At 56.4% G+C, this 42,525-nt stretch carries 39 protein-coding genes (1 of these 39 running past the window's edge); 27 read left to right on the forward strand and 12 right to left on the reverse strand.

Annotated features, from left to right (window positions below; translation table 11 throughout):
• The 9 genes from V6936_RS01300 to rarD all read left to right on the forward strand — a co-directional run.
• On the forward strand, positions 1 to 249 hold the 3' portion of the coding sequence (locus tag V6936_RS01300) for a MucB/RseB C-terminal domain-containing protein (protein ID WP_230406180.1). Its footprint begins 777 nt before the window's first position; only the last 249 of its 1,026 coding nucleotides appear in the window; its start codon lies beyond the left edge, outside the window; its stop codon occupies positions 247 to 249.
• Positions 250 to 273: 24 nt separating this feature from the next.
• Entirely contained in the window at positions 274 to 1,779 is a 1,506-nt protein-coding gene (locus V6936_RS01305; protein WP_003800949.1) for a DegQ family serine endoprotease, read from the forward strand.
• A 244-nt stretch (positions 1,780 to 2,023) separates the two neighbouring features.
• A complete protein-coding gene (lepA, locus tag V6936_RS01310; RefSeq protein WP_003800947.1) occupies positions 2,024 to 3,817 on the forward strand; it encodes a translation elongation factor 4 in 1,794 nt (597 codons plus the stop codon).
• 65 nt (positions 3,818 to 3,882) lie between these two features.
• A complete protein-coding gene (gene lepB / locus V6936_RS01315; RefSeq protein ID WP_003800944.1) occupies positions 3,883 to 4,767 on the forward strand; it encodes a signal peptidase I in 885 nt (294 codons plus the stop codon).
• Entirely contained in the window at positions 4,767 to 5,525 is a 759-nt protein-coding gene (gene rnc, locus V6936_RS01320; protein ID WP_336579266.1) for a ribonuclease III, read from the forward strand. Before lepB ends, rnc begins: the two co-directional genes overlap by 1 nt.
• Positions 5,522 to 6,412, forward strand: a complete 891-nt coding sequence (gene era / locus V6936_RS01325) for a GTPase Era (protein ID WP_003800941.1) — start codon at positions 5,522 to 5,524, stop codon at positions 6,410 to 6,412. Before rnc ends, era begins: the two co-directional genes overlap by 4 nt.
• Positions 6,405 to 6,995: a DNA repair protein RecO gene (gene recO, locus V6936_RS01330; RefSeq protein ID WP_003800939.1), complete on the forward strand. Its 591-nt coding sequence runs from the start codon at positions 6,405 to 6,407 to the stop codon at positions 6,993 to 6,995. Before era ends, recO begins: the two co-directional genes overlap by 8 nt.
• A gap of 1 nt (position 6,996) precedes the next feature.
• Positions 6,997 to 7,602, forward strand: a complete 606-nt coding sequence (locus V6936_RS01335; protein ID WP_336579268.1) for a PIN domain-containing protein — start codon at positions 6,997 to 6,999, stop codon at positions 7,600 to 7,602.
• Positions 7,599 to 8,504, forward strand: coding sequence for an EamA family transporter RarD (gene rarD, locus V6936_RS01340; protein ID WP_003800936.1), 906 nt, complete (start codon positions 7,599 to 7,601; stop codon positions 8,502 to 8,504). The genes V6936_RS01335 and rarD overlap by 4 nt, the downstream gene beginning before the upstream one ends.
• 191 nt (positions 8,505 to 8,695) lie before the next feature.
• Here the strand turns inward: rarD and epsC are convergent, their stop codons facing one another.
• The 4 genes from epsC to V6936_RS01360 form a co-directional block, all read right to left on the reverse strand.
• Positions 8,696 to 9,625, reverse strand: a complete 930-nt coding sequence (gene epsC, locus V6936_RS01345; RefSeq protein ID WP_003800935.1) for a serine O-acetyltransferase EpsC — start codon at positions 9,623 to 9,625, stop codon at positions 8,696 to 8,698.
• 273 nt (positions 9,626 to 9,898) lie between these two features.
• On the reverse strand, positions 9,899 to 10,609 hold the full coding sequence (locus tag V6936_RS01350; RefSeq protein WP_003800932.1) for a Bax inhibitor-1/YccA family protein: 711 nt from the start codon (positions 10,607 to 10,609) through the stop codon (positions 9,899 to 9,901).
• An 81-nt stretch (positions 10,610 to 10,690) separates the two neighbouring features.
• On the reverse strand, positions 10,691 to 11,113 hold the full coding sequence (locus V6936_RS01355; RefSeq protein ID WP_003800931.1) for a DNA polymerase III subunit chi: 423 nt from the start codon (positions 11,111 to 11,113) through the stop codon (positions 10,691 to 10,693).
• A 2-nt stretch (positions 11,114 to 11,115) separates the two neighbouring features.
• On the reverse strand, positions 11,116 to 12,609 hold the full coding sequence (locus V6936_RS01360) for a leucyl aminopeptidase (protein ID WP_003800929.1): 1,494 nt from the start codon (positions 12,607 to 12,609) through the stop codon (positions 11,116 to 11,118).
• Positions 12,610 to 12,665: 56 nt separating this feature from the next.
• On the opposite strand from V6936_RS01360, the gene lptF reads away from it, so the two are divergent.
• Positions 12,666 to 13,775, forward strand: coding sequence for an LPS export ABC transporter permease LptF (gene lptF / locus V6936_RS01365; RefSeq protein WP_003800927.1), 1,110 nt, complete (start codon positions 12,666 to 12,668; stop codon positions 13,773 to 13,775).
• A gap of 71 nt (positions 13,776 to 13,846) precedes the next feature.
• On the opposite strand, the gene V6936_RS01370 is transcribed toward lptF, so the two are convergent.
• On the reverse strand, positions 13,847 to 14,740 hold the full coding sequence (locus V6936_RS01370; protein WP_003800925.1) for a LysR family transcriptional regulator: 894 nt from the start codon (positions 14,738 to 14,740) through the stop codon (positions 13,847 to 13,849).
• Positions 14,741 to 14,906: 166 nt separating this feature from the next.
• On the opposite strand from V6936_RS01370, the gene V6936_RS01375 reads away from it, so the two are divergent.
• From V6936_RS01375 to V6936_RS01385, 3 genes are all read left to right on the forward strand, one after another.
• Positions 14,907 to 16,400, forward strand: a complete 1,494-nt coding sequence (locus V6936_RS01375; protein WP_336579269.1) for a CoA-acylating methylmalonate-semialdehyde dehydrogenase — start codon at positions 14,907 to 14,909, stop codon at positions 16,398 to 16,400.
• Between the two features lie 86 nt (positions 16,401 to 16,486).
• On the forward strand, positions 16,487 to 17,434 hold the full coding sequence (locus tag V6936_RS01380) for a CysB family HTH-type transcriptional regulator (protein ID WP_003800920.1): 948 nt from the start codon (positions 16,487 to 16,489) through the stop codon (positions 17,432 to 17,434).
• A gap of 193 nt (positions 17,435 to 17,627) precedes the next feature.
• Entirely contained in the window at positions 17,628 to 17,975 is a 348-nt protein-coding gene (locus V6936_RS01385) for a DUF2325 domain-containing protein (RefSeq protein WP_442892557.1), read from the forward strand.
• Between the two features lie 108 nt (positions 17,976 to 18,083).
• On the opposite strand, the gene V6936_RS01390 is transcribed toward V6936_RS01385, so the two are convergent.
• Complete coding sequence (locus tag V6936_RS01390; RefSeq protein WP_193353487.1) at positions 18,084 to 18,803, reverse strand: C40 family peptidase; 720 nt, start codon at positions 18,801 to 18,803, stop codon at positions 18,084 to 18,086.
• Positions 18,804 to 19,147: 344 nt separating this feature from the next.
• Here V6936_RS01390 and V6936_RS01395 point away from each other — a divergent pair, with 344 nt between their 5' ends.
• From V6936_RS01395 to V6936_RS01405, 3 genes are all read left to right on the forward strand, one after another.
• Positions 19,148 to 20,452 carry an MFS transporter gene (locus V6936_RS01395; protein ID WP_301605892.1) on the forward strand — a complete coding sequence of 435 codons (1,305 nt, stop codon included), beginning with the start codon at positions 19,148 to 19,150 and terminating at the stop codon, positions 20,450 to 20,452.
• A 96-nt stretch (positions 20,453 to 20,548) separates the two neighbouring features.
• Positions 20,549 to 22,534 carry an acetate--CoA ligase gene (gene acs / locus V6936_RS01400; RefSeq protein WP_003800913.1) on the forward strand — a complete coding sequence of 662 codons (1,986 nt, stop codon included), beginning with the start codon at positions 20,549 to 20,551 and terminating at the stop codon, positions 22,532 to 22,534.
• A gap of 160 nt (positions 22,535 to 22,694) precedes the next feature.
• A complete protein-coding gene (locus V6936_RS01405; RefSeq protein WP_336579271.1) occupies positions 22,695 to 23,591 on the forward strand; it encodes a DMT family transporter in 897 nt (298 codons plus the stop codon).
• Between the two features lie 77 nt (positions 23,592 to 23,668).
• On the opposite strand, the gene V6936_RS01410 is transcribed toward V6936_RS01405, so the two are convergent.
• Positions 23,669 to 25,315: an electron transfer flavoprotein-ubiquinone oxidoreductase gene (locus tag V6936_RS01410; protein ID WP_336579272.1), complete on the reverse strand. Its 1,647-nt coding sequence runs from the start codon at positions 25,313 to 25,315 to the stop codon at positions 23,669 to 23,671.
• A gap of 181 nt (positions 25,316 to 25,496) precedes the next feature.
• On the opposite strand from V6936_RS01410, the gene V6936_RS01415 reads away from it, so the two are divergent.
• The 7 genes from V6936_RS01415 (at position 25,497) to V6936_RS01445 (ending at position 32,496) form a co-directional block, all read left to right on the forward strand.
• Positions 25,497 to 25,919, forward strand: a complete 423-nt coding sequence (locus V6936_RS01415) for an acyl-CoA thioesterase (RefSeq protein WP_003800907.1) — start codon at positions 25,497 to 25,499, stop codon at positions 25,917 to 25,919.
• A 122-nt stretch (positions 25,920 to 26,041) separates the two neighbouring features.
• Positions 26,042 to 26,740, forward strand: a complete 699-nt coding sequence (locus V6936_RS01420; RefSeq protein ID WP_059317991.1) for a CoA transferase subunit A — start codon at positions 26,042 to 26,044, stop codon at positions 26,738 to 26,740.
• A 19-nt stretch (positions 26,741 to 26,759) separates the two neighbouring features.
• Positions 26,760 to 27,413 (forward strand): CoA transferase subunit B, encoded by a 654-nt coding sequence (locus V6936_RS01425; RefSeq protein WP_059317990.1) that lies wholly within the window; start codon positions 26,760 to 26,762, stop codon positions 27,411 to 27,413.
• Positions 27,414 to 27,506: 93 nt separating this feature from the next.
• Positions 27,507 to 29,291: an aminopeptidase P family protein gene (locus V6936_RS01430; protein ID WP_336579273.1), complete on the forward strand. Its 1,785-nt coding sequence runs from the start codon at positions 27,507 to 27,509 to the stop codon at positions 29,289 to 29,291.
• Between the two features lie 148 nt (positions 29,292 to 29,439).
• Positions 29,440 to 31,086 (forward strand): CTP synthase, encoded by a 1,647-nt coding sequence (locus V6936_RS01435; protein WP_003800899.1) that lies wholly within the window; start codon positions 29,440 to 29,442, stop codon positions 31,084 to 31,086.
• A gap of 255 nt (positions 31,087 to 31,341) precedes the next feature.
• Positions 31,342 to 32,193, forward strand: a complete 852-nt coding sequence (gene kdsA / locus V6936_RS01440; RefSeq protein WP_003800897.1) for a 3-deoxy-8-phosphooctulonate synthase — start codon at positions 31,342 to 31,344, stop codon at positions 32,191 to 32,193.
• A gap of 18 nt (positions 32,194 to 32,211) precedes the next feature.
• On the forward strand, positions 32,212 to 32,496 hold the full coding sequence (locus V6936_RS01445; protein ID WP_059317988.1) for a DUF1330 domain-containing protein: 285 nt from the start codon (positions 32,212 to 32,214) through the stop codon (positions 32,494 to 32,496).
• 253 nt (positions 32,497 to 32,749) lie between these two features.
• Here V6936_RS01445 and V6936_RS01450 read toward each other — a convergent pair whose 3' ends face one another.
• On the reverse strand, positions 32,750 to 33,475 hold the full coding sequence (locus tag V6936_RS01450) for an SDR family NAD(P)-dependent oxidoreductase (RefSeq protein ID WP_301605887.1): 726 nt from the start codon (positions 33,473 to 33,475) through the stop codon (positions 32,750 to 32,752).
• Between the two features lie 159 nt (positions 33,476 to 33,634).
• Here V6936_RS01450 and V6936_RS01455 point away from each other — a divergent pair, with 159 nt between their 5' ends.
• The 4 genes from V6936_RS01455 (at position 33,635) to ftsB (ending at position 37,643) form a co-directional block, all read left to right on the forward strand.
• Entirely contained in the window at positions 33,635 to 35,203 is a 1,569-nt protein-coding gene (locus tag V6936_RS01455) for an MDR family MFS transporter (protein ID WP_131070724.1), read from the forward strand.
• A gap of 2 nt (positions 35,204 to 35,205) precedes the next feature.
• Positions 35,206 to 35,652, forward strand: coding sequence for a MarR family winged helix-turn-helix transcriptional regulator (locus V6936_RS01460; protein WP_003800890.1), 447 nt, complete (start codon positions 35,206 to 35,208; stop codon positions 35,650 to 35,652).
• A 353-nt stretch (positions 35,653 to 36,005) separates the two neighbouring features.
• Complete coding sequence (gene eno / locus V6936_RS01465; protein ID WP_003800888.1) at positions 36,006 to 37,292, forward strand: phosphopyruvate hydratase; 1,287 nt, start codon at positions 36,006 to 36,008, stop codon at positions 37,290 to 37,292.
• 45 nt (positions 37,293 to 37,337) lie between these two features.
• Positions 37,338 to 37,643: a cell division protein FtsB gene (ftsB, locus tag V6936_RS01470; RefSeq protein WP_003800886.1), complete on the forward strand. Its 306-nt coding sequence runs from the start codon at positions 37,338 to 37,340 to the stop codon at positions 37,641 to 37,643.
• A gap of 132 nt (positions 37,644 to 37,775) precedes the next feature.
• Here ftsB and V6936_RS01475 read toward each other — a convergent pair whose 3' ends face one another.
• From V6936_RS01475 to V6936_RS17345, 4 genes are all read right to left on the reverse strand, one after another.
• Positions 37,776 to 38,603 (reverse strand): hypothetical protein, encoded by an 828-nt coding sequence (locus V6936_RS01475; protein ID WP_336579274.1) that lies wholly within the window; start codon positions 38,601 to 38,603, stop codon positions 37,776 to 37,778.
• 79 nt (positions 38,604 to 38,682) lie between these two features.
• Positions 38,683 to 39,594: an Hsp33 family molecular chaperone HslO gene (gene hslO, locus V6936_RS01480; RefSeq protein ID WP_003800884.1), complete on the reverse strand. Its 912-nt coding sequence runs from the start codon at positions 39,592 to 39,594 to the stop codon at positions 38,683 to 38,685.
• A gap of 43 nt (positions 39,595 to 39,637) precedes the next feature.
• A complete protein-coding gene (locus tag V6936_RS01485) occupies positions 39,638 to 40,156 on the reverse strand; it encodes an RDD family protein (protein WP_131070722.1) in 519 nt (172 codons plus the stop codon).
• A gap of 236 nt (positions 40,157 to 40,392) precedes the next feature.
• A partial coding sequence (locus tag V6936_RS17345; protein ID WP_442892558.1) for a THUMP domain-containing protein occupies positions 40,393 to 42,525 on the reverse strand: 2,133 nt, incomplete at its 5' end.

Raw genomic sequence — 42,525 nt, forward strand, 5'->3', positions numbered from 1 at the left:
CGCGCTGGGCGCCAGGTAACGCACTTGATGATGTCTGATGGCCTGGCTGCCATTTCTGTATTTCTGGAGCGGGTTGGAACCCCCGAGGCCGAGGAAAACAGTCTGGGAGCTTTCCATCGTGGTTCCATGAATATGTACCGCAGTCGTATCAACGATTATGTTTTGACCAGTACGGGAGCAGTTCCCGTACAGACACTGCGCGCTTTGCTTGAAGGCACACAGTTCACCCCACTATCCCGGACACATTGACTATCGTCCACCAGGAGTATTTGAATGGAAAAATCGAGTAAAAAAATGCGTATTCCTGTTCTCTCGGCTTTGACAGCTGCCGTGATACTGGCAGCGGGTGCGCCCATGGCTTACGCGCAGGCCCAAGCTGTCACGACAAGTGAGCAGGTCCAGAGCACAACGCTCGGTCTGCCTGATTTCACGGGAATCGTTGCCAAAACCGAGGATGGGGTAGTCAACATCCGCACTACAGAGGCAGTGCAGGTACGGTCACCGGCCATGGGCCCCGGCTCAGACCCGTACGATATGTTCCGTTGGTTCTTCGGACCTGACTTCATGCCTCCTGGCATGACGCCCCAGCGTCCTCATGGCGGCAATAACGCTCCACAAGCTCAAGAGCGCACCGTACCGCGTGGCGTCGGCTCGGGTTTTATCATTTCAGCTGACGGCTACATCCTGACCAATAATCATGTGGTGGCAGATTCCAACGGCATTTTTGTCACCCTGAGCAATGGCAAGGAATACCCGGCCAAGATCATCGGTACGGACGAACGTACGGATGTGGCTTTGATCAAGATTGAGGCCAAAGATCTGAAACCCATGGTGATTGGCGATTCCAAGCAACTCAAGAAAGGGCAATGGGTTCTGGCCATTGGGTCGCCTTTTGGCCTGGAGTCCACGGTCACTGCCGGCATTGTCAGCGCCATCAATCGTGAGACAGGGGACTACCTGCCTTTCATTCAGACCGACGTAGCCGTCAACCCCGGTAACTCGGGTGGGCCGCTGATCAATCTGAACGGTGAGGTTGTGGGTGTGAACTCGCAGATCATCTCGCGCAGTGGCGGCTTTATGGGTATTTCCCTGGCCATCCCGATCGACGAAGCCATGAACGTGGTCGAGCAGCTCAAGACGGACGGCAAGGTAACGCGCGGTCGCATCGGTGTACAGATCACGCCGGTGGCTGATGATGTGGCCACTGCGCTGGGCCTGAAAGACAGCAAGGGCGCCTTGGTCAGCAGCGTGGAAGAGGGTGGTCCGGCCGCCAAGGCTGGCATCCAGTCCGGTGACGTCATCCTGAAATTCAATGGCCGCAGCATTGACCAAATGACGGATCTGCCACGTATTGTGGGCAGCACCAAGCCAGGCCAGAGCTCCACGCTGGAAATCTGGCGCAAGGGCAAACTGCAGACCGTCAAGATTAATGTCGAGGAAATGCCTTCCGGCAACCCGGTTGCTGCCGGAAAAGATCAGAAAGACGCGCCGGCTGCCAGCAGCACCGATGCGTTTGGTCTGAAAGTGACGGCAGTGCCGGAGGCCGATTTGAAGCGCCTGGGGGTAGAAAGTGCGGTTCAGGTCGTCGACGTGGGCCCTCCTGCCAACCAGGCCGGTCTGCAACCAGGTGACCTTATTTTGCGTGTCAACGATAAAGACGTAGGGACGCCAGAGCAATACGCTAAAATGGTGGCTTCCTTGGATAAATCCAAAGCAGCAGCCCTGCTGGTTTTGCGTGCAGGCCAGTCGCAATGGATTTTGATTACGCCATCGAAATAAAATTTTTCTAAAACGGCTAAAATGGTAGTGATTGATGGACTCCGGCCCCTGGCCGGAGTTTCTCCGCCACTACTCGAGGGTGTAGTCAGCTTCGAGTAGATAATGGCTCCACGTGCGCCCGTCTGACAGGACGGGTCTTGCGTTTTCGGCGCGTGGACTGAAAAGGGGCGTCATGGGCGCCCCTTTCTTGTGCCGTCCCTTCTGGCATTGCGCCTCAACATTTTCTTTGTTTAGTAACGGGTTTATGGATCACATCCGCAATTTCTCTATTATTGCCCACATCGATCATGGCAAATCGACCTTGGCTGACCGCCTGATCCAACGCTGTGGTGGCCTGGCCGACCGCGAGATGTCGACCCAGGTTCTGGATTCGATGGACATCGAGAAAGAGCGTGGCATTACGATTAAAGCCCAGACCGCGGCTTTGCACTACAAGGCTCAGGATGGCAAGGTATACAACCTGAACCTGATCGACACCCCCGGCCACGTCGACTTTTCCTACGAAGTCAGCCGCTCCCTGTCGGCCTGCGAGGGTGCTTTGCTGGTGGTTGATGCTTCGCAAGGGGTGGAAGCACAGACCGTGGCCAACTGCTATACCGCCCTGGACCAGGGCGTGGAAGTGATTCCCGTGCTCAACAAAATGGACTTGCCTTCGGCTGATCCTGACGCAGCACGCCAGGAAGTAGAGGACGTTATCGGCATTGATGCCAGCGATGCGATTGCGGCCAGCGCCAAGACCGGTCTGGGTATTGACGATATCCTGGAAACCATTGTGGCGCGTGTCCCTCCGCCAGTGGGCGATCCGTCTGCTCCACTGCAAGCTCTGATCATTGACTCCTGGTTTGACAACTACGTGGGCGTGGTCATGCTGGTCCGCATTGTCAATGGGGTACTCAAGCCCAAGGAAAAGATTCTGCTGATGGCCACGCGTGCGACGCACCTGGTCGAGCACATCGGGGTCTTTACGCCCAAGTCTGAAAACCGTCCGCATCTGTCTGCCGGTGAGGTGGGCTTTATCATTGCAGGCATCAAGGAACTGGAGCACGCCAAGGTGGGCGATACCATCACCCTGGCGGGCAAACCAGCTGAAAGCGCGCTGCCCGGCTTTAAAGAAGTGAAGCCCCAGGTGTTCGCGGGTCTGTATCCGGTGGAAAGCAGTGAATACGATCAACTGCGCGACTCGCTGGAGAAGCTGAAGCTGAACGACTCCTCCCTGATGTTCGAACCTGAAGTGTCCCAGGCGCTGGGTTTTGGTTTCCGCTGTGGCTTTTTGGGCCTGCTGCATATGGAAATCGTCCAGGAGCGTCTGGAGCGTGAGTTCGACATGGATATCATCACCACCGCGCCGTCGGTGGTGTACGAAGTCGAGCGACGCGATGGCGAAGTGCTGATGATTGAAAGCCCCTCGCGCATGCCGGAAGTCGCGCATATTGAAGACGTACGCGAACCCATTGTTGTGGTTTCGCTGCTAATGCCGCAGGAATACGTGGGCCCGGTCATGACCCTGTGTACAGCCAAGCGCGGTTTGCAGTTAAATATGACCTATCATGGCCGTCAGGTGAACCTGGTCTATGAAATGCCTTTGGCCGAGATCGTGCTGGACTTCTTTGATCGGCTCAAATCCGTTTCGCGCGGCTATGCCTCGATGGATTATGAGTTCAAGGAATACCGCTCGGCGGACGTGGTCAAGGTCGATATCCTCATCAACGGTGACCGGGTCGATGCGCTGTCCATGATCGTGCACCGCAGCAACGCCCGTTACCGCGGCCGTGAAGTGGTCGCCAAGATGCGATCCCTGATCCCGCGCCAGATGTTTGATATTGCGATTCAGGCCGCCATTGGTGCCGAAGTGATTTCTCGCGAGAACGTCAAGGCACTGCGCAAGAACGTGCTGGCCAAGTGTTATGGCGGTGACATCTCTCGCAAGAAGAAGCTGCTTGAGAAGCAAAAAGCCGGTAAGAAGCGGATGAAGCAGGTTGGAAACGTGGAAATTCCGCAGGAAGCCTTTTTGGCAATTTTGCAGGTCGAGGATAAGTAATGCTGGGGGCCGGCGGTTCAAGCCGGCCACAGCCAGGACTGCTTTAATTTCTTTAAAGGAAACCGATGAGCTGGGATTTCGCTCTGATTTTGTTTGTACTGCTGATATTGACCGGCGCAATCTGGTTTTTGGATCGTTTCTCCTTGCGGGCACGTCGTCTGGCGCGCGCGCAGGCTGCGATGCAGGCGGTACCGGAAACGGCAGCTCAAGACCCCGAGCATTTGCAGCAGTTGCGCCAGGAAGCCTATGACCAGGCCAATCGCATGCCGTGGTGGATTGAGTATGGTGTCAGTTTCTTCCCGGTCATTTTGTTCGTGTTTGTACTGCGCTCTTTCATTATTGAGCCATTTCGCATTCCCTCCGGCTCCATGCTGCCTACACTGAAAAATGGCGATCTCATTTTGGTGAACAAGTACGAATATGGCATTCGTCTGCCCGTCAGTGGCACCAAGGTGGTGCCCTTGGGTCAGCCCGAGCGGGGCGATGTGATTGTGTTTCGCTACCCTGTGGACACCAGCGTGGATTACATCAAGCGCGTAGTTGGCGTGCCCGGTGACCGGATCGAGTACCGTGACAAAGTGCTGTCCGTCAATGGACAGGTTATTACCCAGGTGCGCAGTGGTGATTATTATGAGCCGGATCGTTCTGCCTATATCGGGCGCTATCTGGAAGAGCTGGGCAAGGTGCAGCACAACATCCTGTTGAACAAGACCCAGCCGCAGGGACTGATGCCCATCGTGGCGTTCCCCCATCGCGACTCCTGTGAGTATTTCTCCAATGGCATCTCGTGTGTCGTGCCAGAGGGTAATTACTTCGTTATGGGAGATAATCGCGACAATAGTCTGGACAGTCGTTATTGGGGCTTTGTACCCGATGAGAATATTGTGGGACGCGCCTTTTTTATCTGGATGAATTTCCGCGAACTTAGTCGTATAGGTCGCTTCCATTAATGAAACGTCTTGCTTTGCTTGAAGCCGCCATCGGCTACTCCTTTAAAGACATAGGCCTGCTGCAGCAGGCCTTGACCCATCGCAGCCACAGCGCTCGTCATAACGAGCGTCTGGAGTTCCTGGGCGATTCGGTTTTGAACTTCACGGTTGCGGCCTTGTTGTTTGAGCGCTTTCAACGTATTGACGAAGGCGATCTGTCGCGTCTGCGCGCTAATCTGGTCAAGCAGGCTGCCTTGGCTGAAATTGCAACGCGCCTGGGTTTGTCGGATTATCTGCGCTTGGGGGAAGGGGAGCTCAAGAGCGGCGGTTTTCGTCGCCCCTCCATTCTGGCCGACGCCCTGGAAGCAATATTTGGCGCTGTTTTTCTGGATGCCGGCTTTACGCAAGCCCAAACCGTCATCACCCAGCTGTATGAACCCATGCTGGTCGATGTGGACCCCAAGACCTTGGGGAAAGACCCCAAAACCTTGCTGCAAGAGCTGTTGCAAGGCCGAAAGCTGGATTTGCCGGTGTATACCGTGGTGGCCACGCATGGCGCTGCTCACGATCAGCTCTTCGATATTGAATGCACGATCGCCAAGCTCAATATCCATGTGCAAGCCAGTGGCAGCAGCCGGCGTGCTGCGGAACAAGCCGCCGCCACACAGGCAATCGCTATTTTAGAAGCTGAATTTCCAGCCAAGACGACGCGCGCCAGCCGCCATCGTCGCCCCTCACAATTGACTCTGCCCGTGGCGGTGTCGCAGGAAACACAATGACAGATACCCCTTTTCGCTGCGGGTTCGTGGCTATCGTAGGACGGCCCAATGTGGGCAAGTCCACACTGGCCAATGCCCTGATCGGCAGCAAGATCTCGATCGTATCGCGCAAGGCGCAGACGACCCGGCATCGCATCAACAGCGTGTTGACGCGTGAGCATGATCAGATGGTGTTTGTGGATACCCCCGGCTTTCAAACCAAGCACGGCGGCGCCATGAACCGCATGATGAACCGCGTGGTGACTCAGGCTCTGGCCGATGTGGATGTGGTGGTGCATGTGGTTGAAGCCGGTAAGTGGTCCGCGGCAGACGCTGAGCTGTTGCCCATGCTGCCCAAAGGCGGCAAGACCATTTTGGTGATCAATAAGGTTGACGCACTCAAGAGCAAGAATGACTTGTTGCCTTACATTGCTCGCCTGTCCCAGGAGTTTGAGTACGGTGCCGTGATTCCGGTCAGTGCAGCAAAACGCCTGCAACTGGAACCTTTGCTCGATGAGATCGCCTCGCGTCTGCCTGAGGGCGAAGCCATGTTCGATGCGGATACCATCACCGATCGCTCGGTTCGTTTCATTACCTCAGAGCTGCTGCGCGAAAAGATCTTCCGTCTGGTGGGCGATGAATTGCCCTATGGTTGCACCGTTGTCATTGAACAATGGGATGAGAACGAGCAGGGCGCGCGCATTGCGGCTTGCGTCGTCGTCGAGCGCGAGAGCCATCGTCCGATTCTGTTGGGAGCCGGTGGCATGCACATGAAGCGCATTGCGACTGAAGCTCGCCAGGATATTGCCAAGTTGATCGACAAGCCGGTGTTCCTGGATGTGTATATCAAGGTGCGTAAAGGCTGGTCTGATCGTGAAGCGGTCCTGCGTGACCTGGGGTATGAGTAATCCCCGTCATCGCTTTCAGGACGAAGCGGGCTACATACTGCACACCAGTGCCTGGCGTGAAACGTCTCTGATCTGCCATGCCTTTACACGCAACCACGGACTGGTGCCGATGGTCGCGAAAGGCGCGAAAAGGCCGCATTCCATTTTGCGGCCTGCTTTGTCTGTGTTTCAGCCTTTGTTGTTGGCCTGGTCGGGCAAAAACGAAGTCAAGACATTGACGCGAGCGGACTGTGCCGGAATTCGGCCTTTAAAGGGTCGTGCCCTGATGTCGGCCTGGTATATGAATGAATTATTGATTCGTTTGTTGCCACGCGAAGATCCCCATCCTGTTTTATACGATGCCTATGAGGAAGCCCTGGTACATCTGGCCCAGGTACCTCGTCCTCCTGTGGCGGGAGCGTTGCGGCGCTTTGAGTGGGTGCTGCTGACCGAGACAGGCTATGGCTTTGATGAGGCCACGCCTGATTTTGACGATCCTGTTGGGGAGCCTGAACTGCGCATACGCTTGCGTGAACGGCTCAACAGCCTGTTGGGCCGCCCCTTGCATACCCGCTCTGTTCTTATGCAGCTGCAACGCTATTGATATGGCCGCCTCTCTTCCTGCCGTGCTGGTTCTCGATACCTGCGTACTGATTTCCAATGTGTTGCGCCGTCTGCTTTTGGCTCTGGCCGACGAACAGTTGTTCAAACCTGTCTGGAGCCCGGTCATCGGGGATGAATGGCGTCGCAATGCGGGCCGCCTCTGGAAGGTCATGCCATTGTCCATCGAAGAGCAATGGGAGCAGTTACAGCAACGCTATCCCGAGGCGGATTTGGGCGACAGCAGCGAGTTCAAGAAAAACCTGCGCTACTCTGATGCCAAGGACTGGCATGTGATTGCCAGTGCTCGTCTAGCACAGCAGCGCTACCCCGATCAGGCAGTCGGTATCCTGACGCGTAATCTAAAAGACTTCAATCGTTCTGAGTTGCGTCGCCTGGGGATCAGCTTGTGGGAACCGGACCAGCTCTTGGGTTTGTATATGAGCGCCTATCCCGAGCTGATGCAGCGTTTGCTCGATGGCTTGCCAGCCTTGATGTTGACACCCGAAGCCCAAGCGCTGGATACCCATACCTTATTAAAGCGTGATCGCTTGTTTAGCGTAGGCCAGGCTTATGCACGGCGACAGAAAATGGACGAGGCACATTCATGAAGCAGGGAGTATTGCTGTCGGTTCTGGCCTCAGCCTTGTTCGCTTGTCTGTATTACTATGCCACGGTCTTGCATCCGCTCAGTGGCGAGCAGATTTTTGCCTGGCGTATTGTCTTGGGTTTGCCCGCTTTGGCATTGGTGATCACCCGCGCGCGACGTTGGCGAGAGGTGCGTTGGGTACTGCGTCACTGGCCCGGCAACTGGCGCTATTTTGCCCTGTTGCTGCTGGCCGCCGCCTTGGTGGGCGTGCAGCTCTGGATTTTCGTATGGGCGCCCTTGCATCAAATGGCGCTGGACGTATCACTGGGCTACTTTCTGTTGCCGCTGATGATGGTGCTGGTGGGGCGGGTGATTTACAAGGACAGGCTAAGCCGCATGCAGTGGATTGCTGTTGCTCTGGCCGGCCTGGGGGTGCTGCATGAGCTGTTGCGCGTGGGAAGCGTCTCATGGGCGACCGCTGTGGTGGTGATAGGCTACCCACCGTATTTTATGTTGCGCCGTCACCTGCGGCTGGGTTCGTTGGCATCGCTGTGGTTTGATCTGAGCTTTTTGTTTCTACCTGCATGCTGGCTGCTCTTTGTGCAAGATACACAGATGTGGGGCGTATTTGCGGACGAGCCTCGTTTGTTCTGGCAGGTGCCGGTCCTGGGCCTGATCAGTTCAGTGGCTCTGGTCAGCTACTTGTCTGCCAGTCGGCAGTTGCCCCTGGCCCTTTTCGGAATACTGGGCTATGTGGAGCCTGTCCTGTTGTTCTGGGTGGCCTATTTGCTGCTGAATGAGCCTATGAGTGCCAGTCAATGGTGGACCTACATTCCGATCTGGATTGCGATTTCTTTAATGGCGCTGGAAGGCTTGATCAACATGTGGCGTCCAGGTCCCCCCGTGCCGCCCCCCAAGGTATGAGGCTTGGGCATGCTGCGCCTGCCAAGCCTGATAGTGAGCAACTCGCTGGCGTGAGGGTTGCGCCGGAAATGAATCCTCAGTAAAAAAAAACGACTCCAGCGATATGGAGTCGTTTTTTTATGAGGGTGATCTTTTCATAAAGACCGGAGGCAGCAAGCCCGCCTCAGTTCCGTGTCACCGCCTCAGATGGTTTAGAGCAGTTTTTCTGGACAGTCGGGCTGATTGCGCAACAGGTTGGCCTGGGTCACCGAACAACCAGCTGGTACGTCTTCGGTAATCCAGACATTTCCGCCAATGGTCGAGCCTGCTCCCAATGTGACACGGCCCAGAATCGTGGCGCCGGCGTAAATGACGACGTCGTCCTCCACAATCGGGTGACGAGGCTGGCCTTTGAGCAGCAAACCTTTTTCATCCTTGCTAAAGCGCTTGGCACCGAGTGTGACTGCCTGGTAGATACGCACCCGCTTGCCGATAATCGCCGTCTCGCCAATGACAACGCCGGTGCCGTGGTCAATGAAGCACGAATGGTCAATTTGCGCACCTGGATGAATATCAATGCCCGTCTGGCTGTGAGCCAGTTCAGCAATGATGCGCGCCGTCAGGGGCAGGCCCAGATTGGTCAGGGCGTGGGCGATGCGGTGATGGATCATGGCCAGCAGACCGGGATAGCACAAAAGCACTTCATCCACGTTGCGGGCGGCTGGATCTCCCTGGTAGGCTGCCACCACGTCCAGATCCAGGGTGCGGCGCAAGTCGGGCAGTTTATTGGCAAAGGCCTGGATGGCCTGATGAGCCTGGTTTTCAATCGTTTCACGATCGTATTGGTCACCACGCAGCAGCGCTGCGCGTTGCAGCTCGATACGGGCTTGTTGCAGCAGCGTGTTCAGTGCCTGTCCCAGGTGGTGTCCTACAAAGTGGTCTTCGTACTCGCGACGTAGTTCCGGGCTGCCCAGACGCATCGGAAACAAAATTCCTTTGAGCTGCTCGATCACTTGAATCAGAGCTTGTACCGACGGAAACTCCTGTCCCTCAAGCTCGTTCAGGCGTTGATGCGCCTGTCGCCATTCTTCGCGAGCCGCACGCAGATTATCGACAATATGTTGAGTTTCAAAGACTGCCACCAGTGTTCTCCAAAGGGGAAATTTTTCTATAAGGTTTACTATACCTGCGCGTCTGGGCAAGGACACGAAAAACAGGATGATTCATCAGGGTGATTCAGGGCCGCGACAGCCCGCTTGAAAAGTCCGCGCAGGCACACCCCAAGCCGATGGAAGGGGGGTGTGCTCAGGCTGGATGAGCAAGGCCTGAAAAGGGTCTTTCAGCGTCGAGTGCGGTGGATAGGATAAAAAAAAACCCCCTTCGCAAAGGGGGCAGGGGTGTTCGGGTTTGCGATCTTATTCGCGGTTACCACCCAATATGCCCAACAGCATCAGCAGGTTGCTGAAGATGTTGTAGACATCCAGATAGATGGCCAAGGTGGCTGACACATAGTTGGTCTCGCCGCCATTGATGACGCGTTGCAAGTCCACCAGCAAAAAGGCTGAAAAAATGCCAATCGCCATTACGGAGATGGTCAGCATCAATGCAGGCAGTTGCAGAAAAATGTTGGCCAGGGCGGCTACCAGCAAGATAACGGCACCGACAAACAGAAACTTCTGCATGCCGCTGAAGTCACGCTTGGTGGTGCTGGCGACGGTTGCCATGGTGGCAAAGACCGCAGCGGTTCCGCCAAAAGCCAGCATGATTAGTTGAGCGCCATTACCCATGCCCAGCACAAAGCCGAGCAGGCGCGACAACATGATGCCCATAAAGAAGGTAAAGGCCATCAGCAGGGCGACGCCCAGCGAGCTGTTCTTGTTCTTTTCGACCAGGAACATCAGGCCAAAGGCACCGACCAGAAAAACAATGGCACTCAGACCAGGGCTGGCGCCCATGACCCGGTTAATGCCCGAAGACAGGCCCAGCAAGGCTCCCAAGACGGTGGGAATCATGGACAGGGCCAGTAGCCAATAGGTGTTGCGCAGGACGCGATTGCGAGCAATCAGCGACTGGGCGCCCAGGGTGCCGTTATGCTCGGGCAAGCTTGATTGACGAAATTCGCTCATGATGAGTCCTTAGAATGCAGAGAGATCATGAATCAAGAATAACTGACATTTACCTGAATAATCAAGAAGCTTCTTGATTGTTCAAGTGCCCAGCTTATGGGCATGCACTTGGCAACCCTGTGTCTGGTACACACGCCAGCGTTCGCGGGCCTGGGTACGGTCGGTTTCCCGTTCAGAGACAATTTCCAGAACGCGTGAAAACTGCTCGAAACCGGGTGGGCACTGCACATCCAGATTCAACAGCCAGCTTTGCTCATCGCGGGCTATGGGGGCGGTGCTGGTCAGCAGTACAGGGGTCTGGGCGGCCAGGGGGTCTTCGACGCCTACATGTGGCACAAAGGCCGTGGATTCAAAACCCCACAGCAATCGATCGAAGCGAGCCAGTTGACGGGGGTCGGAGAGATAGACCACCACCTGACGACCCGCCTCGTAGTGCTTGCGCACGACCTCGCAGGCCATGCGCAAGCGATCTGGCGCGCCGAAAGCAAAATCGACGCGAGTCATGCTTAGCGACACTGATTAAGCAGGTACTGAACCAGCAAAGGCACGGGACGGCCCGTGGCGCCCTTGTCCTTGCCACCGCGCCAGGCGGTACCGGCGATGTCCAGGTGAGCCCAGCGGTAGGCTTTGGTAAAGCGCGCCAGGAAGCAGGCGGCGGTGACGGAACCGGCAGGTGGCCCACCAATATTGGCCATGTCTGCAAAGTTCGAGCGCAATTGCTCCTGGTAGGCATCATCCAGCGGCATGCGCCAGGCGGTGTCGCCCGTTTGCTTGCCCGCTTGCAGCAGTTCCTCGGCCAGTTCGTCGTCCGGCGAGAACAGACCTGTATTGATGTGGCCCAGGGCCACCACGCAGGCACCGGTCAGGGTAGCCATGTCGATCACGGCGGCCGGTTTGAAGCGCTCGACGTAGGTCAGGGCATCGCACAGGACCAGGCGACCTTCGGCATCCGTATTCAGGATTTCAATGGTCTGGCCCGACATGCTGGTCACTACATCGCCCGGCTTGTTGGCGCGACCGCTGGGCATGTTTTCGCAAGAGGCCACGACAGCGATTACTTCGCGATCAATATTGAGTTCGGCAATGGCACGCATGGTGCCCAGAACGCTGGCAGCACCGCCCATGTCGTACTTCATCTCGTCCATATTGCCGGCTGGCTTGATGGAGATACCGCCCGAGTCAAATGTCAGACCTTTACCCACCAGAACGATAGGGCCGTCCTCGTGCTTGGTCTTGGTGGTGGGAGTGTGACGCAGCACGATGAACGCTGGGGGTTCATCCGAGCCTTTGGCCACCGACAGAAACGAGCCCATTTTCAAGGCTTCAATCTGCTTGCGCTCGAGCACTTCGGCTTTGAGTGTCTTGAATTCCTTGGCCAGTTGCTTGGCTGTCTTGCCCAGATAGGTGGGCGTGCAGATATTGCCGGGTAGATCTGCCAGCAGACGCGTCAGGTTGACACCGTTACCAATGGCCTGGCCTTGCTCCAGACCGGCTTTGGCTTCGCTGGCCTGGGTGCGGGCTGTCCACAGCAGGAACTGGCTCAGTTGGGGAGCGGGTTCGGGCTTGCTGAGTGTGGCCGTATAGCGGTAGCTGGCTCGGCACACCGCCACGGCGGCATCTTGGGCCCGGCTGCGCAAGGTCGTGCCTTTGCAGTCGATGCTGGCCAAGGCCGACACAGCTTCTTTCAGGTCCGCTTTCAGGCAGTAAGAGGCCAGACAAGCCTGTGCCTGTGTATGCGTTTCTGCTTTGTATTCCTCTTGGGCGCCTAAGCCGACTAAAATAACGCGTTCGGCCTTCACACCGGGCAGATTGCGCAGCACCAGATGGGTGTTGGGCTTGCCTTTAAACTCGGCTTTCACGGCAGCGCTCACCGCTCCGTTGCTGGCGCGGTCGATAAGTTCCGCTGCGGGGCTTAGAATGCCCTCGGTAAAGACGCCCACGCCGAGCGCGGCTGTCTTAATTTGGTGCAAAGAAGCGGATGTCTGTGTGCTAAATTCCATTCAACTATCCTCAGTGTGTCGCAAATCGTACCTGCGATTATCTCGCAAATTCTCATATGTCTCTATTTAAACGCTCTGCGGTATCCGAAATCTTAAGTCACAGCGGCGTGGTGCTGTCCACTTTGCTGATTGTGTGGCTTAGTGTACTTCTGGTACGTTTGCTGGGCGAAGCCGCCAATGGTGCCATTGGCCCGGATGTGGTGCTGGGTCTGGCCGCCTTTTCCAGTATTACCGCCTTGCCGATCATTTTGGCCGTTTCCCTGTTTATTGCCGTTCTCACTACCGTGACGCGCAGTTATCGCGAGTCTGAAATGGTGGTCTGGTTCGCCAGCGGTTTGTCCCTGAAAAACTGGATCACGCCTGTGCTTCAGTGCGCCGTACCCGTAGCGATCCTGATCGCTGTGTTGACCTTGCAGGCCTCGCCCTGGGCGTATCGTCAGATCGCCGAGTACCGGCAGCGCTTTGAGCAACGCTCGGACTTGAGCAAGGTGACCGCCGGACAATTTATCGAGTCTGATGACGGCGCGCGCGTGTTTTATGCGGATTCGCCGGAGCAAGAAGGGGACGAACTGGGTAATGTCATCGCTCGCGTGATCGATCCGCAATGGTTGAGCATTGTGACGGCGCAAAGCGCTCGGATGGAGGAGCAGCCCAATGGCGACCGTTTTCTGGTTTTGAGCGAAGGTCACCGTTATGACTTGAAGCCGGGGCAGGCAGAGTTTCGCATGGTGGATTTTGAAAGCTATGGCATGCGTCTGGAAAGTCGGGATGCGGGCAATACCGCCGAAACCATCCGCGCTCGTGCAGAGCAGCAGATCAAGGCCCGCCAGACGGGTATGTTGCTGACGGATGATAACAACGAAGCGCGCTCCCAGATCATGTGGCGCGTGGCCTTGCCCCTGGCTGCCTTGAATCTGGCCTTGCTGGCCATCCCCCTGGGAGCGGTGAATCCGCGTCTGGGCCGCTCCGGCAATATTCTGATGGCGGGACTGGTGGGGCTGCTGTACATGAATCTGATCAACCTGTCGCGAGGCTGGATCCGAAACGGTCAGTTGGGTTTTGAGCTGGGTCTATGGCTGGTCCATGCGATCTTCTTGTTGATTATGGTCTTTATGATGTGGCGTAAGTTACGCATCAAGGCCCCCAAACCGCCTGCAGCGAGCTGATAGAGAGCATACCGGCGTCGTCCTGCCCCTTTTTTGGGGCTTTCCCCATTACGCTGGATAAAGTGGCCGGCTCAGGCGCCGTCCAGCAGGTCTTGCCGCTCCGCCACGGATTGCTTGAGAAAATGCCACAATCGCGTCAGGCTGGGATTCTGGCGTTGCTCTTCGTGGCAGAACATCCAGAAGCGACGGCGTAGTTCGACCTGATCGGGCAAGACACAGCGCAGTCGCGGATCGGTTTTCGCCAGAAAACAGGGCAGCACTGCAATGCCTTGGCCTTGCAAGGTGGCCTGATATTGCGCAATGACGCTGGTGCTGCGAAAACGCACGGCAGCCGATCGGACTATCTCCTCCAGATAGCGCAGACTGTCGCTGAATACCAGATCATCCACGTAGGCGATAAAACGGTGTTGAGACAAATCCTGCACCGTCTCGATGGGCGCGTGCGCGGTCAGATAGTCTTGATGGGCGTAGAGCCGCAAACTGTAGTCTGCCAGACGGGTACACCAATAAGGCCCGCGTTGGGGGCGTTCCAGCGCAATGGCCAGGTCAGCGTCTCGACGCGACAAGCTGATTGGGCGGGGGACAGGTAGCAGTTCCAGCGTCAGTTCAGGATACTGGGCCTGGAACACACTTAAGAGCGGGGTCAGTACGTAGCTGCCAAAGGCCTCGGTACAGCCCAGGCGCAGCTTGCCCGTCAGCGGCCTTGCCTTGCCCGTGATCGCATCGCGCGCGGCCAGTAAACGGCTTTCCACCGGTTCCATTTTCTGCTGGAGGTTTTGTCCCTCGCTGGTCAGGCTATAGCCGCTGACCGTGGACTTATGAAACAGGCGCAAGCCCAGCTCCTGTTCCAGAGCCTGGATGCGACGTGCCACGGTGCTGTGTTGCACCCCAAGGCGCTGTGCCGCCACGCTGATTCGTTGACAGCGGGCCACCTCCAGAAAATACCGCAGATTATCCCAGTCCATGGTGAGTAGCCCGTCCTGAAAAAGACTTGTGCATAAATGCCCAGCTCCTGTGCAATTTTCAACATGGTAAACAGGTTCTGAGGCCTCTACACTCAATGAGAACCCTCATACAAGGGGGATAACAAAATAAGGCTTAGCCGCCTGAGCAATTCATTGGAGACAGGTTATGACGGAAGTGGTTCGTGTTCCTTTGCTGATTGATGGACAACATGTGCAGTCCAAGAGCACCCGCTGGGACGATGTGCTCAATCCTGCCACCCAGGAAGTGGTGGCCCAGGTTCCTTACGCCACGATGGACGAACTGGAAACAATCATCGCCAGTTCGGCCAAAGCCTATGAAAGCTGGCGTCATTCCAGTCAGGGCGCCCGCATGCGCGTCATGCTTAATTTGCAGCGACTAGTGCGTGAAAACAGTGCCAGGCTGGCCGAAGCCATCTCCCGTGAACACGGCAAGACCTTGCCCGATGCGGAAGGTGAAGTAGGCCGGGGGCTGGAAGTGATTGAGTACGCCTGCTCGATTGCCTCAATGCAGTTGGGTGAATATGCGGAAAACGCGGCCGGTGGTATTGATGTGTACACCCTAATCCAGCCCTTGGGCGTGTGTGCTGGTGTCACCGCGTTCAACTTTCCCGTCATGCTGCCTTGTTTCATGTTCCCGCTGGCGGTGGCCTGCGGCAATACCTTTGTGCTCAAACCCTCCGAGCAGGACCCTAGCGCCAGTCTGATGCTGGCCGAACTGGCGCTGGAAGCGGGCTTGCCCCCCGGCGTGCTCAATGTGGTTCATGGCGGAGCCGAGATTGCCAATGCCTTGGTGACGCATCCCGAGGTCAAGGCCGTGTCCTTTATTGGGTCTACTGCGGTTGGCACTGAAATTCACCGTCGTGCGACAGAAGCCGGCAAACGTTCGCAGGCGATGATGGGAGCGAAGAACCATTGCATCGTGATGCCTGACGCAGATCGTGATGTCGCCATTAACCAGCTCCTGGGTGCTGCTTTCGGCGCGGCTGGTCAACGTTGCATGGCAATTTCCGTTGCCGTGATGGTGGGAGAAACCGGTGAGTGGGTTGATGAACTGGTCAAGCGCGCGGCAACCATGAAGGTGAATGTGGGCACAGACCGCCAAGCCGATCTGGGACCGCTGGTGTCGCCTCGTGCCCGTCAGCGAGTTGAGTCCTTGATTGAATCCGGCGTACAGGAGGGGGCCTCGCTTCTGCTTGATGGCCGGGGTGTGAAGGTGCCGGGATACGAGAATGGCAACTTTGTGGGGCCAACCATCTTTAACGATGTCAAGACCGATATGCGTATTTACCAGGAAGAGATTTTCGGTCCTGTCCTGTGTATCGTGCGCGTCAACACCTTGGAAGAGGCGGTGCAGTTCGTCAACCGCAACCCCAATGGGAATGGTGTGTCCATCTTTACTCAGGACGGCGGCCATGCGCGTTACTTTCAAAACCGTATCGATGTGGGGCAAATCGGGATCAATATCCCCATCCCAGTGCCCGTGGCCTGGTTCAGCTTTACCGGTTCGCGCGCGTCCAAGCTGGGCGACTTGGGCCCCAATGGCAGACAGGCCGTTCAGTTCTGGACACAGACTAAAACAGTGACTGCCCGTTGGCAGGCTCATGCCAATACCATGAACACAACCATCAGCATGACGTAATGGTTGAATCTAAATATATAACTTAATGCAATAAGCGAGCTGTTTCTTATTACATATAATAGCCCTGTACCTAGGGCTATTATTATATGAATATTCAACAATTCCGCTTTGTCCGAGAGACCATCCGACGTAACTTCAATCTGACTGAAGCCGCTCGTTCGCTGTATACCTCCCAACCAGGCGTGTCCAAGGCGATCATCGAGTTTGAAGATGAGCTGGGCATCAAGATTTTTGAGCGTCATGGAAAACGCATCAAGGGCCTGACCCGACCGGGAGAGGCCGTCGCCGAGGTAATTGACCGCATCATGCGCGAGATCGATAACCTCAAGCGAGTCAGCGATGACTTCGCCCGCCGGGACGAAGGGACATTGGTGATCGCATGTACCCATGCCCAGGCACGTTATTTGCTGCCCAAGGTCATACCCGAGTTCCGTCGCCGCTTTCCCAAGGTGCATATGTCCCTTGCCGAGGGCAGCCCGCCTGTATTGGCTCAGATGGTCATTCATGAGCAGGCCGATGTGGCCATCGCTACCGAGACTCTGGCGCTGACGCCGGGCCTGGTCGCTTTGCCCGTCTACACCTGGGAACACACGGTTGTGGTCACACCGGATCACCCTCTGGCAGATCTGCCCGCCAACAAGCAACTGTCCATCGAGACGCTGGCTCAATATCCCATCGTCACTTATGACCATGCTTTTTCTGGCCGGGGCTCGATTGATGAGGCGTTTGCCAAGCATGGCATTACGCCCGACATTGTGCTTGAGGCGATCGACGCGGACGTGATCAAGACCTACGTGGACGTCGGTTTGGGCATTGGCATTATTGCCGGTATTGCGTTTGATCCACGGCGCGACAAAGGGCTGGTGGGTTTGCCTGCCGGGCACTTGTTTGGCGCTCACCATACCAAGGTGGCGGTAAAGGCGGGGGCATTTTTGCGCGATTATATTTTTGAGTTGCTGGAGATGCTGGCCCCGGAATTGACTCGCGATGTGGTGTTGAGTGCGTTGGATGAGAAGCAGGCCAGCGGCCAGTAGGTCATGCGCTGGCTGCATGGGTTCAGATCAGGGCCACCGTCAATGCACGGTGGCCTTTTGTCTCGGCCGTTAGGGCGGTGTTGGCCTCCGCCAGTATGTATGGCTAAAGGCTATAAGTAAAAATTGAAACAAGCTATCGACTCGATTGACTATGATAATAAGAATGATTATCATTATCCAACTTTCTTAGCCAATGGAGTTTTCTGTGTCTCAATACGTCAGCGCAGTCGTGGTTGGAGCGGACCGTCTGGGCAATATTCCCGATCTGCTCAAGATCCACAATATTTCCATCAAACACCATATTAGCGGGCGTGATCCGGCTCATCAGAAAAAGACCTTGCAGTTGCCCTCGGGAACCGATCTATTGATTCTTCTGACTGATTTTCTGGGGCATAACGTCATGAAAACGTTCCGCGCAGCGGCCTTGAAATCAGGTATCCGGGTCGTCGCCTGCCGACGCTCGGTATGCAGTATGAAGCAGGCGCTGACTCAGTGCGGCTATTGTGAGGCTTGTCCGCTGGGCAAGTCCCAAAGGCACTAGAGTGGCCGCATGACTGACTGGGGCAAAGAAGGAATCGGTAAAGACAAAAAAGCCACTGTTTGATAACAGTGGCTTTTTTTGTACTGGGGGCCGATTGGCAGGGCCGTTTTATCGAACGCTGCGCAGCCGCGTCTCGGATTGCTGTGTATCGGCAGCAGCCAGGCGGCGTGCACCGTTGTAGCGTTTTTTCCAGTAACTCACCTGCATGTTTTCAACCCGCACGACCGCTCCGGTGCGTGGAGCATGAACAAACTTGTCGTCACCCAGGTAAATTCCAACATGAGAGAAGCGAGCGCCTCGAGTATTGAAAAAGACCAGGTCGCCTTTACGCAGCTCGTTGCGATTGACTGAAATCCCTTCCTTGGCAATGTCTTTAGACTGACGGGGCAGTTTCAGGCCCAGGGACTTTTCGGCTACATAGGAGACCAGTCCGCTGCAATCAAAGCCGGTGTTGGGAGCATCGCCGCCAAAGCTGTACTTCACACCCAGAAAATCGAGTGCGGCGTTGGCGAGACCATGCGTGGAAGAGGAATTCTGCTGGTTGCGGCTTTCGGCGCGCCCTTGGCGGCGATCGCTGCTGTAAGCAATATTGATGTCGTTACGGGCTCGATTGGCCAGATAAGTGCCCAGCGGATCGGACTCGGTCTGGAATTCGTAATCGGCGTAATAACCGTGATCCAGTTCTGCACGATCACTGTTTTGACTGGACTGCTGGGTACCCGTGGTGGCGCATCCTGTCAGAGCCAGGGCACCGGCGAGCAAAAGATATTTGGCGCTGCGATAAGTAATATGCAAAAGTGCGTGTGGATTCAGGTAATGTGGCGGCATGACCAGGGCTTTTTTAAGGACTTGGTGGGCAGCAGCACAACCTTGATGCCTATTTTTGCTGAAATTAGCAGCAATTGATGGGTATCAGGGCTGTAAGTATGGCTAAAAGCACATACCTTGCCGAGGGTGCTGTACGTTAGGTTGTCAGGCAGTGTACCGGAGGAAAATTACACCGTAAAGCGTTGTAGGAGGGTATTTTGCGATTGAATCATACTGTTGCAAACTGCGTCTTAGTGGGATTTTCCGGTGCTGTGCATGAGTCCAGTGCTCTTTTTTGAAGTTGGCTGCAAGTTGCGGGAAGTAGGGCGACGTTTTTGTATTTATAGGATTGAATGATGCGAGTTATGGGACAGACCCTAGGGAAAGCCCTGAATGATGGTGTGCGATTGCGCGAGTTGTGGGCGTGGGCCATGTACGACTTTGCAAACTCTGGCTACACCACCGTCATCCTGACCAGTGTCTATAGCGCCTACTTTGTGGGTGTCGTGGCCCAAGGACGCAGCTGGGCCACGCTGGCCTGGACAGCGGCCTTGTCCATCTCGTATCTGAGCATCATGTTCACCATGCCTGGCCTGGGAGCCAAAGCCGATGCACGTCAGGGCAAGCGACGGCTTTTGTTCAGCAGCACGATAGGGTGTGTTCTGGCTACGCTGATGTTGTATTGGGCAGGGCCCGGTGACATCGTCTGGGCTCTGGTTTTCATTGCACTGTCCAACTATTGCTATTGTATTGGTGAGTCAGTCATTGGGGCCTTTCTGCCCGAAATCGCCAGGCCTGAAGCCTTGGGTCGCGTTTCGGGCTGGGGCTGGGGATTCGGCTACTTTGGCGGCATGTTGGCCCTGGGGCTTTCTTTGGTTTTTCTGACGTGGGCCACCTCTCAGGGTTGGACCGCTCAGGAGTATGTGCCGGGGATCGCCTTGATTACGGCCGGCTTGTTTGCCCTGTCCGCCTTGCCATCTTTTCTGTTTCTGCATGAACGTACAGCGCCCAGCGGAGCCAGACCGCAGGGCATGCTGTCCCGTCTGGCGGAATCGGCTCGGGACATACATCATCATTTTCCCGATTTTCGCACCTTGTTGCTTTGTGGGGCTGCGTATCAGGCCGGCATCGCCGTCATCATCACGCTCTCGGCTGTTTACGCTACGGAAGCCATGGGTTTTACCATGGCTCAAACCATGACCCTGATTTTCACGGTCAATATTGCGGCGGCAGTGGGCGCCTTGCTGTTTGGACATATTCAGGACCGGGTAGGTCATCGACGCGCCCTGGCGCTGACGCTGTGCGCCTGGCTGATTATGGTGGCCATTGCCGTTAGCACGAGTTCCCTGGCCGGTTTCTGGGCGGCCGCGGCCGTGGCGGGGCTGTGCATTGGCAGCAGTCAGAGTGCGGGCAGGGCAATGGTGGGTTTGTTGGCGCCCAAGAGCCGTCTGGCCGAATTTTTTGCCTTGTGGACCTTTGCCATCCAGCTGGCAGCGGTATGCGGGCCGCTGTCCTACGGTCTGGTGACCTGGCTGAGCGGCGGCAACCATCGACTTGCGCTGGCCTGCACCGGTCTGTTCTTTTTAAGCGGACTGTTTATCTTGTCGCGTTTGAATTTTCAACGAGGCATTTTGGCCAAGAATCAGGCCGATCTGGCTTGTCAGGATTGAGTAAGTAAGGCGCGTTACGTTTATATAAAATTAAGCTGGGCTAGCCATGCGCGGCCCAAGAAAAACACCAAATCTGGAAAATAAAGGAGCCAAACTATGAGCGGTCCCACGTCTATTGAATCCGTCCTGTCGGAAAGCCGGGTGTTTCCTGTGTTCCCGAATCTGGAACGCGATGCTCGCATCGCTGGCATGGCGGCCTACGAGGAGCTTTGCCAGAAGGCCGAGCAGGATTATCCCGGCTACTGGGCGGATCTGGCCCGTGATCGCCTGGTCTGGACCAAACCTTTCACACAGGTTCTGGACGATAGCAAGCCTCCGTTCTATAAGTGGTTCCACGATGGTGAACTGAATGTCTCGGCCAACTGTCTGGACAAGCATCTGGGTACCCCTACCGAGCACAAGACTGCGCTTATCTTTGAAGCCGATGGCGGCGAAGTTACCAAGGTCACGTTTCGCGAGCTTTATGAGCAGGTTTGTCAGTTTGCCAATGGTTTGAAGGCTCTGGGTTACAAAACGGGCGAACGCGCCCTGATTTATATGCCCATGTCGGTACAAGCCATTGTGGCCATGCAGGCATGTGCTCGTTTGGGGATTACGCACTCGGTGGTGTTCGGCGGATTTTCCGCCAAAAGTCTGCACGAGCGTGCCGTGGACGTGGGCGCTACGCTGGTTATCACGGCGGACGAGCAGCGCCGTGGCGGTCGTGCCATTCCCTTGAAAAACGCGGTAGATGAAGCCCTCAGTGCAGGTGATTGCCAGGCGGTGCGTCATGTGATCGTCTACAAGCGCACAGGTGGCCCGGTTGCCTGGCATGAAGGTCGTGACCTGTGGTGGGAAGAGGTCGTCAAGGGCCAAAGCGCGGACTGCCCGGCGGTTTCCGTCAATGCCGAGCACCCTTTGTTCGTTCTCTATACCTCTGGCTCTACCGGTAAACCCAAGGGGGTGCAGCATTCTTCCGCAGGTTATTTGTTGGGGGCCATCCTCAGTGTGCAGTGGACATTCGACGCCAAGGACAGTGATGTGTTCTGGTGTACGGCCGATATTGGCTGGGTGACCGGTCACACCTTTATTACCTATGGCCCCTTGGCCGCCGGGCTTACTCAGGTTGTGTTTGAAGGCGTGCCAACTTATCCGGATGCAGGCCGCTTCTGGAATATGATTGAGCGCCACGGTGTGACCGTGTTCTACACGGCGCCGACAGCCATTCGTTCCTTGACCAAGGCCGCGGAAGCAGACGAGGCCATTCATCCCAAACAATACAATCTGGATACCTTGCGCATCATTGGTTCGGTAGGGGAGCCCATCAATCCCGAAGCCTGGATGTGGTATTTCAAGAATGTGGGTCGTGAACGTTGTCCGATTGTGGATACCTGGTGGCAGACAGAAACCGGTGGCCATGTAATCACGCCGCTCCCTGGTGCTACACCGTTGAAACCCGGCTCGTGCGGCCTGCCGTTTCCCGGCATGGACGTGGCGATTGTGGACGAGGTGGGCGAAGAAGCCGAGCGTGGCAATGGCGGTTTTCTGGTCATTCGCAAACCGTGGCCCAACATGATTCGCACGATCTGGGGTGATCCGGACCGTTTCGTGAAAAGTTACTTCCCCCCTGAGTTGAAAGGCTATTACCTGGCCGGTGATGGTGCGCAGCGTGACACCGATGGCTACTTCTGGGTCATGGGTCGAATCGACGACGTGCTGAACGTCTCCGGGCACCGTTTGGGCACGATGGAAGTGGAGTCGGCGTTGGTTGCCCACCCTCTTGTGGCAGAAGCAGCGGTTGTTGGCAAGCCTGACCCGACAACGGGTGAAGCGATTGTGGCGTTTGTGGTGCTCAATGGCGATCTGCCAGCGGGGGCGGAGGCAGACAAGATTGCTGCCGAGTTGCGCAATTGGGTAGGCAAGGAAATCGGTCCTATTGCCAAGCCGCGGGAAATCCGTTTTGGTGAAAACCTGCCCAAGACACGCTCGGGCAAGATCATGCGTCGTTTGCTGCGTTTCGTCGCTAATAACGAGCCGATTACCCAGGATGTGTCCACCCTGGAAAATCCTGCCATCTTGGATCAGTTGTCCGAAGCGCATTAATTTTTCCCCGTTCCTGTTTGACCCTGGTTTTCTCGCAGAACCAGGGTTTTTTTATTCCTCTGGACAATGTGGCGCTTGAAAGACTGAATGGTCCGGAATTGGCCTAGCATTAAGCTGGGGCCAAAAATATTGGTCCAAGAATGCAAAAAAGGGGTAAGGCTTGAGCGGGGAACAGCAGACAGACAGAGGCGCTTTGGCGCTGATGGGTTTGGTGGTACTGACCTGGGGCATGAGCTGGGTTGTGATGAAGGCGATGACCGCCTACATTGGGCCAGTGGATCTGATTGCGGCACGCTATGCCGTGGCATTTGTCTTTTTATGGCTGGTACTGCGCCTTAAAGGGGGGCATTTACGGCCTACGCCATGGAAACTGAGTCTGGGCGTGGCTGTTTTTCAGACTACCGGCTTTCAGTTGCTAAGCCAGTTTTCCTTGCAGGCGGGTGGGGCGGGCAAGATGGTGGCTCTGGCCTACACCATGCCAATCTGGATTCTGTTGTTGTCCTGGCCCATGCTGGGACAGCGTCCCCAGATGCGTCATGTAATGGGTATGGTGCCCGCGACCCTGGGCTTGATGCTCCTGATCGCACCTTGGGAAGGAATGGGCGGCCTACTCGGTTCTGTTCTTGCAACCTTGAGTGGCGTGAGCTGGGCCTTGGGGGCGGTTTTTTCCAAGCAGCTCTTTGAGCGCCATCGAGTCGAACTGCTCAATGCCACCGTCTGGCAGTGCCTGCTGGGGATTGTGATTGTTCTGCCCTTGAGCTTCCTGATTCCCCAGCGTTCCGTAGTGATGGAGTGGCAGATGTTCAGCGGCGTACTGTATCTGGGCGTGATCGCAACCGGGGTAGGGTGGCTGCTGTGGATGGCGGTAGTCAGTCGCGTCAGCGCGACTGTGGCCGGAATGTCCAGTCTGGGGGTGCCTGCACTGACTGTTTTGCTGGCCTGGCTGTTGCTGGACGAATTGCCCACACTGTTGGAGTTGATGGGGACAGGTCTGATTCTATTGGGGCTGTTTGTGGTGAACTGGCCCAGCCGCTCGCGCAGGTCCAAAAGAACATAAAAAACCACCCGTTGGGGTGGCTTTTTTCAGCATCAACACGGCTGGCCTTGGAGTTCCCGCCAAGGCCAGGATTGTTTTTACATGCCGTTGTAGACCGGACCTTCGCCCCCTTGCGGTGGCACCCACACAATATTCTGGGTCGGATCTTTGATGTCACAGGTTTTGCAATGGACACAGTTCTGTGCGTTGATTTGCAACTTGTCGTCGCCGGTTTCAGTCTTGATGAATTCGTAAACGCCCGCTGGACAAAAGCGTGCTTCGGGACCGCCATAGCGCGCCAGATTGATCGCAACGGGGACGCTGGGGTCTTTCAGCGTCAGGTGGATCGGTTCATCTTCCTCGTGGTTAGTGTTGGAGATAAACACGGAGCTGAGGCGATCGAAGGTAATCTTGCCATCGGGCTTGGGGTAGTCAATGCGGGCGCATTCGGCCGCAGGCTGCAAACAGGCGTGGTCAGGCTTGTTGTTGCGCAGCGTCCAGGGCATTTTTCCCTTGAGCAGGCCCTGTTCCACAAAGGTCATCACGGAGGCGATTGACCGACCCTTCTTGAACCATTGCTTGAAATTGCGAGCCTTGTTCAGCTCTTCATGCAACCAGGACTGCTTGAACTTCTCGGCGTATTGCGACAGTTCGTCTTGCTTGCGGCCAGCCTGCAAGGCGTCGAAAGCGGCCTCAGCGGCCAGGGAGCCGGACTTGATCGCGGCATGACTACCCTTGATGCGCGAAGCATTGAGAAAGCCTGCATCGCAACCGACCAGTACACCACCGGGGAAACTGAGCTTGGGAAGCGCCAGCAAGCCGCCAGCGGTCAGAGAACGAGCACCATACGCGATCCGCTTGCCGCCTTCAAAGGTGGCGCGCAGCGCAGGGTGCGTCTTGTAGCGCTGAAATTCCTCAAAGGGCGACAGCCAGGGGTTGGCGTAGTCCAGGCCCACGACCATGCCGACCATCACCAGATTGTTATCCAGGTGATAGAGGAAGGAGCCGCCGTAGGTGTCCGAATCCAGAGGCCAGCCAGCCGTATGAATAACCAGACCAGGCTGGGACTGGGATGGGTCCACTTCCCACAACTCTTTAATGCCGATGCCGTAGCTCTGAGCATTGCGGGATTCGTTCAGTTTGAATCGTTCCGTCAGTTCACGGCCCAGATGACCGCGTGAGCCTTCTGCAAAAATGGTGTAGGAGGCCAGTAGTTCCATGCCGGGTTGATAGTGGGGAGTATGTGTCCCATCGCGGGCCACCCCCATATCACCTGTCAGCACTCCCCGTACCGCGCCTTTGTCGTCGTACAGGATATGGGCGGCAGCGAATCCGGGGAAAATATCCACACCCAGGGCCTCAGCCTGTTCTCCCATCCATTGGACGACATTGCCCAGGCGAACGATGTAGTTACCGTGATTTTTAAAGCAGTCAGGCAGCAACCACATGGGAGTGGAACGAGCGCCTTTCTCGGTCAGGAAAAGAAACTTGTCCTCGGTGACTTCTACCGAAATGGGGGCGCCTTGCGCTTTCCAGTTGGGCAGCAGCTCGTCCAGGGCACGCGTATCCATGACGGCGCCTGACAAAATATGGGCTCCCACTTCCGCGCCTTTTTCCAGCACACAGACGCTGATCTCTTGTTCTTTTTCTTGGGCGAGCTGTTTCAGACGTATCGCGGTGGCCAGGCCTGCAGGGCCAGCACCGACGATAATGACGTCGTATTCCATCGATTCACGTTCAGACATTGCTGCTGATCTCCTATTACGGCTTAGCGCTTTGTTCTTGATTGTTGGCGGGTGAAGGTCGTGTACTGTGCGTACGGTCGATTGTATTGTAGTCTGAGCAATTCCGTTTTGAGTTCAGCGGCCAGGAACGGTCATTGGCAGCGTTGGGTTCATCAGTAACTATCAGCAAGGAGAGCATGTAATGACACACGTCGTTGATTCTGGTGCAGGAGCCACCTTTGATATTGCCGTGCGCTGGGGGGATCTGGATGCCATGAATCATGTTAATAATACGGTCTATTTTCGCTACATTGAGGAAGCCCGTGTTCAGTTGATGATGAAGCTGGGCATGGTGCCACCGTCGCCACGTACCGGGGTGCTGGCGCATGCCAGTCTGGACTTCCTGCGCTCGGTCCTGTATCCGGCCACGGTGCGCATCGTGCATAAACTGATCAAGGTCGGTGGTAGCAGCATTGAGTTGGAAGTCATTGTCGGGGATGCAGATCAAGCCGATGTCATGTACGCCCGCGGACGATGTGTGCTGGTGTCCATCAACCCCCAGGGCGGTTCACAACCGTGGACCGAAAAAGAGCGCGAACAGATACATTCAGTTTTTCAGGGTTAAGCTTTACGTATACGGAAAGCATAGTCAAGTCGTAGAATGCCTGATAGCCCGGTAGGGTGCACCGCGGCATTATTGGACAAAGTTTGCTGTTTAGGCCAATTAAAGAGTTATTGGAGAGTCAATTGAATAAAGTCTATCCAAGCGCCAAGGAGGCGTTGCAGGGAGTCGTTGCCGACGGACAGACAGTTGCGGTAGGTGGGTTCGGCCTGTGCGGAATTCCCGAAGCGCTGATTGCTGCGCTGCGCGATAGTGGAGTCAAAGATCTGACCTGCATTAGCAATAATGCCGGGGTGGATGGCTTTGGTCTGGGGCAGTTGCTGGAAACGCGTCAGATCCGCAAGATGATTTCCTCCTATGTGGGCGAGAACAAAGAGTTCGAGCGCCAATACTTGGCCGGTGAGCTCGAGCTGGAGTTCACCCCTCAGGGCACCCTGGCTGAGAAGCTGCGTGCCGGCGGGGCGGGGATTCCCGCTTTTTTCACGGCGACCGGGGTGGGTACCGTGGTGGCAGAGGGTAAGGAAATCCGCGAGTTCAATGGTCAGCAATACGTGATGGAAGAGGCGCTGGTACCTGATGTGTCGCTGGTCAAAGCCTACAAGGCGGACCGCAGCGGCAACCTGGTGTTTCGCAAGACCGCGCGCAACTTCAACCCGAACGTGGCAATGGCGGGAAAAATCACCATTGTCGAGGTCGAGGAAATCGTCGAGACCGGCAGCCTGGACCCGGATGATGTGCATTTGCCCGGCATTTATGTACACCGCATCGTGCTCAATGCCCATCCTGAAAAGCGCATTGAACAGCGTACCGTTCGTTCTTCCTGATGAGTGAGGCAAGATAATAATGGCTTGGAATAGAGATCAAATGGCGGCCCGTGCTGCCCTGGAGCTTCAGGACGGCTTTTACGTCAACCTGGGCATTGGCTTGCCGACGTTGGTTGCCAATCATGTGCCTGAAGGTATTGAGGTCTGGTTGCAGTCGGAAAACGGTTTGCTGGGCATTGGCCCATTCCCGACCGAAGACAAGATTGACGCTGACCTGATCAACGCTGGCAAACAAACCATTACAACCCTGCCCGGTTCGTCCATTTTTTCCTCGGCAGATTCGTTTGCGATGATTCGTGGCGGCAAGATCAATATTGCGATTCTGGGCGCGATGCAGGTGTCGGAAAAAGGCGATCTGGCTAACTGGATGATCCCTGGGAAAATGATCAAGGGTATGGGCGGCGCCATGGACCTGGTAGCCGGAGTGGGCCGTGTGGTGGTTCTGATGGAACACGTGGCCACTAAAAAAGATGGCACCGAAGATCTGAAGATTTTGCCCGCCTGCACCTTGCCCCTGACCGGTGTTGGGGTGGTCGACCTCATCATTACTGATCTGGGAGTGATGGAAGTGACGGAAAATGGTTTAAAGTTGCTTGAGTTGGCACCAGAAGTCAGCCTTGAGTACATTCAGTCCAAGACAGGCGTCCCGCTGGACGTCAGCGCTTTGGCCTGAGCGCTCACTCTGGCTAGAAAAGCTTCGGCGCGAGTCGAAGCTTTTTTTATGCTCGTTCGGTGCGTGAACGCTGTTTATGTAAAGGAAGTTGGTATGGCCCTTACCTCCGTTGTCGCACGCCTGCAGGCGCTGCGCGAACAAATGCAATTTCAGTCCGTACAGGCAAGCATCTGGCCGACATCTGATCCCCATTTGTCTGAATACCTGCCCGATCGGTGGAAAAGCCGTCAGTGGCTCAGTGGTTTTGTTGGTTCGGCCGGCTTGCTGGTCGTGACAGCCGACTGGGCCGGTTTATGGACCGACAGCCGTTACTGGGAGCAGGCCGCCAAGGAGCTGCACGGCAGTGGCATCGAGCTGCAACGTGCAGGGGAAGCGGGCGTGCCTGAGCCAGCCAACTGGCTGGCCGATCATTTGCCTGCCCGTTCGCGAGTAGCCCTGGACAGTCAGTCGGTATCGGCTCAAAGCCTTCTTGCCTGGCAGAAAACCACTCAAGCGCAGGAGTTCGAGTGGGTGCTGCAAGCCGATCTGCTCAGCCCGATCTGGACTGACCGGCCCGCCGCGCCGTGTGGGCAGGTGGTAGAGCATCAGCCGCCTTTTGCGTGTCGCACTCGCCAGGAAAATCTGACTCGCACCCGGGCTGCCATGCAGGAGCAGGGCGCCCATTGGCACTTGCTCAGTGCGCTGGACGATATTGCCTGGACTTTGAATTTGCGCGGCAGCGATGTGTCCTATAACCCGGTATTCCTGTCGTACTTGCTGATCGGCCCGGACCAGGCTTTTCTTTTTGTGGATAGCAACAAGCTGACGGCAGGCCTACAGGAAGCGTTGGCGGCAGATGGTGTGCAGGTTCAAAACTACACCGAGCTGTCCTCCTTCATGCGCGCCTTGCCGGCATCCATGCCCCTATTGCTGGATATGGCTCGAACCACGGCCTGGGCCGCCCAATTGGCGGCGCATTTGCACGTGATCGAATATATCAACCCGGCTCAATTGCTCAAGTCCTGCAAGACCGATGCTGAACTGGCTCAGGTGCGCCAGACCATGGAAAAAGATGGGGCTGCCCTGTGTGAGTTCTTTGCTTGGTTTGAGCAACAAAGTGAGGTGAACGAGCTGGATGTGGATGCGCATCTCTGTGCCGCCCGAGCCCGCCAGGAAGGGTTTGTCAGCCCCAGTTTTGGCACGATTGCGGCTTTTAACGCCAACGGTGCCATGCCGCACTATCAGGCTACCCAGCAGTCCCATGCCCGCATTGATGGAAATGGCTTGTTGTTGATCGACTCGGGTGGGCAGTATCTGGGTGGTACCACCGACATTACTCGTGTTGTGCCGGTAGGGACTGTCTCAGCGGAGCAGATTCGGGACTTCACGCTGGTTCTAAAAGGCATGGTGTCTTTATCCATGCTGGTGTTTCCCGAAGGCATTGCCGGTCAGCAAATTGATGTGCTGGCCCGTCAGCCTTTGTGGGAGCAGGGCCTGGACTTTGGTCATGGCACCGGTCACGGCGTGGGATACTTCATGAATGTGCATGAAGGCCCGCAGTCCATTTCCTGGCGTGGTCGCATCGGGCCGCATTCGGCCATGCGCGCTGGCATGATTACCTCTAACGAGCCGGGCCTGTACCGCCCCGGCCAGTGGGGCATTCGTATTGAGAACCTGGTGGCGGCAGTGCCTGCCATGCGCACGGAGTATGGCCAGTTTCTGCGTTTTGAAACCCTGACCTTGTGCCCCATTGATACGCGTTGTATAGATGCTGCACTCCTGACGGCTGCCGAGCGTAACTGGCTCAATGAATATCATCAGCAGGTGCGTGAACGTCTCTTGCCGCGTGTGCAGGGTGAGGCACGCCAGTGGCTCGAACAAAAAACGCAGGCGATCTGATCGTCATCGTCTGCGCTTGTCAATAGTTGCACAGGCTAGTGGTATTTCCGCTGTGAAAAGCCACTCGCCTGGTCGCCAAGCATGGGCGCTTGCCGTTATAATCCAAATTTCCCGCTATCGCCTGATTTGACCTCAGGCGCCTTTTATAATGACCACCAAATATGTATTCGTAACGGGAGGCGTTGTGTCCTCCCTGGGCAAAGGTATTGCGGCCGCATCCCTGGCTGCCATCCTGGAGTCTCGCGGTCTGCGCGTGACCATGCTCAAGCTGGACCCCTACATCAACGTAGACCCGGGCACCATGAGCCCCTTCCAGCACGGTGAAGTGTTTGTTACTGAGGATGGTGCGGAAACCGACCTGGACCTGGGCCACTACGAGCGCTTCATTTCCGCTCGCATGCGCAAGGTCAACAACTTCACCACGGGCCAGATTTATGAATCCGTGCTGCGCAAAGAGCGTCGCGGGGACTATCTGGGCAAGACCGTGCAGGTTATCCCGCACATCACCAACGAAATCCAGGACTTCATCATTCGTGGCGCCAAGGCTGCCTACAATGGCGAGGCCGATGTTGCCATCGTCGAGATTGGCGGCACAGTGGGTGATATTGAATCCCAGCCTTTCCTGGAAGCAGCCCGCCAGATGAATCTGCGTCTGGGCCGCAACAACACCGCGTTTGTTCATCTGACACTGGTGCCGTTCATTGCCTCGGCCGGTGAACTGAAAACCAAGCCAACCCAGCACTCCGTGCAAAAACTGCGCGAAATCGGCATTCACCCGCACGCCTTGCTGTGCCGTGCCGACCGTGTCATTCCTGATGACGAGCTGGCCAAGATTTCGCTGTTTTCCAACGTACCCATGGATGCCGTGATCTCGGTGTGGGATGCGGATTCCATCTACAAGATTCCGGCCATGCTGCACAAGCAAGGTCTGGACAGCCTGGTGTGTGATGCACTGGCCTTGTCGCCACCACCGGCAGATCTGTCGATGTGGGACCGTTTGGTGCAGGCCCTGGAAAATCCCGAGCATGAAGTGCGCATCGGTATGGTCGGCAAGTACGTGGACCTGACCGAGTCCTACAAGTCGCTCAGTGAAGCCCTGGTTCATGCCGGTATTCATACCCGCACCCGCATCCAGATCGAGTATCTGGATTCGGAAGTCATCGAGAACGAAGGCACCGATTGCCTGAAAGGTCTGGACGCCATTCTGGTGCCAGGCGGTTTTGGCAAACGCGGTACCGAAGGCAAGATCCGCGCGATTCAATACGCTCGCGAAAACGGCGTGCCTTTCCTGGGTATCTGCCTGGGCATGCAATTGGCTGTGGTCGAGTTTGCGCGCAATGTGGGCAATCTGGTGGGCGCGAACTCCACCGAGTTTGATCCCTCGGCGGTGCATCCTGTGGTGGCCTTGATTACCGAGTGGGCAGATCGCGATGGCAAGATCGAGCATCGTGATGGCTCTTCCGATCTGGGCGGTACCATGCGCAAGGGTGCACAACGTTGCCCGGTCAAACCCGGTTCGCGTGCTGAAGCCATTTATGGGCCTGAGGTAAACGAGCGTCACCGTCACCGTTACGAGGTCAACACCTTGTACGTACCGCGTCTGGAAGAGGTGGGTATGGTGATCTCGGCGCGTACGCCTACCGAGAACCTGCCGGAAATCATGGAATTGCCTAACCACCCCTGGTTTATGGGGGTGCAATTCCATCCGGAGTTCACGTCGACTCCGCGTGATGGACACCCGCTGTTTACCAGCTATATCAAAGCGGCCCTGGAACACCAGAAAAAGTCGGCTTGATCGTTTGTTATGATTGAAAAGGCCCGCGTTATGCGGGCTTTTTCATTCCGTATGAGAGGACGAAACGGGCGGTTGGTAGGCCGGGCCGGCTCAGCATGCCGGCGCAACAGGGCGGCTTTGCGCCGTCCACGGGTGCGACCCGGATTAGAAACTGATCGAAATCTCCAAACGATTGGGCTGACAGTCCTGCTGCGCTGCGGTGTCCAGGCTTTCAGGAATGTGGGAGAATGCAGCAATACTGAAACGAGGTCTATTATGGATTTATGCGGTTACGACGTCGGCCTGGATCGGCCCTTTTTCCTGATCGCTGGCCCTTGTGTTATTGAGTCGCGCCAGATGGCGTTCGACACAGCGGGGCAATTGGTTGAGATCACCGCGGCTCTGGGTATTCCCTTTATCTACAAGAGCTCGTTTGACAAAGCCAACCGCAGTTCAGGCAAGTCCTATCGCGGCCCCGGCATGGCGGAAGGCTTGCAGATTCTGGCCGATGTGCGTTCCCACTACAAGGTGCCTGTCCTGACGGATGTGCACGATAAAGATCAGGTCGACGATGTGGCCGCCGTGGTGGATGTGCTGCAAACACCGGCATTTTTGTGTCGTCAGACGGACTTTATCCAAGCCTGCGCCGCGACGCTGAAACCCGTCAACATCAAGAAAGGCCAGTTCCTGGCCCCTCAGGATATGGTGCAGGTAGTGGAAAAGGCGCGTGCGGCTGCACTGGAAATGGGCGGAGATGGCTCCACCATCATGGTCTGTGAACGTGGCGCCTCGTTTGGCTATAACAATCTGGTATCGGACATGCGCTCCTTGGCGATTATGCGTGCCACCGAGTGCCCTGTCGTATTTGATGCCACTCACTCGGTGCAATTGCCGGGCGGGCAGGGGACCTCGTCGGGTGGTCAGCGCGAATTTGTTCCGGTATTGGCACGTGCTGCGGTGGCTGCCGGGGTGTCGGGCGTTTTCATGGAAACCCACCCTAATCCCGACAAGGCCCTGTCCGATGGCCCGAATGCTGTTCCGTTATCACAGATGGCAGACTTGTTGCGGACACTGCAACAGATTGATTCGATTGTTAAAAACAGCGGTGCCTTGCAGCACGGCTATTAAAGGTAGTTGGGAGACACTATGTCCGCATATTTGATTGCTAATGTTGAAGTCAGCAACCCCGAGCAGTACAAGCAATACCAGGAATTTTCCAGCATTGCCATGAAAACCCACAACGTGAAAGTTCTGGTGCGGGGTGGTGAAACGATTGCCCTGGAAGGGAATGCGCCTGTGCGTACTGTGGTGATGGAGTTTGATACTCTGGAACAGGCCCAGGCGTTCCATGATTCCGAGGAATACCGTCGCGCCCGCAAAGCCCGTGAAGGTGCTGCCAAAATGACCATGTACGTGGTGCAAGGGCTGTAAAAAGCAGCTTATGTTCTGCTGGAACGCGTGAAAAAGAGAGTGTGGAAACACTCTCTTTTTTTTTGGATGAGCACTTAGCGCCTGCCAGGCCTGAGCGAGGCTATTGGTGCTGCCTGGCTCTGGGGTGTAAAGGGGGGCGGGGCAAGGTAGGAGCCAGCAAAGGACAGATCTTTGTGATCGGGGAGAGAGCCTTGAACTTGTCCTGAGGCGATGGGGGGCGGCTTATGAAGCGTAGACAGATCAAGCCGGGAGCTTAAAAGCGGGAATCACGCAGGGCGGGCAGCGTCAGTTCGCGTACAAAGCTGGCGGGGGACAATTGCAGCAGGCTGCGCACGATTGTGAGCACGTCATGCACGGGAATAGTCTCACCCAAGTCTCGTTGAGCTGCCGCCTGGAGGGGGACGTCCAGTCCATCCGTGGTGTTCAGGTATCCCAGTTGCAGGCAGGTGACCGCCAACCCTTGATCGCGGTAGCCTTCGCGCAGGCTGTCTGCCAAGCCATTCAAGGCAAATTTTGTGGCCCCGAACGCTACTTCGGGACGACCACTTTGGCGCAGCCCCGACGTTGAGCCCGTCAGAATCAAACGAGGCTGGCTACTGCGCAGCAGATAGGGCAGCAAGTGGCGCAGGGTCAATAAGGCACCCGTCAGGTTGACATCGACCAGGCGACGCAGTGCCTGGTCGGATTGCGACAGGAAATCATATTGCTCGGTGAACGCCGTGTCTTCCCAGATACCCAGGTTATAGATCAGTACGTCCAGTGCATCGGGGCAGGCGGCGGCCAGCGCTGGCGCGGCGTCGGCGTGGGAGAGATCGGCGCTGATCCAATGCTGCTTGGAAAAGGCGTCCGGGGGTAAAGCGCTGCTTGCCGCAGCAGGAGCTCGTCTGGCTACGCCGTGCATCGTATGTCCGTCTTGCGCCAGACCATCCATCAAGGCGCGCCCCAGGCCCATACTGGCGCCCACAATCATGATGTCCATGCACTTTTCCTGTAAGCAGATTCTGCGGTGAGTCGGTTTTCTTCCAGATCGTTATTGTGAACCAGTTGGATTGGGTCGACTGAGATTCAGCGCTCGCTTGTCAGGTTTTTAACTGTCCCGTAAAATCATTGACTAGGCAATTATTGTTTGGTCAATAAAATGGCAAAGGTATCGGAAACAGAACAAAAAAACCCAGGTCGTGTCTTGTCGGTCACCGAATCCATTCTGGCGATGATGGGGCTGTGCTTTGTGGTGATGTTGGTCGCCATTGATCAGACCGTCGTGGGCACGGCTTTGCCTACTATTGTCTCGGAGCTGCATGGCTTTGAGCTGTACGCCTGGGTTGCGACCGCCTACTTGCTCACGTCCGTGATCACCGTGCCGATTTTCGGGCGCCTGGGGGATTTTTATGGACGCCGCCGGTTTGTGCTGGTGTCCATCGTGCTGTTTACGCTGGCCTCTGTGCTTTGTGGTATGGCGCAAAGCATGATGCAACTGGTGCTGGCCCGAGGGTTGCAGGGCGTGGCCGGTGGTATGTTGGTTGGCACTGCCTTTGCCTGCGTTCCGGACCTGTTTCCTGACCCACGGGTGCGCTTGCGTTGGCAGGTCATGCTAAGCGCCTCGTTTGGTATTGCCAATGGCATTGGGCCGTTTCTGGGCGGGGTGCTGACCCAATACTATGGATGGCGCTCGGTGTTCTATGTGAATTTACCGGTGGGTTTGCTCAGTCTGTATTTCGTTTATCGCTACCTGCCGCAGATTCGGCATTTTCGTCAGGACAAGGTCCGTCTGGATTGGCTCGGGGCTGTGTTGCTGATGATCGGCTTGGCGTGCATTCAGTTGCTGGTGGAATTGCTGCCGCTCTATGGGGGCAGTTACCTGATGGTGTTGCTGGGACTATGTAGTCTGGTCGCATTTTCGCTGTTGGTCGCCTGGGAGCGTCGAGTAGCTGAGCCTTTGCTGCCCTTGGTGTTGTTTAGTAGCCCCGCCCAATTGTCTCTGCTGGTGTTATCGGCTGGCCTAGGCTTTATCTTGTTCGGGCTTTTGTTTTATGCCCCCTTATTGTTGCAGGGCGGGTACGGGTTGCGGCCGCAAACTGCGGGCCTCTTGATTACCCCGCTGGTCGTGTTCATTACGGTAGGCAGTATTATCAATGGCCGCACAATTACTCGTTTGCGGCGCCCTGCCATGATGTTGTATCTGGGGCTGGTACTGCTCACCATCGCGTGTCTGGGTATGGTGTTTAACAGGAAAACCGACCCGCATTGGCATTTCGTGCTGTATGCCACGCTTGCCGGTACGGGAGTGGGCTGCATCATGCCCAATCTGACGGTGTTTGCGCAGGAAATTGTCGAGCGCTCCATGTTGGGGATAACGACGGCCATGCTACAGTCCATGCGCATGGTGGGCGGCATGTTGGGAACCGCTGTGATCGGAACGCTGATCAATTACCAGTACGGCGAGGCCATTCGCACTCAGTTGGTCGCCTTGCCCGAAACAGTGGCTCATGCTTTGCAAGACCCGCAGGTACTGATGAGTGTCAGTGAACAGACGCAGTTTCTGGAGCAGGCGGGGGAGCAGGGGCAGATGTATCTGGGCTTGGCCCGCGATGCCCTGGCACATGCCGTCAATATGGGCATGGCGGTGACCTTGCTGCTGATCGTCTGGTGTTTCTATTGGGTACGTAAGGTGCCACCGATACGATTTACTCGTCAAGAACAGTCTTGAGCATGATGAACGAATTCCCGCAACTTCAAGCGGCGCAACAATTGGGGCGCACGTATCGCAGTTTGATGGCCGCGTTTGACCAGCAATTGGGCATGCCCTTGCCCCGCTGGCGTATTTTGATTGGCTTGTATCAAGAAAATGGCTGCCTGTCTCAAAAGCAACTGGTACGCTTGTTGCGCATTGATCCAGCCGCGGTAACCCGGCAGCTCAAAAGCATTGAAACCCTGGGTTTGATCGAACGGTTCACCGATGAGCAGGACAATCGTCTCACCAATGTGCGCCTTAGTCAGGCGGGGCGTGAGCTGGTGGAAGCCACATTGCCCCGGCGGCGGCGCCTGGTTGAAGCCATGCTGCAGGACTTTTCCGATCAGGATTTGAACCAGCTGATTACCTTGTTGAGCAACTGGGAGAGCGCCTTGCTCAAAGCGGGCGACAAAGATTTACTTTGAGACGCATCGGTACTTTTTGTATTTACAGAGACGCCGCCTAGTCTCGGAATTTCTGGTGATAATAAACACGTGCCGGTTCCAGCTGCGTAAGGGCCACGGTATGAATCCGGGCTTTTTTCCAGCTTTCGAAACCAGACATGGCACGGCTGTGTCATGGGCAGGTACAATCCTGTTTTAGCAGGAGGGCAGGGGGCGCAGATTGCAAAGTAGCGGTCGCGCTTGCTGATCTTTTCAACTTCCAGGCCAGGCGCCTTTTCCAGTCGATCTTCCGATTGGCCCGGCGCAGTAGGCCCGGCAGCAGGATTGTTTAACTTATCTAGCTTAATGCTACTTCAGGCAGGACTGTCAAAATCATGAGTGCAATCGTAGATATTATTGGCCGCGAGATTCTGGACTCCCGTGGTAATCCAACGGTGGAGTGTGATGTATTGCTCGAGTCGGGTGCAATGGGGCGTGCCTCCGTGCCGTCTGGCGCATCCACGGGTGCTCGCGAAGCGTTGGAGCTGCGTGATGGTGACAAGAGCCGTTACCTGGGTAAAGGCGTCTTGCGTGCTGTCGAAAATCTGAACACAGAAATCTCCGAAGCGTTGATGGGTCTGGATGCGCAGGAACAAACCTTTATCGATCGCACCCTGATCGAACTGGACGGCACCGAAGACAAGAGCCGCCTGGGCGCCAACGCCATGCTGGCTGCCAGTATGGCGGTGGCTCGTGCTGCTGCCGATGACTCAGGCCTGTCCCTGTACCGCTATTTTGGCGGCAGTGGTGCCATGGCCATGCCTGTACCGATGATGAACGTCATCAACGGTGGTGCGCACGCCAACAACACCCTGGACCTGCAAGAGTTCATGATCATGCCCGTGGGCGCCAAGAGCTTTCGCGAATCCTTGCGTATGGGTGCCGAAGTGTTCCATACACTCAAAGGCCTGATCCACGACCAAGGCATGTCCACCGCCGTGGGCGACGAGGGTGGTTTTGCTCCTAACGTGGCCAACCACGAAGCGGCTATCGAGTTGATTCTGCGTGCTATCGAACAAGCAGGCTATGAAGCCGGTACGCAAATTGCACTGGCTCTGGACTGCGCAGCGTCCGAGTTTTACCGTGACGGCAAATACCACCTGGCTGGCGAAGGCGGCGTGTCTCTAAGCTCGCAAGACTTTGCCAATCTGTTGGCTAACTGGTGCGACAAGTACCCCATCATCTCCATCGAAGACGGGATGGCCGAGGACGACTGGGATGGCTGGCGCATTCTGAGCCAGCAACTGGGCGACAAGATCCAGTTGGTGGGTGATGATTTGTTTGTAACCAATACCAAGATCCTGAAAAAGGGTATCGAGATGGGTATTGGCAACTCCATCCTTATCAAGATCAATCAGATCGGCACCTTGACTGAGACTTTCGCCGCCATCGAGATGGCCAAGCGAGCCGGTTATACCGCTGTTATTTCGCACCGTTCCGGCGAAACCGAAGACTCCACTATTGCTGACATCGCCGTGGCAACCAACGCCATGCAGATCAAGACAGGCTCCTTGTCCCGTTCCGATCGCATGTCCAAGTACAACCAGTTGTTGCGTATTGAAGAAGAATTGGCAGAAGTTGCTACCTTCCCAGGTCGCGAAGCGTTCTATAATCTGCGCTAATTCTGTTTGAGGAACCGGGTCGCAAGACCCGGTTCTTATATCACCATGCGCCTTATTGTTCTGCTGCTGCTATGTCTGACCCTGATCACCCATTACGCATTATGGTGGGGCAAGGGCGGCTGGCTGGATGTACGGCAAATGCAGACCAGGCTGGTCGCGCAAAAAGAAACCAATGAAGCCCTGACGGCGCGCAACAACGCTTTGCTGGCCGAGGTTCAGGATTTACGTTCGGGAACCCACGCTGTCGAAGAGCGTGCCCGCAGCGAGTTTGGCATGATGCGGGAAGGCGAGATTTTTGTGCAGATTGTGCCTCCCGGTGGTTCGTCGGCCACGAATGCCAATCCGCGATAACAAGCAGCGCGCAATGTGCGGCTAGAACGGCTGATCAGCCAGTTCATTTCTGATGATTCTTCTGTTGTGTGTTTGGATCGGTGATCCGGGCTTTGTGGCGCCCTTCGTTGTTGAGACTGGCTGATGCGTCGATTAGTAGCAGGCGGGGTTTGGGGGCGGGGCTGGAGCTCCTCCTGAGTCTGGAGTGGGGTCGGCAGGCTGTGGAGAAAGCGAACCCGTGTCTGACCCTGGGGCAGCACCATCCCATGACGGTAGACGGGCATTCACGTCCGGTGAGGGCGTTTTCGCGGGCTCCCGTTCTGCTAACCCGCTTGTTTGGGAAACGGGCAAGACACGCGTGTTCTCAAGCTGCTGGGCATAGATGACTCGACCGTCAGCCAGATCATTCCACTGTACGGCATCAGATTGCATGGGGTGTTTGATTTCCAGGCGTAGCCACACTGCTGTCGACCCCACGGGGTTAGGCATACTCAGGGCAAGCTTGGGTAGCAGACGAAGCAAGGAAAGGGGCCCGGGCTTATGGGCGTAGAGTAGATACAAATGTAGTGTGTTGGCCTGGTAAATGCTGGGGCCGCTATGGCTGCTTTGTTCCGCTTGTTGCGCCTGCCAGCCCTGGGTAATGCTGGTTCGCCCCCCATGCAGCCTGGAAGGTCTGCCATGCAATATAAAAGCCTGTGCTGAGGGAGACAGAATCTGGATTTGCCACTGATCGTGCAGTGGCACTTTGGCAGCGGCCAGTGTTTGGCTGAATGCCACGGCAATGGTTTCAGGCCGGGCATGATGCACGCTGGCTTGGCGGGCTGCTTGTAGCAGGCCGTGCTGCAGACGCACGCGTAAGGAGTACAGCGTCAAGACGTCCAGCACCAGCCAGCTGAGCAGAATCATGGCTAGAAGGGCTCCCAGAATGTGAGAGCCCGCCAGGCCCGATTGGCGATGTGATGAGAGAAAGAAATCAGCCATGATGTTGCCATCATGGCTGATTGTCCTTGAGCCTGATAGAAGCACTTGTACCGGCGTAGTGCTTCGTAGGGATCAGGGCTTAGTGCAGGGTGTCATCACCGGGCTGCGTATCCCCTTTATCGACAAACAGAGAGGCGCAATCAATTGCGTCGTATTGATAGGGCTTGCCGCAAAAATTGCAGGACACATTGATCGTGTCTTGCTCTGCCAGCATCTGTTCGATTTCTGCCTGTCCCAGCATGCGCAGCATATTGCTGACCCGTTGACGGGAACAGGGGCAGTGCCAACGCACGGATTGGGGTTCAAAGACCTGCAGGTCTTCTTCCCAGAACAGACGGTGAATAAGGGTATCGCTGTCCAGCTGCAGCAGTTCCTGCGTCTGGACGGTTGAGCCCAGCGCCAGCGCACGCTCCCAGGTGTCCAGGTTCTGAGCCAGGCTGTGGCCACCTTGTGGCGGGATGCGTTGCAACAAAAGGCCCGCGCATCGGTTTTCATCTGCAGCCAGCCACAGGTGAGTATCCAATTGCTCGGAGGTACGCATATAGGTTTGCAATACCTCGGCAACAGTCTCGCCTTCCAGAGGGACGACGCCCTGATAAGGGCGGAAGTCCTTGCTGCTTTGGCGTGGCGCCAGCACGACGGTAAAGCGGCCCTGGCCCTGTGGATTCAGCAGGGTTTGCAAGGTGCCCGTTTGGGGGACAGGATGATTTTCGCGCAGGGACACGGTAGCGCGGATGTCCATGTCCGAGGTGCATTCGACGACCAGCAGGGCAATGGGGCCATCGCCTTGAATCTGTAGAATCAAGGAGCCATCGAACTTGAGATTGCCGGCCAGCAGCACCGAGGCCGCAACCAGTTCACCCAGCAGGTCGCGGATGCAGGCAGGATAGTGCTGATGCTCCAGACCCATTTGCCAGGCTTGCTCAAGATGAACAATCTGGGCGCGTGTGCTTTGGTCGGCGAACAGGTATTTTTTTAAAATGTCAGTCATGACTTTGCTGTACTACTAAAAAATGAAGAGGCAGCTTGCCCGATCAGGCAGCAGCCGAGCTAACCCGGCTTGGGCGCGCATTGATCAGACGAGTCTTGCTAAGACGGTCGTGCAGGAACTGCTGGTCTTTGTCGAACCAGGTCCAGATAAAGTTCAGAAACGGCGTAAAGACGATAAGCAGGTCTGTGGAGGCAAAACCTGTGTAGCCAGACAGGAGCTGAACCAGCAATGCCCCGAGCAAGGGCAGGGGCCATAGCAGAATATAACGCAGCACCAGGGTGCGCAGGGCAGGAATCTGGCCGTGCTCGTCAACCAGGCGTATATGCCAGGTCTTCATGGGTAAGGTTTGACCCACTTTGCGCCAGCACAGCACAAAGTACACCCCCAGAGCAATGAACAGAACGACCTGACGCACATGCCGCAGATCCAGGCCGCTACGGCTTTGGGTCAAGGTATCGAACAGATAGCCAGTGGTAAAAATGACGCCAAACAGCAGAATGGATTCATACATCATGCAGGCAAAGCGTCGCCAGCGGCCTGGGGTAGTAAAGGAGGGTGTCATGGTGCGTCTTGATGCAGGGAAGACTTCCATTATCGCGTATATCGCCTGCTAACGGAATGCTGCCCGTTCAGGGCTGACCAGCAAGGTGTGCTGGGGTCTGGAACACGGCCTGGTGTCGAGAGAAGCGTTAAAAATGTGAGCGGTAACCATGATATGGGGGGCTTGTCCCAATAAACAAGGGCCAAGCCATTTGCATGGTCCTGGCCCTTGTCGCCTTTTACAAGACTGCTTGACGCTTATTCAGCGCTGGCCGAGTCTTCGCTGGCGTCCGAGGCTGCATCGTTATTGCGATAACTGGCCGGAACCATGTCAAAACAGAACAGGCGGCAATCCAGCGCACCGTTATACAAGGGGTAACGGCGCTTGGGTTTGAGGCGCATATGACGTGGCAGCTCCAGGTCGCTGCTGATCATGTTTACGCTCCAGTTGGCAAAGTTCTGCTTGAGGTTACTGGCCCAGCTGGGCCAGAAGTCCTCGTCCTGATGGTCCAGACGCTCTCCGTAAGGAGGATTGGTCACAATCCAGCCAGCTTCTGTTTCGGGGCGAATCTTCAGGGCATCGCCCTGTTCGAAGCGAATCGTCTCCAAGGTCAGGTGCGAGCGCTCCAGGTTGGAACGGGCGGCATCCAGAACGGTGGGGTTGATGTCGTAGCCAATCAGCGGGGTGTCCAGACGAGGGGCGATCATGGAACGCGCTTCGTCCTTGATGTCACGCCACAGACGCTGATCATGGCAGCGCAGGCGTTCGAAGTGGAATGGACGCCAGATGCCGGGAGGAGCCCCCAGAGCCATCCAGGCGGCTTCGATAAGAATGGTGCCGCTACCGCAGAAGGGGTCGATCAAGGGTTTGCTTGGGTCCCATCCTGACAGGACCAGCAGACCGGCTGCCAGGTTTTCACGCAAGGGGGCGTCGCCCTTGTCATGACGCCAGCCGCGTTTGAACAAGGACTCGCCGCTGGTGTCCAGATAGAAAGTGGCCGTGGTCTCGTCCAGGAACAAATGTACCTTGGCGTCGGGGCGCACCGTGTCGATCGAGGGACGGGCACCTTCCAGGTCCCTGAGTCGGTCGCAAATTCCGTCTTTGGCGCGAAGATTGCAGTATTGCAGGCTTTGCATTGGACTGCGTACGGCCGAGGTATCGACACGCAGTGTGTGCTCGGGGCCAAACCAGCGCTCCCACGGCGTCACACGGGCCAAGGCCAGAATGTCTTCCTCGTTGGTGACAGGAGCATGCGAGACTTCCAGCAAAATGCGCGTCGCCAGTCGTGAGGACAGGTTAGCGCGCATGACGCCAATCCAGTCTGCATCAAAATGACAGCCGGCACGACCGGCCAGAACGTTTTCATAGCCCAGAGCCTGCAGCTCCAAAGCCAGTGCTTCTTCCAGTCCTTGAGGGCAGGGTGCAAACAACCGGTAGCGCTCGCCTTGCAGGGCCTTGACCTGGACACGCTCGTTTTGTTCGATATTGCTATCGGGCAGGCGTTGGCCGGGTTTAGGGGCCTGGGGGCTGTCTACACGCTGAATAGGGGAGACATACTGGGGGAAAGCGTCAGAATCACTGGCCGGACTAAACAGCCCGCTAGGCATATTGCCAGCCGCAGGGCGCTCTGAGGATTCGGAGTTGTCTTTGAAGGTAGGCCGTTCACGCCGTTCACCGGAGAACTCACGACGTTCACCCGATTGTGGACGGCTGTCGCGGTCGCGGTTGAATGCGGGGCGTTCACGGCGTTCACCGGAGAACTCACGACGCTCACCGGATTGTGGACGGCTGTCGCGGTCGCGGTTGAATGCGGGGCGTTCACGGCGCTCACCGGAGAACTCACGACGTTCACCGGATTGTGGGCGGCTGTCGCGGTCGCGGTTGAATGCGGGGCGTTCACGGCGTTCACCGGAGAACTCACGACGCTCACCGGATTGTGGACGGCTGTCGCGGTCGCGGTTGAATGCGGGGCGTTCACGGCGTTCACCGGAGAACTCACGACGTTCACCCGATTGTGGACGGCTGTCGCGGTCACGGTTGAATGCGGGGCGTTCGCGACGCTCACCGGAGAACTCACGACGTTCACCGGATTGTGGGCGGCTGTCGCGGTCGCGGTTAAATGCGGGGCGTTCGCGACGCTCACCGGAGAACTCGCGACGCTCACCGGATTGTGGGCGGCTGTCGCGGTCGCGGTTGAATGCGGGGCGTTCACGGCGCTCACCGGAGAACTCACGACGTTCACCGGATTGTGGGCGGCTGTCGCGGTCACGGTTGAATGCGGGGCGTTCACGGCGCTCACCGGAGAACTCACGACGTTCACCCGATTGTGGGCGGCTGTCGCGGTCACGGTTAAATGCGGGGCGTTCGCGGCGTTCACCGGAGAACTCGAC

Source organism: Alcaligenes sp. CHO6, assembly GCF_037120595.1.
GTDB lineage: Bacteria > Pseudomonadota > Gammaproteobacteria > Burkholderiales > Burkholderiaceae_B > Alcaligenes > Alcaligenes ammonioxydans.

Excerpts from the sequence above, each read along its gene's own strand:
- V6936_RS01305 (WP_003800949.1), top strand. The coding sequence starts at position 274 with ATGGAAAAATCGAGTAAAAAAATGCGTATTCCTGTTCTCTCGGCTTTG.
- lepA (WP_003800947.1), top strand. The coding sequence starts at position 2,024 with ATGGATCACATCCGCAATTTCTCTATTATTGCCCACATCGATCATGGC.
- lepB (WP_003800944.1), top strand. The coding sequence starts at position 3,883 with ATGAGCTGGGATTTCGCTCTGATTTTGTTTGTACTGCTGATATTGACC.
- rnc (WP_336579266.1), top strand. The coding sequence starts at position 4,767 with ATGAAACGTCTTGCTTTGCTTGAAGCCGCCATCGGCTACTCCTTTAAA.
- era (WP_003800941.1), top strand. The coding sequence starts at position 5,522 with ATGACAGATACCCCTTTTCGCTGCGGGTTCGTGGCTATCGTAGGACGG.
- recO (WP_003800939.1), top strand. The coding sequence starts at position 6,405 with ATGAGTAATCCCCGTCATCGCTTTCAGGACGAAGCGGGCTACATACTG.
- V6936_RS01335 (WP_336579268.1), top strand. The coding sequence starts at position 6,997 with ATGGCCGCCTCTCTTCCTGCCGTGCTGGTTCTCGATACCTGCGTACTG.
- rarD (WP_003800936.1), top strand. The coding sequence starts at position 7,599 with ATGAAGCAGGGAGTATTGCTGTCGGTTCTGGCCTCAGCCTTGTTCGCT.
- V6936_RS01350 (WP_003800932.1), bottom strand. The coding sequence starts at position 10,609 with ATGAGCGAATTTCGTCAATCAAGCTTGCCCGAGCATAACGGCACCCTG.
- V6936_RS01355 (WP_003800931.1), bottom strand. The coding sequence starts at position 11,113 with ATGACTCGCGTCGATTTTGCTTTCGGCGCGCCAGATCGCTTGCGCATG.
- V6936_RS01360 (WP_003800929.1), bottom strand. The coding sequence starts at position 12,609 with ATGGAATTTAGCACACAGACATCCGCTTCTTTGCACCAAATTAAGACA.
- lptF (WP_003800927.1), top strand. The coding sequence starts at position 12,666 with ATGTCTCTATTTAAACGCTCTGCGGTATCCGAAATCTTAAGTCACAGC.
- V6936_RS01370 (WP_003800925.1), bottom strand. The coding sequence starts at position 14,740 with ATGGACTGGGATAATCTGCGGTATTTTCTGGAGGTGGCCCGCTGTCAA.
- V6936_RS01375 (WP_336579269.1), top strand. The coding sequence starts at position 14,907 with ATGACGGAAGTGGTTCGTGTTCCTTTGCTGATTGATGGACAACATGTG.
- V6936_RS01380 (WP_003800920.1), top strand. The coding sequence starts at position 16,487 with ATGAATATTCAACAATTCCGCTTTGTCCGAGAGACCATCCGACGTAAC.
- V6936_RS01385 (WP_442892557.1), top strand. The coding sequence starts at position 17,628 with ATGGAGTTTTCTGTGTCTCAATACGTCAGCGCAGTCGTGGTTGGAGCG.
- V6936_RS01390 (WP_193353487.1), bottom strand. The coding sequence starts at position 18,803 with ATGCCGCCACATTACCTGAATCCACACGCACTTTTGCATATTACTTAT.
- V6936_RS01395 (WP_301605892.1), top strand. The coding sequence starts at position 19,148 with ATGGGACAGACCCTAGGGAAAGCCCTGAATGATGGTGTGCGATTGCGC.
- acs (WP_003800913.1), top strand. The coding sequence starts at position 20,549 with ATGAGCGGTCCCACGTCTATTGAATCCGTCCTGTCGGAAAGCCGGGTG.
- V6936_RS01410 (WP_336579272.1), bottom strand. The coding sequence starts at position 25,315 with ATGTCTGAACGTGAATCGATGGAATACGACGTCATTATCGTCGGTGCT.
- V6936_RS01415 (WP_003800907.1), top strand. The coding sequence starts at position 25,497 with ATGACACACGTCGTTGATTCTGGTGCAGGAGCCACCTTTGATATTGCC.
- V6936_RS01425 (WP_059317990.1), top strand. The coding sequence starts at position 26,760 with ATGGCTTGGAATAGAGATCAAATGGCGGCCCGTGCTGCCCTGGAGCTT.
- V6936_RS01430 (WP_336579273.1), top strand. The coding sequence starts at position 27,507 with ATGGCCCTTACCTCCGTTGTCGCACGCCTGCAGGCGCTGCGCGAACAA.
- V6936_RS01435 (WP_003800899.1), top strand. The coding sequence starts at position 29,440 with ATGACCACCAAATATGTATTCGTAACGGGAGGCGTTGTGTCCTCCCTG.
- kdsA (WP_003800897.1), top strand. The coding sequence starts at position 31,342 with ATGGATTTATGCGGTTACGACGTCGGCCTGGATCGGCCCTTTTTCCTG.
- V6936_RS01445 (WP_059317988.1), top strand. The coding sequence starts at position 32,212 with ATGTCCGCATATTTGATTGCTAATGTTGAAGTCAGCAACCCCGAGCAG.
- V6936_RS01450 (WP_301605887.1), bottom strand. The coding sequence starts at position 33,475 with ATGGACATCATGATTGTGGGCGCCAGTATGGGCCTGGGGCGCGCCTTG.
- V6936_RS01455 (WP_131070724.1), top strand. The coding sequence starts at position 33,635 with ATGGCAAAGGTATCGGAAACAGAACAAAAAAACCCAGGTCGTGTCTTG.
- V6936_RS01460 (WP_003800890.1), top strand. The coding sequence starts at position 35,206 with ATGATGAACGAATTCCCGCAACTTCAAGCGGCGCAACAATTGGGGCGC.
- eno (WP_003800888.1), top strand. The coding sequence starts at position 36,006 with ATGAGTGCAATCGTAGATATTATTGGCCGCGAGATTCTGGACTCCCGT.
- ftsB (WP_003800886.1), top strand. The coding sequence starts at position 37,338 with ATGCGCCTTATTGTTCTGCTGCTGCTATGTCTGACCCTGATCACCCAT.
- V6936_RS01475 (WP_336579274.1), bottom strand. The coding sequence starts at position 38,603 with ATGGCTGATTTCTTTCTCTCATCACATCGCCAATCGGGCCTGGCGGGC.
- hslO (WP_003800884.1), bottom strand. The coding sequence starts at position 39,594 with ATGACTGACATTTTAAAAAAATACCTGTTCGCCGACCAAAGCACACGC.
- V6936_RS01485 (WP_131070722.1), bottom strand. The coding sequence starts at position 40,156 with ATGACACCCTCCTTTACTACCCCAGGCCGCTGGCGACGCTTTGCCTGC.